The sequence below is a fragment of the Streptomyces sp. NPDC041122 genome, assembly GCF_055592445.1.
This window is the reverse complement of sequence record NZ_JBVIYQ010000001.1, coordinates 1,096,368-1,153,797: the sequence shown is the minus strand read 5'-3', so window position 1 is coordinate 1,153,797 and position 57,430 is coordinate 1,096,368. Positions and strand designations below refer to the sequence as shown.

At 72.6% G+C, this 57,430-nt stretch carries 45 protein-coding genes and 1 riboswitch (1 of these 46 running past the window's edge); of the genes, 28 read left to right on the top strand and 17 right to left on the bottom strand.

The window, feature by feature from the left end; all coding sequences use genetic code 11:
- The 3 genes from ACZ6B8_RS05010 to ACZ6B8_RS05000 form a co-directional block, all read left to right on the top strand.
- Positions 1–525, top strand: the 3' end of a protein-coding gene (locus tag ACZ6B8_RS05010; protein WP_471606314.1) for a serine/threonine-protein kinase. The gene continues 1,269 nt to the left of window position 1, outside the view; only the last 525 of its 1,794 coding nucleotides appear in the window; the start codon falls outside the window, past its left edge; it ends in the stop codon at positions 523–525.
- A 144-nt stretch (positions 526–669) separates the two neighbouring features.
- Positions 670–2,286 (top strand): succinic semialdehyde dehydrogenase, encoded by a 1,617-nt coding sequence (locus ACZ6B8_RS05005; RefSeq protein ID WP_471084661.1) that lies wholly within the window; start codon positions 670–672, stop codon positions 2,284–2,286.
- 88 nt (positions 2,287–2,374) lie between these two features.
- Positions 2,375–4,207 carry a GMC family oxidoreductase N-terminal domain-containing protein gene (locus ACZ6B8_RS05000; RefSeq protein ID WP_471606313.1) on the top strand — a complete coding sequence of 611 codons (1,833 nt, stop codon included), beginning with the start codon at positions 2,375–2,377 and terminating at the stop codon, positions 4,205–4,207.
- Positions 4,208–4,307: 100 nt separating this feature from the next.
- Here the strand turns inward: ACZ6B8_RS05000 and ACZ6B8_RS04995 are convergent, their stop codons facing one another.
- A complete protein-coding gene (locus tag ACZ6B8_RS04995) occupies positions 4,308–5,339 on the bottom strand; it encodes an LPXTG cell wall anchor domain-containing protein (protein WP_471606312.1) in 1,032 nt (343 codons plus the stop codon).
- A 251-nt stretch (positions 5,340–5,590) separates the two neighbouring features.
- On the opposite strand from ACZ6B8_RS04995, the gene ACZ6B8_RS04990 reads away from it, so the two are divergent.
- The 3 genes from ACZ6B8_RS04990 to ACZ6B8_RS04980 all read left to right on the top strand — a co-directional run bounded on the left by ACZ6B8_RS04990 (position 5,591) and on the right by ACZ6B8_RS04980 (position 7,860).
- Complete coding sequence (locus tag ACZ6B8_RS04990; protein WP_471084670.1) at positions 5,591–5,956, top strand: hypothetical protein; 366 nt, start codon at positions 5,591–5,593, stop codon at positions 5,954–5,956.
- 167 nt (positions 5,957–6,123) lie between these two features.
- Positions 6,124–6,927, top strand: a complete 804-nt coding sequence (locus ACZ6B8_RS04985) for a hypothetical protein (RefSeq protein ID WP_471606311.1) — start codon at positions 6,124–6,126, stop codon at positions 6,925–6,927.
- Positions 6,928–7,128: 201 nt separating this feature from the next.
- A complete protein-coding gene (locus ACZ6B8_RS04980; protein ID WP_471084676.1) occupies positions 7,129–7,860 on the top strand; it encodes a hypothetical protein in 732 nt (243 codons plus the stop codon).
- 708 nt (positions 7,861–8,568) lie between these two features.
- Here ACZ6B8_RS04980 and ACZ6B8_RS04975 read toward each other — a convergent pair.
- Positions 8,569–8,898, bottom strand: coding sequence for a chorismate mutase (locus ACZ6B8_RS04975; RefSeq protein ID WP_471606310.1), 330 nt, complete (start codon positions 8,896–8,898; stop codon positions 8,569–8,571).
- Positions 8,899–9,361: 463 nt separating this feature from the next.
- On the opposite strand from ACZ6B8_RS04975, the gene guaA reads away from it, so the two are divergent.
- Positions 9,362–10,942: a glutamine-hydrolyzing GMP synthase gene (gene guaA / locus ACZ6B8_RS04970; protein WP_471084682.1), complete on the top strand. Its 1,581-nt coding sequence runs from the start codon at positions 9,362–9,364 to the stop codon at positions 10,940–10,942.
- A gap of 86 nt (positions 10,943–11,028) precedes the next feature.
- Here the strand turns inward: guaA and ACZ6B8_RS04965 are convergent, their stop codons facing one another.
- The gene (locus ACZ6B8_RS04965) at positions 11,029–11,508 is read right to left on the bottom strand and encodes a pyridoxamine 5'-phosphate oxidase family protein (protein WP_471606309.1); all 480 of its coding nucleotides are present in this window, start codon (positions 11,506–11,508) and stop codon (positions 11,029–11,031) included.
- A gap of 118 nt (positions 11,509–11,626) precedes the next feature.
- Between ACZ6B8_RS04965 and ACZ6B8_RS04960 the strand changes: the two genes are divergently transcribed.
- The 3 genes from ACZ6B8_RS04960 (at position 11,627) to ACZ6B8_RS04950 (ending at position 14,618) form a co-directional block, all read left to right on the top strand.
- Entirely contained in the window at positions 11,627–12,412 is a 786-nt protein-coding gene (locus ACZ6B8_RS04960; protein ID WP_471606308.1) for a class II aldolase/adducin family protein, read from the top strand.
- Positions 12,413–12,671: 259 nt separating this feature from the next.
- Complete coding sequence (locus ACZ6B8_RS04955) at positions 12,672–13,937, top strand: hypothetical protein (protein WP_471606471.1); 1,266 nt, start codon at positions 12,672–12,674, stop codon at positions 13,935–13,937.
- Between the two features lie 156 nt (positions 13,938–14,093).
- A complete protein-coding gene (locus ACZ6B8_RS04950; protein WP_471606307.1) occupies positions 14,094–14,618 on the top strand; it encodes a DoxX family protein in 525 nt (174 codons plus the stop codon).
- Here the strand turns inward: ACZ6B8_RS04950 and ACZ6B8_RS04945 are convergent.
- Positions 14,615–14,857: a hypothetical protein gene (locus ACZ6B8_RS04945; RefSeq protein ID WP_471084694.1), complete on the bottom strand. Its 243-nt coding sequence runs from the start codon at positions 14,855–14,857 to the stop codon at positions 14,615–14,617. The two genes, ACZ6B8_RS04950 and ACZ6B8_RS04945, sit on opposite strands and share 4 nt — an antisense overlap.
- Positions 14,844–16,220 (bottom strand): PspC domain-containing protein, encoded by a 1,377-nt coding sequence (locus ACZ6B8_RS04940; protein ID WP_471606306.1) that lies wholly within the window; start codon positions 16,218–16,220, stop codon positions 14,844–14,846. The genes ACZ6B8_RS04945 and ACZ6B8_RS04940 overlap by 14 nt, the downstream gene beginning before the upstream one ends.
- 184 nt (positions 16,221–16,404) lie before the next feature.
- On the opposite strand from ACZ6B8_RS04940, the gene ACZ6B8_RS04935 reads away from it, so the two are divergent.
- Positions 16,405–17,694, top strand: coding sequence for a PspC domain-containing protein (locus tag ACZ6B8_RS04935; RefSeq protein WP_355803726.1), 1,290 nt, complete (start codon positions 16,405–16,407; stop codon positions 17,692–17,694).
- Complete coding sequence (locus tag ACZ6B8_RS04930; RefSeq protein WP_471606305.1) at positions 17,691–18,422, top strand: LuxR C-terminal-related transcriptional regulator; 732 nt, start codon at positions 17,691–17,693, stop codon at positions 18,420–18,422. Before ACZ6B8_RS04935 ends, ACZ6B8_RS04930 begins: the two co-directional genes overlap by 4 nt.
- Positions 18,423–18,440: 18 nt before the next feature.
- Here ACZ6B8_RS04930 and ACZ6B8_RS04925 read toward each other — a convergent pair whose 3' ends face one another.
- On the bottom strand, positions 18,441–19,073 hold the full coding sequence (locus tag ACZ6B8_RS04925; protein WP_471606304.1) for a hypothetical protein: 633 nt from the start codon (positions 19,071–19,073) through the stop codon (positions 18,441–18,443).
- 95 nt (positions 19,074–19,168) lie between these two features.
- The gene (locus ACZ6B8_RS04920) at positions 19,169–20,224 is read right to left on the bottom strand and encodes a C40 family peptidase (protein ID WP_471606303.1); all 1,056 of its coding nucleotides are present in this window, start codon (positions 20,222–20,224) and stop codon (positions 19,169–19,171) included.
- A gap of 346 nt (positions 20,225–20,570) precedes the next feature.
- Between ACZ6B8_RS04920 and ACZ6B8_RS04915 the strand changes: the two genes are divergently transcribed.
- Positions 20,571–20,924, top strand: a complete 354-nt coding sequence (locus tag ACZ6B8_RS04915) for a hypothetical protein (protein ID WP_471084710.1) — start codon at positions 20,571–20,573, stop codon at positions 20,922–20,924.
- 123 nt (positions 20,925–21,047) lie between these two features.
- Here ACZ6B8_RS04915 and ACZ6B8_RS04910 read toward each other — a convergent pair whose 3' ends face one another.
- Positions 21,048–22,265: a C40 family peptidase gene (locus ACZ6B8_RS04910; protein ID WP_471606302.1), complete on the bottom strand. Its 1,218-nt coding sequence runs from the start codon at positions 22,263–22,265 to the stop codon at positions 21,048–21,050.
- Between the two features lie 8 nt (positions 22,266–22,273).
- A riboswitch (cyclic di-AMP (ydaO/yuaA leader) is annotated at positions 22,274–22,429 on the bottom strand.
- A gap of 267 nt (positions 22,430–22,696) precedes the next feature.
- On the opposite strand from ACZ6B8_RS04910, the gene ACZ6B8_RS04905 reads away from it, so the two are divergent.
- The gene (locus ACZ6B8_RS04905; protein ID WP_471606301.1) at positions 22,697–25,264 is read left to right on the top strand and encodes an ATP-dependent DNA helicase; all 2,568 of its coding nucleotides are present in this window, start codon (positions 22,697–22,699) and stop codon (positions 25,262–25,264) included.
- A gap of 78 nt (positions 25,265–25,342) precedes the next feature.
- On the opposite strand, the gene ACZ6B8_RS04900 is transcribed toward ACZ6B8_RS04905, so the two are convergent.
- Both ACZ6B8_RS04900 and ACZ6B8_RS04895 read right to left on the bottom strand, forming a co-directional pair.
- Positions 25,343–26,860 (bottom strand): M23 family metallopeptidase, encoded by a 1,518-nt coding sequence (locus ACZ6B8_RS04900; RefSeq protein ID WP_471606300.1) that lies wholly within the window; start codon positions 26,858–26,860, stop codon positions 25,343–25,345.
- 480 nt (positions 26,861–27,340) lie between these two features.
- Positions 27,341–28,330 carry an esterase/lipase family protein gene (locus tag ACZ6B8_RS04895; RefSeq protein ID WP_471606299.1) on the bottom strand — a complete coding sequence of 330 codons (990 nt, stop codon included), beginning with the start codon at positions 28,328–28,330 and terminating at the stop codon, positions 27,341–27,343.
- 514 nt (positions 28,331–28,844) lie between these two features.
- On the opposite strand from ACZ6B8_RS04895, the gene ACZ6B8_RS04890 reads away from it, so the two are divergent.
- Positions 28,845–29,261, top strand: a complete 417-nt coding sequence (locus ACZ6B8_RS04890; RefSeq protein ID WP_471085062.1) for a cobalamin B12-binding domain-containing protein — start codon at positions 28,845–28,847, stop codon at positions 29,259–29,261.
- Between the two features lie 329 nt (positions 29,262–29,590).
- On the opposite strand, the gene ACZ6B8_RS04885 is transcribed toward ACZ6B8_RS04890, so the two are convergent.
- From ACZ6B8_RS04885 to ACZ6B8_RS04875, 3 genes are all read right to left on the bottom strand, one after another.
- The gene (locus tag ACZ6B8_RS04885) at positions 29,591–30,361 is read right to left on the bottom strand and encodes a polysaccharide deacetylase family protein (protein WP_471606298.1); all 771 of its coding nucleotides are present in this window, start codon (positions 30,359–30,361) and stop codon (positions 29,591–29,593) included.
- A gap of 90 nt (positions 30,362–30,451) precedes the next feature.
- Positions 30,452–32,284 (bottom strand): DUF5691 domain-containing protein, encoded by a 1,833-nt coding sequence (locus ACZ6B8_RS04880; protein WP_471606297.1) that lies wholly within the window; start codon positions 32,282–32,284, stop codon positions 30,452–30,454.
- A gap of 479 nt (positions 32,285–32,763) precedes the next feature.
- The gene (locus tag ACZ6B8_RS04875) at positions 32,764–34,119 is read right to left on the bottom strand and encodes an SWIM zinc finger family protein (RefSeq protein ID WP_471606296.1); all 1,356 of its coding nucleotides are present in this window, start codon (positions 34,117–34,119) and stop codon (positions 32,764–32,766) included.
- Positions 34,120–34,272: 153 nt separating this feature from the next.
- Between ACZ6B8_RS04875 and ACZ6B8_RS04870 the strand changes: the two genes are divergently transcribed.
- The 5 genes from ACZ6B8_RS04870 (at position 34,273) to sucD (ending at position 42,276) form a co-directional block, all read left to right on the top strand.
- The gene (locus ACZ6B8_RS04870) at positions 34,273–35,496 is read left to right on the top strand and encodes an ATP-binding protein (RefSeq protein ID WP_471606295.1); all 1,224 of its coding nucleotides are present in this window, start codon (positions 34,273–34,275) and stop codon (positions 35,494–35,496) included.
- Positions 35,493–38,372: a DUF5682 family protein gene (locus tag ACZ6B8_RS04865; protein WP_471606294.1), complete on the top strand. Its 2,880-nt coding sequence runs from the start codon at positions 35,493–35,495 to the stop codon at positions 38,370–38,372. The genes ACZ6B8_RS04870 and ACZ6B8_RS04865 overlap by 4 nt, the downstream gene beginning before the upstream one ends.
- Before the next feature lie 41 nt (positions 38,373–38,413).
- Positions 38,414–39,832, top strand: a complete 1,419-nt coding sequence (locus ACZ6B8_RS04860) for a VWA domain-containing protein (RefSeq protein ID WP_471606293.1) — start codon at positions 38,414–38,416, stop codon at positions 39,830–39,832.
- A 359-nt stretch (positions 39,833–40,191) separates the two neighbouring features.
- Entirely contained in the window at positions 40,192–41,370 is a 1,179-nt protein-coding gene (gene sucC, locus ACZ6B8_RS04855; RefSeq protein ID WP_471084740.1) for an ADP-forming succinate--CoA ligase subunit beta, read from the top strand.
- 21 nt (positions 41,371–41,391) lie between these two features.
- Positions 41,392–42,276, top strand: coding sequence for a succinate--CoA ligase subunit alpha (gene sucD, locus ACZ6B8_RS04850; RefSeq protein WP_362363635.1), 885 nt, complete (start codon positions 41,392–41,394; stop codon positions 42,274–42,276).
- A 136-nt stretch (positions 42,277–42,412) separates the two neighbouring features.
- Here sucD and ACZ6B8_RS04845 read toward each other — a convergent pair whose 3' ends face one another.
- A complete protein-coding gene (locus tag ACZ6B8_RS04845) occupies positions 42,413–43,783 on the bottom strand; it encodes a helix-turn-helix domain-containing protein (protein WP_471606292.1) in 1,371 nt (456 codons plus the stop codon).
- A gap of 151 nt (positions 43,784–43,934) precedes the next feature.
- Here ACZ6B8_RS04845 and ACZ6B8_RS04840 point away from each other — a divergent pair, with 151 nt between their 5' ends.
- Positions 43,935–46,535, top strand: a complete 2,601-nt coding sequence (locus tag ACZ6B8_RS04840; protein ID WP_471606291.1) for a cell division protein PerM — start codon at positions 43,935–43,937, stop codon at positions 46,533–46,535.
- A 190-nt stretch (positions 46,536–46,725) separates the two neighbouring features.
- Here the strand turns inward: ACZ6B8_RS04840 and ACZ6B8_RS04835 are convergent, their stop codons facing one another.
- Complete coding sequence (locus ACZ6B8_RS04835; RefSeq protein ID WP_471606290.1) at positions 46,726–47,598, bottom strand: hypothetical protein; 873 nt, start codon at positions 47,596–47,598, stop codon at positions 46,726–46,728.
- Between the two features lie 262 nt (positions 47,599–47,860).
- On the opposite strand from ACZ6B8_RS04835, the gene purN reads away from it, so the two are divergent.
- Together purN and purH are read left to right on the top strand one after the other, a co-directional pair.
- On the top strand, positions 47,861–48,499 hold the full coding sequence (gene purN, locus ACZ6B8_RS04830) for a phosphoribosylglycinamide formyltransferase (protein ID WP_471606289.1): 639 nt from the start codon (positions 47,861–47,863) through the stop codon (positions 48,497–48,499).
- A complete protein-coding gene (gene purH, locus ACZ6B8_RS04825; protein WP_471084756.1) occupies positions 48,496–50,073 on the top strand; it encodes a bifunctional phosphoribosylaminoimidazolecarboxamide formyltransferase/IMP cyclohydrolase in 1,578 nt (525 codons plus the stop codon). Before purN ends, purH begins: the two co-directional genes overlap by 4 nt.
- 81 nt (positions 50,074–50,154) lie before the next feature.
- Here purH and ACZ6B8_RS04820 read toward each other — a convergent pair whose 3' ends face one another.
- Complete coding sequence (locus ACZ6B8_RS04820; RefSeq protein WP_471606288.1) at positions 50,155–50,781, bottom strand: hypothetical protein; 627 nt, start codon at positions 50,779–50,781, stop codon at positions 50,155–50,157.
- Between the two features lie 254 nt (positions 50,782–51,035).
- On the opposite strand from ACZ6B8_RS04820, the gene ACZ6B8_RS04815 reads away from it, so the two are divergent.
- The 4 genes from ACZ6B8_RS04815 to ACZ6B8_RS04800 all read left to right on the top strand — a co-directional run bounded on the left by ACZ6B8_RS04815 (position 51,036) and on the right by ACZ6B8_RS04800 (position 54,714).
- On the top strand, positions 51,036–51,890 hold the full coding sequence (locus tag ACZ6B8_RS04815; RefSeq protein ID WP_355803687.1) for a bifunctional methylenetetrahydrofolate dehydrogenase/methenyltetrahydrofolate cyclohydrolase: 855 nt from the start codon (positions 51,036–51,038) through the stop codon (positions 51,888–51,890).
- 19 nt (positions 51,891–51,909) lie between these two features.
- Positions 51,910–52,551 carry a DUF3017 domain-containing protein gene (locus ACZ6B8_RS04810; RefSeq protein WP_471606287.1) on the top strand — a complete coding sequence of 214 codons (642 nt, stop codon included), beginning with the start codon at positions 51,910–51,912 and terminating at the stop codon, positions 52,549–52,551.
- 277 nt (positions 52,552–52,828) lie between these two features.
- Complete coding sequence (locus ACZ6B8_RS04805) at positions 52,829–53,992, top strand: sensor histidine kinase (protein ID WP_471084765.1); 1,164 nt, start codon at positions 52,829–52,831, stop codon at positions 53,990–53,992.
- The gene (locus ACZ6B8_RS04800) at positions 53,989–54,714 is read left to right on the top strand and encodes a response regulator (RefSeq protein WP_471606286.1); all 726 of its coding nucleotides are present in this window, start codon (positions 53,989–53,991) and stop codon (positions 54,712–54,714) included. The genes ACZ6B8_RS04805 and ACZ6B8_RS04800 overlap by 4 nt, the downstream gene beginning before the upstream one ends.
- Positions 54,715–54,744: 30 nt before the next feature.
- Here the strand turns inward: ACZ6B8_RS04800 and ACZ6B8_RS04795 are convergent, their stop codons facing one another.
- Entirely contained in the window at positions 54,745–55,086 is a 342-nt protein-coding gene (locus tag ACZ6B8_RS04795) for a hypothetical protein (protein WP_471084771.1), read from the bottom strand.
- Positions 55,087–55,696: 610 nt separating this feature from the next.
- Between ACZ6B8_RS04795 and ACZ6B8_RS04790 the strand changes: the two genes are divergently transcribed.
- Positions 55,697–56,878: a helix-turn-helix domain-containing protein gene (locus ACZ6B8_RS04790; RefSeq protein WP_471606285.1), complete on the top strand. Its 1,182-nt coding sequence runs from the start codon at positions 55,697–55,699 to the stop codon at positions 56,876–56,878.
- Positions 56,879–57,430: the final 552 nt, after the last annotated feature.

Here is a 57,430-nt window from a genome sequence, read left to right as displayed (position 1 = left end):
CCGGACGCGGAGGGCTGGGAGAAGCACCACGTCAGCGAGTTGGCGGCGACGGTGGCGGCGCCCGAGGGCTACACGAAGACCGAGGACGACAACACGACCGCGAAGGTGCACTGGGTGCAGTACACCGACGCGAGCGGCAGCGTGTCGGTCAGCCTCACCCTCGACAGGAAGTCGGAGGACGACGGCGGCATCGCGGGCACGGCGGCCGCCGAGATGTACGACGACGACGCGACCTACCGGGAGTCCGGCGACTACAACCTGGGCATGGCCTCCGACCCCGCGCCGAGGACGAGGCCGCAGGAGACCACGTTCCGGGGGGAGAAGGCCGCGGAGAACACGGTCGTGTACACCTCGACGGACAGTCAGGACCCGCGCCCCCGCGAGCTCAAGGCCTTCTACTACCGGACGAAGAGCGGCGACATGTACAAGCTGATCGTGCGCTATCCCGGCAAGGGCGACTTCACCGCCCGCGGCCGCGAGGTCGCCGGGAAGGCGATCGACGACCTCGAACCGGACAAGCTCTGACGGGGGGAGCCGGGGCCCTTGCGGACGTAACAACGCCCTGATCAGCGGCTTTGCCGCCAGCAATCACTGGCGTCGTGCGAGGGAGCCGTGAAGCCCGTTACCGATGGGTACCCAAAACCCGGACGTGGGCCTACTCTCACCAGCATGACGGACACGCAGGCCACCGCAGCGCCCCTCGGAACGAACCCGACCGCCCCGGCCCCCGACGGCGCCCGCACCGCCGCCGACGTGGTCACGCCCGAGCTGATCGCCCAGCTCACCCGTGACGTCATCGGCTCCGGGCGCACGGCCAACCACACGCCGCTCACCGGCGCGAAACTGGCCGACCTGCCGGAGTCCACCCCCGAGGACGTGGCCACCGCCTTCGAACGGGCCCGCACCGCCCAGACCGCCTGGGCCAGGACCCCGGTCAAGCAGCGCGCCGCCGTCCTGCTGCGCTTCCACGACCTCGTGCTGCAGCGGCAGGCCGAGGTCCTCGACCTGATCCAGCTGGAGACCGGCAAGGCCCGCCTGCACGCCCACGAGGAGATCCAGGCCGTCGCGGTCGCCGCCCGGCACTACGGCCGCAAGGCCCCCGCGTATCTGAGCCCCAAGCGGCACACCGGCGTCGTCCCCGTCCTCACCAAGGTCACCGAGAACCGCCAGCCGCGCGGCGTCGTCGGGCAGATAGCGCCCTGGAACTACCCCTTCGAGCTGTCCATCGGCGACGCGCTGCCCGCCCTCGTCGCCGGCAACGCGCTGGTGATGAAGCCCGACACGGAGACCTGCCTCACCGCCCTGTGGGCCCGTGACCTGATCATCGAGGCGGGCCTGCCGTCCGAGGTCTTCCAGGTCGTCATCGGTGAGGGCCCGGTCGTCGGCCCCGAGCTCGTCAAGCACGCCGACTACGTCTCCTTCACCGGCTCCACCCGCACCGGCCGCGAGGTCGCCCAGGGCGCCGCGGCCCGCCTCATCGGCGTCTCCCTCGAACTCGGCGGCAAGAACGCCATGCTGGTGCTGCACGACGCCGACATCGACAAGGCCGCCGCGGGCGCCGTGCGCGCCTGCTTCTCCTCCGCGGGCCAGCTGTGCATCTCCATCGAGCGGCTGTACGTCCACGAGTCCATCGCCGACCGCTTCGTCGAGCGCTTCGCCGAGCGGACGAAGGCGATGCGGCTCGGCACCTCCCTCGCGTACGGCGCCGACATGGGCTCCCTCGTCGGCGAACGGCAGCTGGAGACCGTCACCCGGCACGTCGAGGAGGCCGTCGCCAAGGGCGCCACGCTCGTCGCGGGCGGCGTCGCGCGCCCCGACATCGGCCCCTACTTCTACGAGCCGACCATCCTGGACGGCGTCGAGACCCCGATGGCCATCTGCACCGAGGAGACCTTCGGCCCGGTCGTCTCCCTCTACCGCTTCACCGACGAGAACGAGGCGGTCGAGCTCGCCAACGCCACGCCGTACGGCCTGAACTCCTCGGTCTGGACGAAGGACACCGGCCGTGGCCGCGAGGTCGCCGCCCGGCTGCGCACCGGCACCGTCAACGTCAACGAGGGCTTCGCGCCCGCCTACGGCAGCGTGCAGTCCCCGATGGGCGGCATGAAGGACTCCGGGCTCGGCCGCCGGCACGGCTCCGAGGGCATCCTCAAGTTCACCGAGGCGCAGACCGTCGCCACCCAGCGGGTCATGCCGCTCGCGCCGTCCTTCGGCCTCGACGACGAGAAGTACGCGGCGTTCATGAGCACCAGCCTGAAGGTCATGAAGGCGTTCCGCTTGCGCTGACCCGAGCCCCGGGGAGCGCCCTGGAGGGGCGCGGGGAACCGCGCGAGCAACCACAGACGGTCCGCAGACGTGTGAACGAGGAGAGTCGATGTCACAGGAGAGCTCTGTCCAGAACCGGGACGCCGACGCGGCTGACGCGTCCGACGCGGCGTACGACTACGACGTCATTGTCGTCGGCTCCGGCTTCGGCGGAGCCGTCTCCGCGCTGCGCCTGGCGGAGAAGGGCTACCGCGTCGGCGTGCTGGAGGCCGGGCGCCGCTTCACCCGCGCGACACTGCCCAAGAACTCCTGGGACCTGAAGAACTACCTCTGGGCGCCCGCGCTCGGCCTCTACGGCATCCAGCGCATCCACCTGCTCGGCAACGTGATGGTGCTCGCGGGCGCCGGGGTCGGCGGCGGCTCGCTGAACTACGCCAACACCCTCTACGTGCCGCCCACGCCGTTCTTCCAGGACCCGCAGTGGAAGGACATCACCGACTGGCAGGACGAACTGCGCCCCTACTACGAGCAGGCCCAGCGGATGCTCGGGGTGCGGCTCAACCCGACGGAGACCCCGTCGGACGTCCATCTGAAGGCCGCCGCACAGGAGTTGGGGGTCGGCGACACCTTCCACATGGCGCCCGTCGGCGTCTTCTTCGGTGACGAGAAGGACGCGGACGGCCGCGCGACCGCCCGGCCCGGCGCCGAGGTGCCCGACCCCTACTTCGGCGGCGCGGGCCCCTCCCGCAGGGCCTGCACCGAGTGCGGCGAGTGCATGACCGGCTGCCGGCACGGCGCGAAGAACACCCTCAACGAGAACTACCTGCACCTCGCGGAGAAGGCCGGCGCGGTCGTCCACCCGATGACCTCCGTCGTCGCCGTCACCGAGGACTCCCAGGGCGGCTACGCCGTCGCGACGCTGCCCACCGACAACAAGCGCAAGGGCGCGGGCCGTACGTTCCGGGCCCGCAAGGTCGTCGTCGCCGCCGGCACCTACGGCACCCAGACACTGCTGCACCGCATGAAGGACACCGGCCTGCTGCCGCACATCTCCCGGCGGCTCGGCACGCTCACCCGCACCAACTCCGAGGCCCTGGTGGGCGCCCAGACCACCGACCGCCGCTACCGCAAGCGGCACGGCGAGCGGAAGGCCGACTTCACCAAGGGCGTCGCGATCACCTCGTCGATCCACCCCGACGCCAACACCCACATCGAGCCCGTCCGCTACGGCAAGAAGTCCAACGCGATGGGCAGCCTGACGCTGCTGCAGGTCCCGTACAGCGTGAAGGGCGGCAAGGACCGCGTCGCCGGCTGGCTCGGCAACATGGCGCGCCACCCGCTGCTCGCGGTGCGCTCGCTCTCCAACCGGCGCTGGTCGGAGCGGACCATCATCGGCCTGGTCATGCAGTCGCTGGACAACTCCCTGACCACGTACCGCAAGGAGAGCGGGATCGGGAAGGGGCTGCTCACCGCCCGGCAGGGCCACGGCGCGCCCAACCCGAACCAGATACCCGAGGCCACCCGCGCGGCGACGATCCTCTCCCAGGAGATCAACGGCTTCCCGGGCTCGAACATCGGCGAGCTCATGGGCACCCCGCTGACCGCGCACTTCCTCGGCGGCTGCCCGATCGGCGACTCGGCGGAGACGGGCGTCATCGACCCCTACCACCGGCTCTACGGCCACCCCGGCATCTCGGTCGTCGACGGTGCCGCGGTCTCCGCCAACCTGGGCGTGAACCCGTCCCTGACGATCACCGCGCAGGCCGAGCGGGCGATGTCGTTCTGGCCCAACAAGGGCGGCGAGGACCCGCGTCCGGCGCAGGGAGGGGAGTACGTGCGGCTCGCGGCCGTCGAGCCGAAGACACCCGCCGTCCCCGCTGACGCCTTCGGCGCCCTGCGGCTGCCGTTCCTGGGGATGCCCGCGGTGCCGCCCAAGAAGTAATCACACGGATCCCCGGACACCCGGACACCCGGATACACGTAAGGACCTGCGCCCCCCTCCGAGCGCAGGTCCTTCCGCGTGATCAGGTGCCGTCAGCGGGTCAGACGGCGGAGCCGGCCTTCCTGCGCCGCACGGCGTACACCGCGCCCGCACCCGCGACGACGGCGACACCGCCGGTGAGACCGACGACCGGCAGCATCGAGCTGGAGCCGGTCTCGGCGAGGCTGCCGTCGGCGACCGGGGCGTCCTGGGCGCCGCCCTGCGGCTTCTCCGCCACGGCCGCCGCCGACCGGGACGGGCTCGGCGACGGCGTGGCCGTGGGCGGGGCCGTCGGCTTCTCGTGGCCGCTGCCGGCCTTGACGACCTTCAGCGGGTGGTAGTCGAACGACTCGTGCGTGCAGTCCAGTTCGGAGTCCACGTACTTTCCGGTGCCGACCGCGTAACCATCGACGGCAGGAGCCTTGGCGGCGACGCGGAACCGCAGCTTGACGGTGGCCTTCGCCTCGGCGTCGAGCTCGACGGTGCCGTAGGCGAGGCCGTCGTTGAGCTTGCTGTCGACCGTGGTCCACTCCTTGGACTCCGGGTCCATGAACTGCACGTCCGTGAAGTACCGGAGGCCGTTCTTCTCGGCCTTGTCGTCGCCGAGGTTGTTCACGAACGTGGTCCAGTCGACCTCGCCGAGCGGCTCGTCGGTGGCGTTCTCGGCGGTCAGCTTGAACTGGTGCCAGCCGCTGCCCGCGACGACCTTCCCGGGCAGACCGACGAGGGCGAGCTCCAGGTCGGAGTCGACGTCCTCGTCGTCGTCGGGCGAGCACGCGGCCGGAAGCGGTTCGTCCTCCTCCGGGTCCTCGGGGACGTCGACATCCTTCTTGGCCTTGCCGGGGCCGGCGGGGGTCGACGGTGCCGGGGGCGGGGTCGTGTCGTCGGCCGCGGGCGTCTCGGGGGTCTCGGGGGTCTTGGCCGGGGGCGTCGCGGACGAGGTCGGCGTGCCGGTCGGCGTGGTCGGGCCCGAGGGCGTCGCGGCCGGCGTGGGTGCCTCCCCGGTCGCGAAGGCGGCCGGGGCCGACAGCAGCGCGAGCGGGGCCAGGGCAGCCGTAGCGGCCGCGGCAGCCATGGCACGACGAAGCTTCATGAAGACCTCAGGAAGTCCGGCGCACTGCCCTTTCGGCAGTACGGAGCTGGAGGCCCCCGCGCAAGGACGCGGGTGTGGCCGAAGTTACGCATGCATGACCCGTGATCCCTGGGAATGGTTGTCCTCATTTCACAGAACCCTTATGTGGTGTGACTCACACCGCTTGTGCCGCCGTGACGAGGTGCCGTAGAACTGCCCCCGCTCCAGGGGGCGCAGGCGCCGGAGCAGTCGACCCAGGGGAGGGGTTCAGGGTGGCCATACCCGACGAGGTGTGGGAGAGGTTCGAGAACGACAGCGAGCGGGAGATCCGCTCGTCCGCGCCGAAGGAGCCGTCCGCGCGGGCCCGCATGGTGGCCGAGCGGCTGCGGCGCCTCGACGAGGAGGCCGCGCGCCAACAGGTCGACCGGGCGGGGCGGTTGCGCCGCAGACGCGCGCGGCGCGAGGCCGAGTCGGCGCGGTGGAGCCCGGACGAGTGGCGCGCGGCGCCCACGGGACCGTCGCGCGGCCCGCGGTCCGAACGCGCCCGCCGGGTGTGGAGCGTGGTGATCGTCATCGGCGGCATGGCGCTCGCGATCGTGCTGCTCAGCCCGTTCCGCTTCTGGATATGGGGCTGGTGACGGCCGATCACATGCACGCCCGGTACCGGCGGGTCCGGGGCCGGAACCAGATGTGATCTTCCCCCGTCGTACGTCGTGGCGGCGCGGGTCGGCGAGCGGTTCCGCATCGCATGACTCCGCATCGCGCGGGACGTACCTGGACGGAAGAGCAATCGGGGGATCAGAACGTGAAGTCGGCAGTGTCGCGTGTCGTGGTGGCGGTCTCGGTCGTGGCGGCCCTCGGGGCGAGCGCCGCGTGCAGCGGCGACGGAGGCGGCGACGGAGGAGGCGACGACGCGGGTCGGCGGTCGAAGCCGCACGCCGGCGAGGTCGCGAGGCTGGAGAAGGCGGCCCTGACGTCGGGCGACGTCAAGGGCTTCAAGGTCGAGAAGCCGCACTCGTCGGGCGGGGCGCGCGGGGCGGAGGGCTCCGCGGCCGGAGACGAGCCGCCGGCCGGGAAGCCGGCGCCCGTCTGGTGCGCCCCGCTCGCCGCCCACGTCGCCCCGGCGCGGACGGCGGTGGAGTCCCCGGTGAAGGCGCGTGTCTCCCGCACCCTGACCGCCACGTCGGACGAGGACGTGACCACCACCGAGGTCGGCCTGTCCGGCTACACCGAGGCGGACGCGAAGCGCGCCATGGCGGACCTGCGCGCGGCGGCGGCGTCGAAGAAGTGCGGCAGCTTCCACATCGGCGACCGGCGCTACCTCGGCGTCGGGCGCCTGCCCGCGCCGGACCGGGGCGACGAGGCGGTCGCGTACGAAATCGCCCACCGCACCGGCGGCTATGTGTCACGGCGCAGCGTCACCGTCGTGCGCAGCGGCTCGACGCTGGCGGTCTTCGACGCGTCGAACCTGTACGACCCCGAGGGCGTCCAGAGCGACCGGGAGGCCGGGAAGAACGGGCTGGGGGGCGCGGGGACGCCCACGGCGGACGAGGCCCCGAAGGTGTCCCCGCGGATCGTCGCCGCGCAACTCGCGAAGCTCGGGCGCTGAGCGGCGGCTCGTCCTCGCGGCCGACGACCTACCTCACATCCGCCGCGTACAACCTTTTCGGCGGTTCCCGATCGTTACGGAAAACGCTGGTGGGAGCCCTGCTGTTGCCGCTTTCATGACGCCTCGGCGCGTTCGTGGCGCCCTCGGCCCGGGCCGTCGCCCGCGCCGTGAGACCTGAAGGTGGGAAAAGTGAAGTCAACTGTGTCTCGGGCCCTTGTGGCCGCGTCCGTCACGGTCGCGCTGGGCCTGACCGCAGCGTGCGGCAGCGACCACGAGGACGGCGGTGATCAGGGCGGCGACGGCAAGAAGGCGTCGCACTCCGCCGGTTCGAAGGCGGAGTCGAAGCCGAAACCCGAGCCGGAGTCGAAGTCGACCGCGCTCTCCGCCGCCGACCTGGAGAAGGCGGTGCTGGCCAAGGGCGACCTCGAGGAGTACGAGGTCGAGAAGATGTCCGCGGAGGACATGCCCGCCCAGACCGTCCCCGCGGACCCGGCCGCCTGCCAGCCGCTCGCCAACATGTTCATGTTCACCACCGACCCGGCGGCGAAGTCCCGCGTCGGCCGGACCCTGACCGGCGCCGACGAACTGGACGCCACGGTCATCTCCGTCGCCCTGCTCGCCCACGAGCGCACCGACGCCGAGAAGACCATGGACGAGCTGCGCACGGCCACGAAGAAGTGCACGGCGTACGAACACGCGGGTTCCAACTACCGCGACGTCGCCGCGCTGCCCACCCCGAAGACGGGCGACGACGCCGTCGCGTACAAGGTCGTGGGCGTGATCGAGGGCCAGAAGACGCCGATGAGCTTCACGGTGGTGCGCAGTGGTTCGACGCTCGCGGCCTTCTACTCGATCAACCTGCTGCAGCCGAAGAAGTTCGGCGTACCGGCGAAGCTGGTCGAGAAGCAGGTGGAGAAGCTGACGAGCCGCTAGGCGACCGGTGCGCGGCGGCCGGGGCAGAGCGAAGGGCCCCGCGGGACGGATCCGCGGGGCCCTTCGCTGTCGGCACCGACGTCAGGGCGGCGTCGGTACCTGGGGACGGCGCCGGGGGGAGTGCGCCGCTGTGGTCGTGGGCGCCGGTGGCCGACCCGGCGCGCGAGGGGCGCTACGTGGTGTCGACCAAGGGCGGTGAAGCCGTGGACGGGGGTGGGTTCCCGCCTTCCTACGCATCGTGCTGGATGTGTTGTTGCCTACGCAACCGTTTGGACAACATCTGGTTTCGGCCACATCTGGGATGCCTCTTGATGCCTCTTGATGCCTCTGGGACGAGGGAGTGGGGGAGGAGTGCGGGAGTGGGAGGGGGGAACGGGGGGAGCGGGAGCGGAACCTGGGACGGAGGCCGGTCGGCTCCGGGCGTCCCCGAAGCCGACCGTTCTCTTGGGTGACCGGGCTGCTGTCCCCTGCCGTCCGGTCACATCACTGGAGCGAGGTCCCACGGCGCCCGGACACGATCCGAACGCCTCATCGCTCCAGCGGAGCCACGCGTGGTTCTTGCGGGCCCGCACCTGGCTGACACGGACACCGGGACCAACGAAGCCCGCCCGGACCCGGTCACGCGCCGTACGGGTGAGAACGGATCCGAACTCAGTTCCGCAGGTGCCCACGGTTCCGGTGGCCGGACACGGTTCCGGCGCCCGGGGATCAGACCCGGCCGCGGCACAGCTCCAGGAGCGTCATCGCGAGAGCGGTACCGGGCTTGCCGAGGGCGTCCCTGTAGTGGGCGAGGACCTCCATCTCGCGGGAGAGGTTCACGCGACGGCCGCCGGAGGTGATGCGGGCCTCCTGGATGACGGCCGAGACGGCCATCCGTTCCTGGACGAGGCCGATGATCCGGTCGTCGAGCGCGTCGATCCGCTCGCGTGCGTTCTCGATGACGCCGGCGGCCTCGGCGGTACGGGCACCGGTCTTGTCGGCGGCGGCGGCCGGAACGGTGGCGGCGTCCGGAACGGTGGCGGTGGCGGTGGTGGTCATGCGGGGCTCCTTGTGGTCCGTGGGGATTCCGGAGGATCCGGGGATCCGTGGTGTCCGAGGTGCCCCGGAGCGGCAAGGCCCGCGTACGACAGAGCGCCCCGGGCCTTGTCGGCCCGGGGCGCCCGGTAAGTCGCTTGTCAGTGGATCAAGCAGCTCGACCATGGCAGCCGGCAGGCCGGTCGCCATAGGTAAAGAGGAAGCTGAGGTGCTTGGTCACGAGGCCAGTATGCCCCCACGCGCGCCCACCCGGTCAATCCGCCTCCCGCACGGCCCGGATGCTGAGACGGCCCGTCCGGCTGGACCATGACCGGGGCGGTGCGCCGCCGGATGTGACGAATGGTGCCGTCGGATACGACGAGGGGGGTCCCGCCCGGGCCGTTAGAATCGACAAATACAGACCCCCTGCTCACGCACGAGCCTCTGCTCACGCACCGCTCACGCTCAACGCCGGAAGGCCGCCGCCGTGCCATCAGCGCCCCCCGCTGCCGCCGCTCCCGACACCGTTCTGGTCGTCGACTTCGGAGCGCAGTACGCCCAGCTCATCGCCCGTCGCGTCCGTGAGGCCCGCGTCTACAGCGAGATCGTGCCGAGCACGATGCCGGTCTCCGAGATGCTCGCCAAGAAGCCCGCGGCGATCATCCTCTCCGGCGGCCCCTCGTCGGTGTACGCGGAGAAGGCCCCGAGCGTCGACCGCCAGCTCTTCGAGGCCGGCGTCCCCGTCTTCGGCATGTGCTACGGCTTCCAGCTGATGGCGACGACCCTCGGCGGCACCGTCGACAACACGGGCGCGCGGGAGTACGGGCGGACCCCGCTGGCCGTCTCCAAGGCCGGCTCCACGCTCTTCGAGGGCACCCCGACCGAGCAGTCCGTGTGGATGTCGCACGGTGACGCGTGCAGCGCGGCGCCCGAGGGCTTCACCGTCACCGCGTCCACGCACGTCGTGCCGGTCGCGGCCTTCGAGAACGACGAGAAGAAGCTGTACGGCGTGCAGTACCACCCCGAGGTGATGCACTCCACGCACGGCCAGCAGGTCCTGGAGCACTTCCTCTACCGCGGCGCCGGCCTCACGCCGAACTGGACGACCGACAACGTCATCGACGAGCAGGTCGCCGCCATCCGCGAGCAGGTCGGCACCAAGCGCGCGATCTGCGGCCTGTCCGGCGGCGTGGACTCCGCCGTCGCCGCCGCCCTCGTCCAGAAGGCCATCGGCTCGCAGCTGACCTGCGTCTACGTCGACCACGGCCTGATGCGCAAGGGCGAGACCGAGCAGGTCGAGAAGGACTTTGTCGCCGCGACCGGCGCGAACCTGAAGGTCGTCGACGCGCAGGAGCGGTTCCTCGACGCCCTCGCCGGGGTCTCCGACCCCGAGGAGAAGCGCAAGATCATCGGGCGCGAGTTCATCCGCGTCTTCGAGCAGGCGCAGCTGGAGATCCTCCAGGAGGACGGCCCCGAGGTCGCCTTCCTCGTGCAGGGCACCCTCTACCCGGACGTCGTCGAGTCCGGCGGCGGCTCCGGCACCGCCAACATCAAGTCCCACCACAACGTGGGCGGCCTGCCCGACGACATCGAGTTCGAGCTCGTCGAGCCGCTGCGCAAGCTGTTCAAGGACGAGGTCCGCATGGTCGGCGCCGAGCTCGGCCTGCCGGACGAGATCGTCCAGCGGCAGCCCTTCCCCGGCCCCGGCCTCGGCATCCGCATCGTCGGCGAGGTCACCAAGGACCGCCTGGACCTGCTGCGCGAGGCCGACGCCATCGCCCGCGAGGAGCTGACGGCGGCCGGTCTCGACCGGGAGATCTGGCAGTGCCCGGTCGTGCTGCTCGCCGACGTCCGCAGCGTCGGCGTCCAGGGTGACGGCCGCACCTACGGCCACCCCATCGTCCTGCGCCCCGTCTCGTCCGAGGACGCCATGACGGCCGACTGGACCCGCATGCCGTACGACGTCCTCGCGAAGATCTCGACGCGCATCACCAACGAGGTCGCCGACGTGAACCGCGTCGTCCTCGACGTGACGTCGAAGCCGCCGGGCACCATCGAGTGGGAGTGAGCCCGGCGCGCTCCCCGCGCGATCGAGGCCACGCTTGAGGCGGCGCCGTCCACAGGTCTGTGGGCGGCGCCGTTCGCGTACCCGGGTCAGCTCCGCCTGGTGATGCGGACCGGGGCGCCCGGCTTCCACAACTGCACCGCGAGGTACTTCCCGTCCTCGATGGACGTACGCACCACCTCCGTCAGCTCGGCGCGGAAGAGGTGGAAGGCGTCCGGGTCCGGCGGCTCGACCGCTTCCGCATAGCGCGCGACGGTCTCCCGGTCCCGCACCTCGATCGCGCGGCCCGCGATCCGGACGTCGCCGCCCGCCATCTCCGTGCCCGGGCCCGGGTTGGCCTGGAGCGCGAAGCGCGGGTCGCGGCGCAGGTCGAGCGCCTTGAGCGAGCCCGGCATCATGCCGAGCCACAACTCCCCGTTCAGGAAACGGACTTCGATCCCGGTGGTGCGGGGCGAACCGTCCTTGCGCAGCGTCGCGAGGACGTGGTGGGTGAACGCGGCGAATCGCCGCTCGACGGTCTCCGCGAGCTCCGGCTCCGCCGCGGTGAAGGCTTCCCAGGTGTACGACATGCGCCGAGTCTCGCGCCGATACCCGACACCCCCTGTCGCCTTTGCGCGAGCCGCCCCTCTGTTCTCCTGTACGTACCACCGGTACCTTCCGCCTCGTACAGCCAGGGATGGAGGAAACATGCACGCGCCCACACCGATACCCGTCGAGCGGTTGCAGTTCGCCATGCCGCCCGTCCACGCATCCGTGGCGGACGAGCGGCGCCACCGCAAGGAGCGGCTGGCCGGCGCGCTGCGGATCTTCGGCAGGCTCGGCTACGAGGACGGGGTCTCGGGCCACATCACCGCACGCGACCCCGAATACGCCGACTGCTTCTGGGTGAACCCCTTCGGGATGCCGTTCAAGCACGTCACCGTCGGCGACCTCGTCCTCGCCAACGCCGAGGGGCAGGTCGTCGAGGGCCGGCACCACGTCAACCAGGCCGCGTTCACCGTCCACGCCCAGGCCCATCTGGCGCGGCCCGACGTGGTCGCCGTCGCCCACTGCCACTCGCTGCACGGCCGCGCGCTCTCCACCCTCGGCGAACTCCTGGACCCCATCACCCAGGAGGCCTGCGCCTTCTACGAGAGCCACGCCCTGTACGACGGCTACACGGGCGTCGTCGTGGACGCGGAGGAGGGCCGCAGGATCGCCACCGCTCTCGGCGGCCACAAGGCGGTCGTCCTGCGCAACCACGGCCTGCTCACGGTCGGGGACTCCGTCGACGCCGCCGCCTGGTGGTTCATCTCCATGGAACGCTCCTGCCAGGTCCAGCTGAGCGCACGCGCCGCCGGCCGGACCGTACTGATCGGCCACAAGCAGGCGGTGCAGACCCGCGAGCAGCTCGGCAGCGATCTGGTCGCGTGGATCAACTACCAGTCGCTGTGGCAGGACATCAGCCGCAGCGAACCCGATCTGCTGGCCTGACCGGGTTGGCCGGGTTGGCCGGGTTGGCCGGGTTGACCGGGCAGGGCGGACAGGGTGGGCCGACCGGCTTGACCGGCGCTTCTCAGCACCCGCCGACCGGTTGGCGGCCCCGGCCGTCAATGCGGGACCGCACCTTTTACCCCCGCTGACCTGACCCCGGGGATGCGGTCGCTCTTCAGTACGGCACAATTCCCTTCCTCTGCAAGGAAGTTCGCGGGAAGCCCCAGGGGCTTCGAGGGTGGGGAAGGCGGCGTACGCGGTGGCGGTGCAGGAGGCGGGGCAGGGCGCGCACGGGGGCGGCTGCACATGCGGCGGTTGTCCGCACGGGGCGCGCGAGGGGCACCGGCGCGCCGTGGCCGCGTTCCTCGTCAAACGCGAGGAACTCGCGGCCGGGCAGGGACTCCCCGCCGCCGTCGCCCACTCGGCGGGCGCCTCACGGCAGTGGGTGTCGGACGAGCTGACGCAGTCCGCGCACGACGTCGCCGAGCGCGGCCGGGCGGAGGGCGAGGCTTGGCTGCGCCGGCTGTGGACCCGCACGCTCGGTGTGGTCTGGGGCGGCTGCGGGCTGCTGCTCCTGGTCCAGGCGCTCACCGCGATCGGCGCGGGCTGGACGTCCGCGCGCACGGCCGGGCTGCTGGCGGCCCTGGTCGTGGGCGGACTGCTGAGCGCCGCGGCGTACGCCCACCGGGCACGCGGCGGGGTCCTCGCGCCGGTGATCGGCGAGGACAACCGGCTCTCCACCTCGCGCGCCGTGGCCGCCGGCTGGGTGCTCCTCGTCGTCTTCGCGGTGCTCGTCCTCGCGGGCGAACTGGCCGCCGCATCCGACCACCGGGAGCGCGACGCGCTGATCGACGGCCTCGAACTCGCCCGGGCCGCCGCCACGGTGACCGTCCTCGCCGTGGTGTGCGCGGTGGCCGTGCTGGTGCGCAGGGTCGTCGGCCTGCGGGTGCTCGGCCAACGCCTGCAGAAGGTGCGCGCGGACCGCCCGCGGGCCGCCGACCCGCTCACCGACGACGCGGGCCGCGGCAGCTTCGCCGACGCACAGTACGTCCTGGTCGGTGGCGTCGCCGCCGTCTTCGCCGCGGTGCGCCTCGCGCGGCGGCCCGAGCAGCTGCCGGAGCTGCCGTGGGGCCTCGCCGTGCTCGTCCTGGTGTCGGCCGCGACATATCTGGCGGGGAAGTACGCCGAGGGCGGCCGCCCGGTGATCCTCTCCGTCGTCCGCGCCCGGGAGGCCGGTGACCTCGACGCCCCCATCCGCACGGGCGACGACCTCGAGATCCGCGGCGCGGGCTTCGTGCCGCCCGGCGCGGGCGAGGCGGACCGGCTGTCCCGCACGGTCGTCCGCATCGGCGCCGTGCACGTCCACGTGCCCCTCGTGCCGGTCCCCGGCGGTTTCGCCAACCCGAGCGACACCGTCCTGACCGTCCCCGTCCCGGTCGACGTCGAACCCGGCCGCGTCGAGGTCCAGGTCGTCACGGCCGCAGGCGTCGAGACGAACCGCGTCACGATCGACGTCATGGACTGACCTCCCCCACTGAAGCCCGGGATCACCGAGCCGCTCGGCCCGCGCACGAGCGCGGGCTTTTCGATCGTTGGCGAGGAATCCACCGCCCGTAGGTGAGCAGCGGCCCTGTCGCGTACGTATGGTCGAAAGACGGGACCACGCGAGAGGCGGAGTGCCATGACGCACGGCATCCGGGCCGACAGCCCCACCCACCACACCAGCCACGTCAGGCGCGACGACTGGCGGCAGTCCGCCTCCCGCTACGCCCTGCTGCCCCTACGGATCTTCCTCGGCGTCACCTTCATCTACGCCGGCCTGGACAAGCTCACCGACAGCACCTTCATGCAGGCCGACGGCGCGGGCTCGATCGGCGCCCAGATGGAGGGCGTCCGCGACATCTCCGCCATCCCCGCGCTGGTCGACCTGTCCCTCAAGAGCCCCGTCGGGTTCGGCTACGCCATCGCCCTCGGTGAACTGACCGTCGGCATCGGCACGCTGATCGGTCTCTTCGCCCGCCTCGCCGCGCTCGGCGGCGCCCTCATCTCGCTCAGCCTCTGGCTGACCGTGAGCTGGAACGAGGAGCCCTACTACTACGGCAACGACCTCGCGTACCTGATGGCCTGGCTGCCTCTGGTGCTCGCCGGGGCCGCGGTCTGGTCCGTCGACGCCCTGCTCGCCTCCCGCCGCCGCAACCGACCCTAGGGCCGGTCCGACGCCGCCGGGGCGTCCCGGGGGCGCCCGCCCGGACGGGTGCCCCTCGGGCGTATGCCGTGGATCGCCGCCGCCACGCCCGCGAGGAACAGGCCCGCCATCATGAGCGGCAGCGCGACGAACCACGGTGCGTCCCAGGCACCGCCCGCGTCGCCCGCGTACACGGTGGCGATCGTCAGCAGGACGAGGCCCGCCACCAGCTTGCCGGGGTGGAATTCATGACGTAGCACGGGTCACCTTCGCTTGTCCGACGCCCACTTCGAGGTGCAGATCGATCGTGCCGCCGTCCTTGGCGCCCGCGGAGGGCTCCAGCGTCACGTTCTTCTCGCGGCCCGGCGCGAGGTCCAGGTCCTTGCCCTCGTCCTGCGGCAACACGATGTCGCCGAGGCCCACTTCCGCGTACAGCCGCACTGTGGCGTCCTTCGGCACGATCACCCGGAGGTCGCCCACGCCCACCTCGGCGCCGGTCGTCAGGGACTTGCCCTTGCCGAGCTCGACCTTGCGCAGATCGAGCGTGCCCGTGCCGAGCCCCACCTCGTACCGGGGCCGGACGTCCGCCGCCGTGACCGGTATCCAGTCCGTGCGGGCGTAGTGCGTCGTGATGTTCTCCGGCAGGGCCGCCGCGCCCGCCAGCAGGCCGGCGACGAGCACCGCGAGCACCATCGATCCCGCCCCCGTGCGCCCCAGGAAGGCGCTGACGGCGATGCCGAGACCGAGCACTGCCAAGGCGCACGCCAGGCCGGTCTCCAGCGTGGTGCCGAGCGGGTGATCCTGCCAGGTCAGACCGGTGCCCAGGCCGCCCGCGAGCAGGGCGAGGAGGAACACCCAGCCGCCGATCCAGCGTGGCCCGCGAGGCTTCGGCGGGGGAGCGGGGGCTCTCGTGGCCGCCCTGCGGAGCGGGCCTCGGTGGCCCGCCACCTGATACTCGATGTCGAGGCCCTCCATGCCTGGGGGACCCCAGAAATAGCCCGTCATGCCCTCGTGCGTGCCGTCCTTGACGATCGGGTCGCGCCACCACGACGGGCCACCGGCGACCGGCGGGGCCTGCGCCTCGGGCGGGGCGTCCGCCGCGGCCTGCGCCGCCACCGGGTCGGTGTCGAGGGTGTCGCGCTGCCGCGACCAATACCCCGCGCCCGCGAGGAGCAGAGCGAGGACGGCGGCGAAGGTGAGCGCCCCGCCGTTCCTCAACAGGGTGAGGAAGACGCCGCAGCCGACGAGCGCGAAGAGCACGGCGGTGAGCGCCTGGCCGTCGACCCGGCCGGAGAGGAGCCTGCGGGCCTCGTTCTCCTCCTCGTCCGCGTACGGCACGAAGAGCCACGCGAAGCCGTAGAAGACCAGGCCGAGGCCGCTCGTGATCGCGAGCACGGCGAGGCCGATGCGGAAGATCACCGGATCCATGTCGCACAGCCTGCCGAGCCCGGCGCACACACCGCCGATCTTCTTCTGCCGGCGGTCGCGGCGGAACTTCCGCTCCGGCGCCGGCGAAGCCGCCGCGTGACTGCCCGCAGGACCGCCCGGCATGCCCTGCGCGGTGCGCACGGCATCGCGGAGGGCGGCCTCGGTCTCCGTCTCGGCGGGCTGCTGATCTGTCATGCGTCCATGGTGACGGCCGCGGGCCCGCCGTGGCAGTCGGGACGACCCTGGACGAACCCTGATATCACCCCTGAGAGGCCCGGGGTCCCACCCCTGACAGGGCCGGCCCGGGGTCCGGGATCAGGGAAGTCTCGGGGATCGACCCTGATGCTCGTACCCGTCCTCACGTGTGAACATCGATGACATGCCGGAAGCCGCTGCACCGCCCCTCGACGACGTCCGACCGCTGCGCAAGCTCTACCGCAGCGGCGACGGTCGTTGGCTGGGCGGGGTCGCGCGCGGTCTGGCGGGGCACCTCGGGCTGCCCGTCGTCTGGGTCCGGCTGATCTTCGTCGGACTCTTCACGGCGGACGGCCTCGGCGCCCTGCTGTACGCCGCGTTCTGGTTCTTCGTCCCGCTCGGCGTGGGCGGTGTGGACGCCGAGCGGCCACCGGCCGCCGTCACCGCCGAGACGGCGCCGGACGGCCGCCGCAGACTCGTGGCCCGCAAGCCCGACAAGGGGCAGCTCGTCGCGCTCCTCGCGATGGTCGTCGTCGCCATGGTCTTCGTGGGCAACGTGGACCTGGACGGCTCGACCAAGGCGTACGTCGTCCCGACCCTGCTCGTCGCCGCCGGTGTCGCCCTCGTCTGGAGACAGGCCGACAACGCCCGCCGGGCCCGCTGGATGGCCGTCGGACGCCGCCGGCGCACCCTCACGATCGCCAGATCCGCAGCCGGAGTGCTGCTCGTCGGCGCCGGCGTCTCCGGGATCTTCGTGCTCCAGGGCTCCGCCGCCCACCTGGGCGCCGTCCTGCAGGCCTCCCTGGCCGTGCTCGTCGGCGTCGCGCTGCTCGCCGGCCCCTATCTCGTCCGCATGATGCAGGACCTCTCCGAGGAGCGCCTGATGCGCATCCGCGCCCAGGAGAGAGCCGAGGTTGCCGCCCATGTGCACGACTCCGTGCTGCACACCCTGACCCTGATCCAGCGCAACGCGGAGAGCGCGAGCGAGGTGCGTCGCCTCGCCCGCGCCCAGGAGCGGGACCTGCGGGCCTGGCTCTACAAACCGGAGGGCACCGGCAAGGACGAGGACGAGGAGCCCGACACCCTCGCCGAGGCGGTGCGCCGCAGCGCCGCCGAGGTCGAGGACAAGCACGGCGTCCCCATCGAGGTCGTCGTGGTCGGCGACTGCCCGCTCGACGAGCGGCTGACCGCGCAGATGCAGGCCGCGAGGGAAGCGATGGTGAACGCCGCCAAGTACGGTGGCGAGGGCGGCGCGGTGCAGGTCTTCGCCGAAGTCGAGGGGGAGACGGTGTTCGTGTCCGTCCGGGACCGCGGCCCCGGCTTCGATCTGGACTCCGTGCCCGACGACCGCATGGGCGTACGAGAATCGATCATCGGCCGGATGCAGCGCAACGGCGGCACGGCGCGGCTGCGCGCGGTGCCCGGCGGCGGTACGGAAGTCGAGCTGGAGATGGAGAGGACGGCGACGACATGAGCGACGCGACCGGGGTCAACGGGCCCACGGAGCCGACCGGATCGGACGAGGGCGGCGGTGCGGACGGGCGTCGTGTGCGAGTCGTCCTGGTCGACGACCACCGGATGTTCCGCACCGGGGTGCAGGCCGAGATCGGCCGGACCGACATCACCGGCGTCGAGGTGATCGGCGAGGCCGCCGACGTCGACCAGGCGGTCACGGTCATCACGGCCACCCGGCCGGAGGTCGTCCTGTTGGACGTGCACCTGCCGGGCGGCGGCGGGGTGGAAGTCCTGCGCCGCTGCGCGCCGTTGATGGCCGACGCGGAGAACCCGGTGCGCTTCCTCGCGCTGTCGGTCTCCGACGCCGCCGAGGACGTCATCGGTGTCATCCGGGGCGGGGCCCGCGGCTATGTCACCAAGACGATCACCGGCACGGACCTGGTCGACTCCATCTTCCGCGTGCAGGACGGTGACGCGGTGTTCTCGCCGCGCCTGGCCGGGTTCGTCCTGGACGCCTTCGCCTCCACCGACGCCCCTCCGGTCGACGAGGACCTGGACCGCCTCACCCAGCGCGAGCGGGAGGTGCTGCGGCTCATCGCGCGCGGGTATGCGTACAAGGAGATCGCCAAACAACTCTTCATCTCCGTGAAGACGGTCGAGTCGCATGTGTCGGCGGTCCTGCGGAAGTTGCAGCTGTCCAACCGTCACGAGCTGACGCGGTGGGCGACGGCACGGCGGCTGGTCTGACGGCGGCGGCCGCCGCCGTCAGGGCGCGGTCGGAGCCGACGGCGAGGTCAGGCTCCGTACCGCCCACCGGTAGTGGCCGACGGCCTTCGCGGCGCCGAGGAGCCCGGTCAGCCACACGATGAGGCCGATGCCCATGCCCTGGACGACGTCGGCGTAGGTGTCGCGGCCCGGTTCGGCGTACGCGGCGGCGGCGAAGGACGCCCACAGGCCGAGCGTGCAGACGGCGAGGGACGACAGGAGCCAGAAGAGGCTGAGCGCGGGGGAGCGCAGCCGGGCGTCGGACGCCGGGTGGTGCTCCAGGGCGAGCCAGGCGGCGGACAGCTGACGGATGCGCCGGTCGTGCCGGACGGCGAACACGACCCCGATCACGGAGGGCGCGAGCACCGCGAGGCCGAGGACCCCGAGAACCGGGCCCAGGAGGAAGCCGGAGGCGTCCTCGTCCGCGAGCATCTGGAGCGGCTGGACCAGCAGCGCCCAGCCGACGGCGGCGCCGAGGCCGCAGAGCCACAGCAGCAGGAGCCGGTCCACGCCCAAGTAGCTTCTGTGCAGCGCTTCCAGGGCCATGCCCCGGTCGGTGAGCAGCGTCTGCCGGTCCGGCCAGGTACGCAGATACACGGGGGGTGGAGGCGGCGGCAGGGTACGGCTAGGCATGGACGTGACAGTAGCGGGTGGCGGCGCGCGTGATCAGGGCCCGTTGCTCCGCCGGCGGACGGCTACCCCGCCTCCGTCGTCTCGCGCGAGCCCTCTTACGCCACCCGGGTTGCGCCTGCGAACGGCATCTGGTCGATCGGCGCGAGCCGCACCGGAGCGCTCGGGTTCGGGGCGTGGATCATCTGGCCGTGGCCCACATAGAGGCCGACGTGGCTGATGCCCGAGTAGAAGAACACCAGGTCACCGGGGCGGAGTTCGGAGCGCGCGACCCGTTGGCCGGCGTTGATCTGGGCATAGGTGGTGCGGGGCAGGGAGACGCCCGCCGCGCGGTACGCGGCCTGGGTGAGGCCTGAGCAGTCGAAGGCGTTCGGTCCGGTGGCGCCCCACACGTACGGGCTGCCGAGCGCCTTGTACGCGTAGGAAACGGCGGACGCGGCGCGGGTGTTGGGGGCCTTGGCGGTACGCGGGGAGGCGTCGCGGACGTGGGTGCGGGTGGCGCGTTCGACCGTCGGGGCGGCGAGTTCCGCGCGCTGCTGGGCCGTGAGCCAGGACAGCAGCCGTCTGGCCTCGCCGAGCTTTTCGGTGACCGTCTTCTTGTGCTTGCGCAGCTCCGCCTGGCGGGCCCGGAGGGCGGCGAGCCGGTCGTCGGCCGTGTCGCGCAGCTGTTCCACTCCGCGGAGCTGCTTGCGCACGTCCCGCAGGGCCACGGCCTGCCGACTGCCGGCGCGGTCGGCGCGTGCCGCGCGGTCCAGGAACTGCTCGGGGTCGGAGGAGAGCGCGAGCTGCACGGCGGGGTCGATGCCGCCCGCGCGGTACTGCGCGGTGGCGTACGAACCCAGGGCGTCGCGGGCGGAGTTGAGTTTCTCCGTCCTGCGGGCCGCCTCGTCGCGCAGCGCCGTGAGCGACTTCTCGGCCTTCTCGGCCTTCTCCTTCGCGCCGTTGTACTTCTCGGTGGCCGTCTCCGCCTCGCGGTAGAGCGCGTCGACCTTGGACTTCACCTCGGTGGGGCCGGGCGGTGGATCCGCGTGCCCGACGCCGTCGAACGCGGTCGCCGAGGCGGCTCCCGCGAGGGCGAGGGTGAGAGCGGTGCGAGCGGTGCGGAACGTGCTGCCGCTGAGCGAGCGCGGGCTGGGCTTGCGGTGCGCTGCCACGAAGAGGGCTCCTTACGTGTCCGGCGACGGCCCGCCACAGGGGGGAGCGGGCCGCCGCCGGGTTTCTCGGCGGTGGTGTCCGACGAGCCGTCCGGTCCGGACGGCGACGGGGAGCCGGTCACCTGGTGGAGGACGCTAAACCTGACCGTCACGGGCTGGTGACGGATTGTGCGGAACCGACGGAAGTGGGCGCCTGGATGACCGACTGTGACCGGGTCGCCCGGCCGGGGGCGCCTGCTTCGCACGCGGCTGTGACCGATGGCTGGATCGCGCCGCAGCCGCGAGGGAGCGGTGGTACGGGGGTGGCCGCCGGGAGCCGTGGGCGGCCGGGTTAGGCTCCGGCCCCATGGACCTACTCATCCATCTCTTCGTCGGCCTGCACATCATCGGCATCGCCTCGCTCCTGGGCGGTTTCCTCACCCAGATGAAGCAGATGGGCCAGGGTGCCGCCCGCTTCAGCCCCGCGATGCTGCACGGCGCGCTCGTCATGCTCGTCACCGGTGTGGTCCTCGTCGGCCTCAACCAGGCGGACGACAACGCGGTCAACAACCTCAAGATCGGCATCAAGCTGGCCGTGCTGATCGTGATCCTCGCGCTGGTCTACGTGAAGCGGGACGAGGAGAAGATCGAGAAGCCGCTGTTCGGCGCGGTCGGCCTGTTGACGGTGGCGAACATCTTCATCGCCGTGCTCTGGACCTGACACGCCGTGCTCCGGACCTGACGCGGTGCGCCGGACCTGAGCGCCGGCCTCCCGGCCGGCACGTACGCGAACGTGTGGCCCGCATCCCCCCGGGATGCGGGCCACACGCGCGTGGGGGTGCGGTTACGCGGGACGCACCACACTGTGGATCGGCATGTAGTAGATCGACTCGACGCGGACGTTCGCGCCCGGCTTCGGGGCGTGGATCATCTTGCCGTTGCCGATGTAGATCCCGACGTGGCTGATGTCGTCGTAGAAGAACACCAGGTCACCGGGTGCGGCGTCGGCGGTCTTGACGGTCGTGCCGACCTTCGCCTGGTCCCATGTGGTGCGGGGCAGGGAGATCCCCGCGGCCTTCCAGGCGTCCTGGGTGAGGCCGGAGCAGTCGTAGGAGTCGGGGCCGGTGGCACCCCACACGTACGGCTTGCCGATCTGTGCCTCCGCGAAGTCGATGACCTTCGCGGCCTTCGTGGCGTAGCCGCCGTCCGTACTCCCGGATCCCGTACCGGACCCTGTACCGGCCCCCGAGCCCGCGCCGGTGCCTGACCCCGATCCGGAACCGGAGCCGGAGTCGCCGTTCTCCCGCTCCTTCTCCCGCTGCGCGGCCTCCTCCGCCTTGCGCTTGCGCTCCGCCTCGGCGGCCTGCTCGCGGGCCAGCTTCTCGGCCTTGCGCTTGGCCTCCTGCTTCTTCTTCCGCTCGATCTCCGCCAGCCGCGCCTTCTCCTGGGCGGTGAGCTTCGAGAGGAGCTCGCGCGCGTCGCCCAGCTTCCGCTGGACGGTCTGCTTGCTCGTCTTGAGGTCGTCCCGCGCGTCGCTGAGCGTCTTGAGGCTCGTCGCGGCCTGGGTGCGCTGCTTGGTCGCCGAGGCCTGTTCCGCCTCGTACGCGTCGACCGCCTTCTTCTGGCGCGTGGTCAGCCGGTCCGCCAGGTGGTTCTGGTCAAAGTAGCCCTGTGGGTCATCGGCGAGCATCATCGTCGCCGTCTCGGAGACGGCACCGGTGCGGTACTGCGCGGCGGCGAACGCGCCGAGCTCCTTGCGGGCGTCGTTCAGCTTGTCGGCGCGCGCGGCCACGTCGTCGAGCAGACGGTCGGCCTTCTTGCGCTGCTTGTCGGTGCGCTCCTTGGCGGCGTTGTACTTCTGGGTGGCCACCCCGGCCTGCTGGTAGAGCTCGTCGACCTTCTTCTGGACCTCTTCGAGGCTGGGCTTCGCCGGTGTGGAGGGCGCTGCCTGCGCGCTCTGCGACAGGAGGGCGACGGAGGTGAGGGCGGCCGTCGTGATGCCGAGGGCGGGGGTCGTGCGGAGTGCGGATGACCGGGTCCGCGGCTTGCGGTGCGACGCCAAGGGAGGCGACTCCTTCCGTAGACCGCCTACCGGGTTAGCTGTCGGGTTCGGGCGGGTGGTCCGGAAGGTTGCCCTACGGTCCCGTACTGCGTACGGGACCGATTCACCCCAAGTTCTCGGTGGGTCCCCGGCTCCGAACATGTCGGACTCGGCGGGGGCCACCCGTTCCCGGCGGGGTTCGCCGGTGGGGGACGAGCGGCCCGCGCAGCACGCTAGCCAATTCGTGTGGCCCGTGTGAAGGTTGATGTTCGTTATGCCCGATACATTTTCGTTACTTTTCGAGGGGCCCGGCGCGAGCGCCGGAATGATGCGCACCGGCAAATGCGGACTGTGATCGTCCGCGGGCGGGGGGTAGCCGGGCGGGCGGCCGGACGTGAGGTGACCGGAACCCGCAGCGGGTTGTCAGTGGGGCCGCCTAGACTCGGGAGGCGATGAGCAGCCTCTTTGATGACAGCTTCCTGGCGGACCTGCAGCCTTCCCGGGCCGCGGACGAAGCGCCCCCGCCGCCGCCCGAGGACAGCACTCCGGAGCCCATTCCGGACGACCTGTTCAACGGGAAGTTCGACGCGCCCATGACTCGGGAGACGCACTACCGCGACGGTGCCCCCCGCCCGGTCATCGACCCGGCGTCGCTCCTGGACGGGCTGAACGAGAACCAGCGCGCGGCCGTCGTGCACGCCGGCTCCCCGCTGCTCATCGTCGCCGGCGCCGGCTCCGGCAAGACCCGCGTGCTGACCCACCGCATCGCGTACCTGCTCGCCGAGCGCGGTGCGCACCCCGGCCAGATCCTCGCGATCACCTTCACGAACAAGGCCGCGGGCGAGATGAAGGAGCGCGTCGAGCAGCTCGTGGGCCCGCGGGCGAACGCCATGTGGGTGTCGACCTTCCACAGCGCCTGCGTCCGCATCCTGCGCCGCGAGTACAAGAAGCTGGGCTTCACCTCCTCCTTCTCGATCTACGACGCCGCGGACTCCAAGCGCCTGATGGCCCTGGTCTGCCGTGACCTGGATCTCGATCCGAAGAAGTTCCCGCCGAAGTCCTTCAGCGCCAAGATCTCCAACCTGAAGAACGAGCTGATCGACGAGGAGGACTTCGCGGGCCAGGCGGCCGACGGCTTCGAGAAGACCCTCGCCCAGGCCTACGCGATGTACCAGTCGCGCCTCCGCGAGGCGAACGCGCTGGACTTCGACGACCTGATCATGACGACGGTCCACCTGCTCCGCGCCTTCCCGGACGTCGCCGAGCACTACCGCCGCCGCTTCCGGCACGTCATGGTCGACGAGTACCAGGACACCAACCACGCGCAGTACGCGCTGGTGCGCGAGCTGGTCGGCCCCTCCGGAGGCGAGGGCGACGACCCCGCCGAGCTGTGTGTGGTGGGCGACGCCGACCAGTCGATCTACGCCTTCCGCGGCGCCACGATCCGCAACATCCTCCAGTTCGAGGAGGACTACACCGACGCGACGACGATCCTCCTGGAGCAGAACTACCGCTCCACGCAGACGATCCTCACCGCCGCGAACGCCGTCATCGAGCGGAACGAAAGCCGCCGCCCGAAGAACCTCTGGACCAACCAGGGCGCGGGCGCGCGCATCACCGGGTACGTCGCGGACACCGAGCACGACGAGGCGCAGTTCGTCGCCGACGAGATCGACCGCCTCACGGACGCGGGCGACGCGAAGGCCGGCGACGTGGCGATCTTCTACCGGACGAACGCCCAGTCCCGTGTCTTCGAAGAGATCTTCATCCGCGTCGGCCTGCCCTACAAGGTCGTCGGCGGCGTCCGCTTCTACGAGCGCAAGGAGGTCCGCGATGTGCTGGCCTACCTGCGTGTTCTCGCCAACCCCGAGGACGCGGTCCCGCTGCGCCGCATCCTCAACGTGCCCAAGCGAGGCATCGGCGACCGCGCGGAGGCGATGATCGACGCGCTCTCGCAGCGCGAGAAGATCTCCTTCCCGCAGGCGCTGCGCCGCGTCGACGAGGCGTACGGCATGGCGGCCCGTTCGGTCAACGCCGTCAAGCGGTTCAACACGCTCATGGAGGAGCTGCGGACGATCGTCGAGTCCGGCGCGGGCCCGGCCGTCGTCCTGGAAGCCGTCCTTGAACGCACCGGCTACCTCGCCGAGTTGCAGGCCTCGACCGACCCGCAGGACGAGACGCGCATCGAGAACCTCCAGGAACTCGCCGCGGTGGCCCTGGAGTTCGAGCAGGACAACAACCAGGCGGGGGAGCAGGACGACGGCCAGGCGGAGGGCGAAGGCCCGACGGCAGGTGAAGGCCCGGCGGAAGGCGGCCAGGCCGAGGGGGACGAGGGGGCCGCCGCTCCGGCCGGGACCCTCTCCGACTTCCTGGAGCGCGTCGCCCTGGTCGCCGACTCCGACCAGATCCCCGACGAGGAGGACGACGGCTCCGGAGTCATCACCCTGATGACGCTGCACACCGCAAAGGGCCTGGAGTTCCCCGTGGTCTTCCTGACCGGCATGGAGGACGGCGTGTTCCCGCACATGCGCTCCCTCGGGCAGGTCAAGGAGCTGGAGGAGGAGCGCCGTCTCGCGTACGTGGGCATCACGCGCGCGCGGGAACGGCTCTATCTGACGCGGTCCTCGATGCGCAGCGCCTGGGGCCAGCCGTCGTACAACCCGCCCTCGCGCTTCCTCGAGGAGATCCCGGACACCCATCTGGACTGGAAGCGGACGGGCTCCGTCGGCGCCCCGGCGTCGTCCGGTTCCGGCGGATCGGGACCGGCCGGGGGCATCGCCTCGTCGCTGTCGTCCGCGCGCTCGCGCGCCGGCGGCGCCCAGGGCTTCGCCACGCGCCGCGCCACGGAGAAGCCGGTGGTCGCCCTGGCCGTCGGCGACCGGGTCACACACGACCAGTTCGGCCTCGGCACGGTGGTCGGAGTGAAGGGCACGGGGGCGAACGCGGAGGCGACGGTCGACTTCGGCGAGCCCAAGCCGAAGCGGCTGCTGCTGCGGTACGCACCGGTCGAGAAGCTGTAGCGCGCGCCCGCGCGGGTGAGGGTGCGCGGGCGAGGGTGCTTCGTGGCCGTGGCGGGATCGCCGCGGCGGCCACCGGAGTTACGTCGGGTCGAGGTCGTGGCTGCGCAGCCACGGCAGCGGGTCGATCGCCGAGCCGCCGCCGGGGCGCACCTCGAAGTGCAGGTGCGGGCCGGTGGAGTTGCCGGAGTTACCGGAGAAGGCGATGACCTGGCCGGCCTTGACCGGGCCGGAGGAGATCTTGTGCGAGGAGAGGTGGCAGTACCACGTCTCCGTGCCGTCCTTCGCGGTCACGATCGCCATGTTGCCGTAGGCGCTGTTCCACTTCGTGGAGACGGTGCCGTCGGTCGCGGCGCTCACCTCGGTGCCGTACGACACCGGGAAGTCGATGCCCGAGTGCGCGGACATCCAGTTGACGCCGGCCTGGCCGTAGTACGCGCTCAGCCCGCGCTGTTTCACCGGCAGGGAGAACTTGGGGCGCAGCCGTTCCTTGCGCGCCGCCTCGGCCGCGGCCTTCTTCTGCTCGGCCACCTTCTGGGCCTTGAGGTCGATGCGCTCCTGCGTGCGGCTCGCGCGGTCCGCGAAGTCGCCCGCGTCGGCGGAGAGGTTCGCCAGCTGGGTGTCGAGCTTGTTGTTGGCGGCGGACGGTTTCACGGACGTGGGGTCCGGGGCCGACGCCGTCGTCTCCTTGCTGTCCTCGTTCCCGCCGAAGCTGCCCACGGAGGCGGCGGCCACGCCGGCCACCCCCATCACACAGACCGAGGGCACGGCGACGGTGAGCAGGGCGGAGCGCTTGGCGGGGCTGCGGCGTCGGGTCCGCGACCCGCCCGAACCGGAGGCGCCGCCGCCCTTGCCGCGGGAGGCGCGGCGGGACGAGGGGGCGCCGGCCGGGGAGTCGGTGACGGCGGCGGGTGAGGTGCTGTCGCCGTCGAGGTCCGCGGTGTCCGAGGGGTCCATGTCGTCATAGGGGGCGTCGGAACCGCCGGTTCCGTACGCGCTGTCGGTGTCGTACGCGGACTCCGGGGAGATCTCGTACGGGTCCGTGACCTCGTACCGCCGGGTCTCCGGCTCCGGGGACTCGTGCGTCTCGCCCTCCGCGACGTTCCAGGTCGTCGCGTCGTACGCACCCGTTTCGAAGGCCTGCGTGTCCCACTGGCCGGGCTGCGGCGCCGAGTTCCAGGAACCCGTGTCCCACTGGGCCGTGGCGTCGGGGCCCGGCTGCGACGGGATGTCGGCGAGCTGCTGGTGCCCGCCCGTCGACCACATCGAGGCGGTGTCGTAGCTGCCGGTGTCGTACGTGGCGGCGTAGTACTGCGCGGCGTACGCGTCGTGGGTGAGCGTCTGTTGGGGGCTCGTCGTGGTCGCCCACTGACCGGTGTCGTGGCCGCCGCCCGGCATGTCGCCGAAGAGCGGGTCGGCGGCGAAGGTGCCGGTGTCGTAGCCGCCGGTGTCGAGGCCGGCGCCGGCGGTGGAGTACGCGTCGTAGCCGTAGCCACCGTGCTCGGCGCCCTGTTGGCCGTACGTCGCGTAGTGCGCGTGGTCGGCGCCGGGAGCCGAGGGCTGGGGAGCGGAGCTCCCCGACGGGTGACGGTCGTTCACCAACTTCTCTTTCGCCTCGGCAGCAGGGGGCAGAGCAGTGCGGCGACTGTACCCGGCGGTATACGGGCGCGACAATCTTCGGCAGGTTTCGTGGTCGCAGGAAACGGGCATTCGGCCGTCTTTCGGTGGACTGTGGGCACAGCCTTGGCCCTGCGTTCGAGGCCCGTTCGACACGGATGGGGCGGGGTGCACGGTCTGGTGGGGCGCGTGACCCGGGGTGCGGTGGGGTGACTTTGTGCCGGTGGGGGGCGGGGTGTGTGGGGGTGAGGGCGTGATGCGGTGGTGGTGCGGGGGTGGTGAAGGTGTGACCTCGGGGCGGTGGGGCGTTGCGTCGGAGCCGTGGGGGTGGGGTCCGCGTCAACGCGGCGTTGTTTCAGGTCAGTAGGGCGTGTTTCCGGTTCTGGTTCGGGTCTGGGGGCGTGGGTCCGGTGCCGGGTTTCGGTTCGGGACCGTGTTGTTCGGGGCGGGGTTCTCCTGGGGTCAGGCGACGGTGAGTCCGCCCGCGCTCCGTGCGTCGGCTCCCGGGTTCGCGAGGTCGAGTGCCTGACGTACGCCGGTCGCGACCGCCGGGTGGACCGGCAGGGCGAGATGGCCGATTCCGGTCACGCGGACGTTCTGTGCGGTGAGGTCCGGGTGGTCGACGCACGCCGTCTCCATCGGGACCATGATCTGGTCCAGATCGCTCCAGAAGCTCACGAACTGGGTGCGGCAGCCCGGCGCCGGCTCCTTCAACTCCTCGATCACGTCCGAGCCCGGCCGCATCTGACGGACGATCGGGTGGGCGTCGGCGAGCGGCGCGACGCGGGTGCCGGAGTGCGGGGTGCCGAGCGTCACCAGGGTGCGGACGTGTTCGTCGCCGCCGAGCCGCTGCACGTAGTAGCGGGCGATGAGGCCCCCGAGGCTGTGGCCGACGATGTCGGTCCGGGCGTGTCCCGTGCGCTCGCAGAGCTCCCGCACATGGCGGCCGAGGAGTTCCGCCGCGATGCGGATGTCGCAGGTGAGCGGGGAGTAGTTGAGGGACTCCACGCGGCGGCCGCCGTGCTGCGACAGCGCGCGACGGAGCAGTACGAACACGGAGCGGTTGTCGATGAAGCCGTGCAGGAGGAGGACCGGGGGCCTGCCGTCCGATGGGAGGCGGGGGGCGTCCGCGGGCGGCTGGACCGGGGTGGCGCGGCGTTCCTGCGCGATGCCGGAGGGATAGAGGACGAGGTGCCCCGCGAGGATCGTCAGCTCCAGGGCGGTCGCCTTCAGGAGGGCGGTGGAGGCGGTGGAGAGGGTGAAGGGCGGGCGTGCGAGGCGTGGGAGGCGTGCGAGGTGCGCGAGGCGTGGCAGTGCGAGAGGCAGGAGGGAAAGGAGTGGCAGTGAGAGGGGCGGCAGTGCAAGGGGTGGGAGCGCGGTGCGGCTCAGGCTGAGGAGTTTCGGCAGCAGCGTGCCGAGGGGGCGAAAGGGGCGGGCCCCGGTGACCGGCATCGTCGACCTCCCGATCGGCGCACGGGAGGACGGCTCTGTCCCCCGTGTGCCCTAGGGGGAGTCGTGTGTCGAGAGGCGACCGGGCCTCGGGGTGACCGGGCCTCGGGCCGGCTGGGCGACGGGGATCCGGCCACCGTGGAAGGGTGACTCCGTGCCCCCGTTGCTTCGCTGACCTGCGGTGCGGTCACGCCGTGCGGCTGATGGCGCGGTGGTCCGGCGATCTCGATGTGGCTCCCCGATGTGGCTCCCCTCGCGCTGGTCCGTGAGCGGGGTGTGCACCCCTGGGTGACGGACGGGCGCGCGGCGAACGTGTCCCATCGTGTGATTTCCCCCTCCCTCGCCACCGCGAAACTGCCGCTTGCGCGATGCTGGAGATAACGTTCGTTCACTTCCCCGGCCGGTGCGGTGCGGGGTGTCCGTGCCCGGCGCAGACTGTTGACTGTTGTCGGTCGTCGTCCGTAGCGACCGTGGTGACCGCAGTGACCGGGATGGATATCGGTACATGGAGGCAGTGATGGGTGTGGCAGCCGGGCCGATCCGCGTGGTCGTCGCCAAGCCGGGGCTCGACGGGCACGATCGCGGGGCCAAGGTGATCGCGCGGGCTCTGCGTGACGCCGGTATGGAGGTCATCTACACCGGGCTGCACCAGACGCCCGAGCAGGTGGTGGACACCGCGATCCAGGAGGACGCCGACGCGATCGGCCTGTCCATCCTGTCCGGTGCGCACAACACGTTGTTCGCGCGGGTTCTGGAGCTTCTGAAGGAACGGGACGCGGAGGACATCAAGGTCTTCGGCGGCGGCATCATCCCGGAGGCGGACATCGCGCCGCTGAAGGAGAAGGGTGTCGCGGAGATCTTCACGCCGGGGGCCACGACGGCGTCGATCGTGGAGTGGGTACGGGGGAATGTGCGGCAGGCCGCCGGGGCGTGAGGGGGCGTGGGCGGCTGCGCTAGGGGGCGGCCTTTGGGTGCGGGGGCGTGGGCGTCTGCGCCTCGGGTTCGTCTGCGCCTTGGGGCCGTCTGTGGGTGCGGGGCCGCGGGGGTATGTGCGTACTCGCTATCCCTGCGTCGCGCCTCGCGGACAATGTTGCTACAGCGGGCTCGGTGCTCCGTGCGCACATACCCCCACGTCCCCTCTCGCGCGTGGGCGGGTGCTGGCCGGGGGAGGGCATCGGGGCGGGCGTGGTTGTCCGGTGGGGGAGCCGCGTGCGTGGGAGCCGTCGAGGGCTGAGCGGCGGTTGACGCAGGGGCGTTGAGGGGTCAGCGGACCGGGAAGCCGAAGGTGTGGCCCTGCTCCTTGAGGCGGGGGAGGATGCGGCGGAGGGCCTCCACGGTCTGCGTGCGGTCGCCGCCCGCGTCGTGGAAGAGGAGCGTCGGGCCGTTGGGCAGTTCGCGCTCGACGGTCGCGACGATCGCGTCCGTACCCGGCCGCTCGAAGTCCTTGGTGTCCACGTTCCAGCCCAGCGGACGCATGCCCCGGGAGGCGGCGAGCTTGCGGCTGTACGGGGTGAAGGCACCGCCGGGCGCCCGGTAGTACATCGGCCGCACGCCACCGGAGGCCTTGGTGATCATGCGTTCGGCGTCGAGTATCTGCCGGGACTGGTAGGCCTGCGTGTCCTTGTCCATGGCGGTGTTGTGGGACACCGTGTGGTCGCACAGCCGGTGACCGTCGGCCACCACCTTCTTGACGAGGTCCGGGTGGGCCTGCGCCTGCGTCCCCACCATGCAGAACGTGGCCTTCACCTTGTACTGCCGGAGCAGGTCCAGGACTTGGGGCGTCCACTTGGGGTCGGGTCCGTCGTCGATGGTGATGTTGACGCCGCCCTTCCCCTTGTCCGAGGCGTGCGCGATGGACGTCGAGACCTGCTTCGCGCTGCCCGGCCGCGCCGAGGCGCTCGCCTCCGGGGGCGCGTCGTCCGAGGTGCCGGCCTGCGCGGTCCACACGGAGGCACCCGTGGCGAGCATCGTCACGCCGAGCGCCGCCCCGATCAGCTTGCCGTACCAGCCGCGCCCGCTGCTGTGCCGTGCCATGTCCGCCTCTTTCCGCCAGTCCCTCGCCGGTCCCTGGTCGCCGTACGACCACCTGGCAGGACGAGACATGGTTGCCGCGGGATCCGTCTGTTACAGATCACGGACAATTCCGGGGGAGTTCGCGGACAACTCCCCGTGAACCGTGGCCGGAAGGGCTTCGGATGGCCCGATCGCGACGGCCGTTGGCGGGTGGGGCGCGGGGAGTTCGGTGCGTATCGCCTCGCGGAGGCGGAGTGTCGTCACCAGGCGCTGGAACGCCTCGGACCAGTAACTGCCCGCGCCGGGCGACGCGTCCTCCGTTTCGTCGGGGGTCGCGGTGAGCGCCTCAAGGCGTACCGCCTCCGCCGGGTCCAGACAGCGTTCCGCGAGGCCCATCACTCCGCTGAAGCTCCAGGGGTAACTTCCCGCGTCCCGCGCGATGTTCAGTGCGTCCACGACCGCGCGACCCAGCGGCTCGGCCCAGGGCGCCGCGCAGACGCCCAGCAACTGGAACGCCTCGGACAGACCGTGCGCCGCGATGAACCCGGCCACCCAGTCCGCCCGTTCCGCGGCGGGCAGCGAGGCGAGGAGTTTGGCGCGCTCCGCGAGGGAGACGGCGCCCGGGCCTGCCGCGTCGGGCGACGCGGGGGTGCCGAGCAGCGCCCTGGACCAGCGGGCGTCCCGCTGTCGTACGGCCGCACGGCACCACGCGGCGTGCAGCTCGCTCCGCCAGTCGTCGGCCACGGGGAGAGCCACGATCTGGGCCGGGGTGCGGTCGCCCAGACGGGACTGCCAGGTGGTGAGCGGGGCCGCCTCCACCAACTGCCCCAGCCACCAAGAGCGTTCGCCGCGCCCGTTGGGTGGTTTCGGGACGACGCCGTCCCGTTCCATGCCCGCGTCGCACTCGTGCGGGGCCTCGACGGTGAGCGTCGGGGTGTCCGATGTGTGGTCGAGGGCCACGCAGGAGGCGGCGCGGGCCGCCATCCGGCGGGCCAGCGCCGAGCCGGGGAGCGCGGACAGGAGCTCGGCGGCCGTGGCCCGGACGTTGCGGCTCCGGTCGGTGAGGGCCTGCTCCAGGAACGGCTCGTCCTCGGCGGACAGGCCGGTGCGCAGGGAGTCGAGGAACATCAGCCGGTCCTCCGCCCGCTCGGTCGACCAAGTGCCGTTCAGCAGTGCGCGGGCGGCGCGGGCGTCGTGTGCACGCAGCGCCGTGAGCAGCGCGACGCGTTCGGCGAAGAGCCCCTCCTCCCAGAGTTGCTCGACCTGGTGCGGGTCGTCGGGGGAGGGGAGCGCCGTGCCACCGCCCGGGGCCGAGCGGAGCGCGAACTTCCAGTCCGGGTTGAGGCGGGCCAGCCAGAGGGCTCTGGGGCCCGCGAAGGCGAGGGCCTGCGGGCGCAGGTCGGTGCGTCCGCGTGCCGCGTTCAGGAGCGCGGGGAGCAGTTCGGGCGGCGGGCCGTACCCCCGGGAGTTGGCCAGGGCCAGCCACTGGGGGAGGAGCTCCATCAGGTCCGGCGTCGCGCCTCTGCGGCCGCCGCCGGGGGTGCCCGGCTGGTCGGTGAGGAGAGTCGCCAGCCGGTGCCTGGCCTCGGGCGGCAGCGGGGGCCTGGGGTCGTCCGCGGCGGGCTCGGGCCGGGGGGCGGCCGGAGCCGGACGCAGTCCCGCCCGGCGGCGCACGGTCTGCACGGCTGCCGCGTCCAGGAGGGCGGCGGGGGGCTCCTTGGCGGGGGTGTGGTGCTCGCCGGGTGTGCCGTGGGTGCCGGGTTCGGCAGGTGTGTGGTGCTGGCTGAGGGTGCCGGGTTGATCGTGTGCGGTGGGTTCGGGAGGTGTGCAGGGTGGGTTGATGCCGGGAGGGAGGGGGCGCCGGTCGGTGCCCAGGAGGGCGGCTGTGACGAGGTCGTCCCAGGTGGGGTGGGGTGCGGGCTGCGCGGAGCGTGCGGTGGACATGTCCCTCTCCTGGCGTGCGGGTGCGGGTGCAGGCACGGGTGCCGGTGTGGCGGCCTGGCGGGCGTCAGCCGACGGAGCAGCTGGGTTCGCATGCGTCGGCTCCGCGGATTGGTGTCCACTCGCCGGCGCGACGACACCGTTCCGGTGCGTCGGCGGCGCAGTGCCGACGCCCGCCGTCGACGGCTCGGCATCGTCCCCGTTCGCCGTACCGGCACCGCTCCCGTTCGTTGCCGTACCGGCACCGTTCCCGTACGTGGGTGCCGGCGCACCGCCCCCGTCCCGCAACGCACCGGGACCCTTGCCGTTTGTCGTCGGCTCGGTACCGCCTCTGTTCATCGACGGCTGGGCACCGCCCCTGTCCCTCGACGGCTCGGCATCGCTCCCGTTCCTCAACGCATCAGAACCACCCCCGTTCGCCCGCCTACCAGAACCGCCCCCGTCCCTCGGCGCTCCGACGCCGCCCGTCCCGCCCTCTCCCCTCAGCACAGCGTCACCGTCTCTCCCGAGTCGCTCGGCCACGCCGCGAGCGGGGTGAAGCCCTGGTGGCCGTACTCGCCGAACACCGTCAGGGGGGCGCCGCCCGACAGGGCCACCAGGCGCCACAACCCCGGCCGCGACGCCGCGAACGGCGTCAGGGGCAGCGCCGAGTCGCCTTCTGCGTCGGCCAGTTGCCAGGACCCTCCGTCCTGGGTCGGTATCACTTCGGCGAGTGTCACCGGCCACGACTCCAGCCAGGGATCGCCGCGCAGCGCCTCGCCGTAGCGGCCGGCCGCCTCGTCCGTCCGTATGCCCGGCGGCCGCCTGCGCGTGGCCGGTGTCGGCGCCGCGAACTGGTCGCCCAGGTCCACACGGAGCTGGCCCGCGCCCGGGTACCGCCTCACCTCGGCGTCGAGCACGAGGCCGACCGGCAGGGCGAGGTCGGGCGCGCGCCCCGCGGCCCCGTACGAGAGCAGGAGCGCGAAGCGGTCCGTATCCGTGCCGTGCAGCCAGATGCGGCGGGTGGTGAGTCTGCCGTCCGCCGTGTCGTACTGCGCGAGGACCAGCCAGCGGTCCCGTATCGGCGGGCCCTCCGCCTGGGCCGGCAGGCCGATGCGGGAGCGCACCGTGGCGGCCGGCTCGTCCGGCAGCCGGTCGCGGTGCAGCCAGCCCTGCACCAGGAGGTGCAGCAGCGCGCACTCCGCGAGCAGCCGGGCCGGCCAGCCGGGACCGGACGAGGGGATGGCCCCCAACTCCCGTACCCGCGCGGCCAGCCCAGAGGCCTGGGCGTCGACCATGCGGGCCGACGTCTCCTCCCACAGTCCGTACCCCGCCTGTTCGGCCGTCGCGGTGCCGCTGCGGAGCAGGTCGAAGAGGCGCTGCTCCAGCTCCGTCGCCCCCGCGGTGATCCGCTCGGCCCGCTTCTCCGCCCGTCTGCGCGCCGCGTCGGAGTCCGCGGAGGTGGCCGGTGTCGCGGCCGGAGCCCGCCGGGTCTCCGCCTTGCTGCGGCGCGCGGCCAGCCATGTCTCCGCCCACTCCGGCGGTGCGCCGCCCTCCGGCACGGTGCCGTCCGCCCCCGCCCACACCAGCAGCAGCCCCAGCGCGTGTTTGCACGGGAACTTACGGCTCGGACAACTGCACTTGTACGCGGGACCCGCCGGATCCGCGATGTCGACGACCGTCTGATACGGCTTGCTGCCACTGCCCTTGCACAGCCCCCACACCGTCCCCTCGCCAGAACTGCCCGCCTCCGACCATGGGCCGGCGACGCCGAGTTTGCTGCCCGCCTTGCGTGACGGGGCATCAGGAGCCAGTGCCAGCACCTGATCCGCCGTCCAGCGCACCCCCTGCTGAGTCATGTCTCGAAGGTAGGCGCCGCCACTGACAATCGACCGTGCGGCGACCGTCGTTGCAGGTCAGCGGTGTGCGAGAGGCGATTGTCAGTGGCGTGGTGCACGGTGGAGACACATCCGGGCCAGATGCGTCCGGACGAGCTGGAGGGGGATCGCTCCATGACCGTTTCCGTCGACTCGACGACGTCCGCGACCGCGAATCAGCCCACGCCCGCGCCCGGTTCCACCGGAGGTTCCGCGGGCGGCTCCACCGCCGGTTCCGCGCCGGGTGCCGTGGCCACCGCGCCTGCCCCCACCCCCGTCGAGCAGGCCCTGCGGCCGCACGCCGAGCACGCCTTCGCCGCCGAACTGGCCGCGCTCGCCGTGCAGGACGACCGGCCGCGGCCGCGGCGGTGGAACCTCTCGCCGTGGGCCGTCGCGATGTACCTGCTCGGCGGCACGCTGCCGGACGGCACGGTGATCACACCGAAGTACGTGGGCCCCCGCCGCATCGTCGAGGTCGCCGTCACCACCCTCGCCACCGACCGCGCCCTGCTGCTGCTCGGTGTGCCCGGCACCGCCAAGACGTGGGTGTCCGAGCACCTCGCCGCCGCGGTCAGCGGTGACTCGACGCTGCTCGTGCAGGGCACCGCGGGCACCCCGGAAGAAGCCATTCGGTACGGATGGAACTACGCCCAGCTGCTCGCCCACGGCCCCAGCCGCGACGCGCTCGTGCCCAGCCCCGTCATGCGGGCGATGGCCGAGGGCATGACGGCCCGCGTCGAGGAACTGACCCGCATCCCGGCCGACGTGCAGGACTCACTGATCACGATCCTGTCGGAGAAGACGCTGCCCATCCCGGAGTTGGGGCAGGAGGTGCAGGCCGTCCGCGGCTTCAACCTCATCGCCACCGCGAACGACCGCGACCGGGGCGTCAACGACCTGTCGAGCGCCCTGCGCCGCCGCTTCAACACCGTCGTCCTGCCGCTGCCCGCGAGCGCCGACGCCGAGGTCGACATCGTCTCGCGCCGCGTCGACCAGATCGGCCGCTCCCTCGACCTGCCCACCGGCCCCGAGGGCATCGACGAGATACGCCGTGTCGTCACCGTCTTCCGAGAGCTGCGCGACGGCGTCACGACGGACGGCCGGACGAAGGTGAAGTCGCCCAGCGGCACGCTCTCCACGGCCGAGGCGATCTCCGTCGTCACCAACGGGCTCGCGCTGGCGGCTCACTTCGGAGACGGCGTACTGCGCCCGGGCGACGTCGCCGCCGGCATCCTCGGAGCCGTCGTGCGCGATCCGGCGGCGGACCGCGTCATCTGGCAGGAGTACCTGGAGGCGGTCGTGCGGGAGCGCGCCGGCTGGAAGGACTTCTACCGCGCGTGCCGTGAGGTGAGCGCATGACGCACACGCGGGAACCATTGCTGCTCGGGGTGCGGCACCACGGCCCGGGCTCCGCGCGCGCCGTCCGCGCCGCGCTCGACGAGGCGCGGCCCGGCATCCTGCTCGTCGAGGGCCCCCCGGAGGCCGACGGCCTGGTGGGGCTCGCCGCCGACGAGGGGATGCGACCTCCCGTCGCCCTGCTCGCGCATGTGGTGGACGAGCCGGGCCGCTCCGCGTTCTGGCCGCTCGCGGAGTTCTCCCCGGAGTGGGTCGCGATCCGGTGGGCCCTGGGGGAGGGCGTTCCGGTGCGCTTCATCGACCTCCCGGCGGCACACTCGCTGGCGCTGCGTGCCGAGGAGGAGCACGAAGAGGAGGAAGGCAGGGAAGGCAGGGGAGGCGGGGGAAACGGGGAAGGCGAGGGGCGCGGTGAGGCGCGCGCTGAGGGGGATGTGGGGGACGTGCGGATCGACCCCGTCGCCGTCCTCGCCGAGACCGCGGGGTACGACGACCCCGAGCGGTGGTGGGAGGACGTCGTCGAGCACCGGGGGACGGGTGGCGGGCACCGGGGGGCGGGCGCAGACCAGCGGGGGGCGAGCGGTGAGCAGCGAGGGACGGACGGCGGGCGCCGGGGCCCCGGCGGCGACGCGTTCGCGCCGTTCGAGGCGCTGGGCGAGGCGATGGGGGCGCTGCGCGAGGCCTACGGGGACGGCGGACACGACCGTGACCTGGTGCGCGAGGCGTACATGCGGCTCCAAATGCGCGCGGCGGCCAGGGAGTTCGGGGAAGGGCGGGTCGCCGTCGTGTGCGGGGCCTGGCACGTTCCGGCGCTGCGGCGCAAGACCACGGTGGCCGCGGACCGGGCGCTGCTCAAGGGGCTGCCCAAGGTCAAGGCGGAGATGACCTGGGTGCCGTGGACCCACCGCCGGCTCTCCCGCGCGAGCGGATACGGGGCGGGGATCGCCTCGCCCGGGTGGTACGGCCACCTCTTCGCCGCGCTCGACCGGCCCGTCGAGCGCTGGATGACGAAGGTCGCGGGGCTGCTCCGCGACGAGGACCGGCTCGTCTCGTCCGCGCACGTCATCGAGGCGGTGCGGCTGGCCGACACGCTGGCCGCGATGCGGGGGCGGCCGCTGGCCGGGCTCACCGAGACGACGGACGCCGTGCGGGCGGTGATGTGCGAGGGCTCCGACGTGCCGCTCGCCCTGGTGCACGACAAGCTCGTCGTCGGTGACGTGCTGGGTGAGGTACCGGAGGCGGCGCCCGCGGTGCCGCTGCAGCGTGACCTGACCCGGCTGCAGCGCAGACTGCGCCTCAAACCGGAGGCGCTGGAGCGGGAGTTGGAGCTCGACCTCCGCAAGGAGACGGACGCGGCGCGCAGCAGGCTGCTGCACCGGCTGCGGTTGCTCGGCATCGGCTGGGGCGAGCCCGCGGTGTCCCGGGGGAGCACGGGGACGTTCCGCGAGACCTGGCGGCTGCGGTGGGAGCCGGAGCTGTCCGTGCGGGTCGCGGAGGCGGGGGTGTGGGGCACCACGGTCCTGGGCGCGGCCACCGGGAAGGCGGCGTCCGACGCGGTCGAGGCGCGGGCCCTGGCCGACGTCACCGCGCTCGCCGAGCGATGCCTGCTCGCGGAGCTGCCGGACGCGCTCCCCGTGGTGATGCGGGTGCTGGCCGACCGGGCGGCCCTGGACACGGACGTCGGCCACCTCGCGCAGGCGCTGCCCGCGCTGGTGCGGTCGCTCCGGTACGGGGACGTGCGGGGGACCGGCACGGAGGCGCTGGGCGAGGTGGCCCTCGGCCTTGCCGAGCGGATCTTCGTGGGCCTTCCACCGGCCTGCGCGGGGCTGGACGCCGACGCGGCGCTGGAGATGCGGGGGCATGTCGACGCGGTGCACCAGGCGGTGGGCTTGCTGGGGGAGCTGACGCGCGCGGCGCCGTTTCTCGCGGGGTCGGCCTCCACTGGAGCGGCCCCCGTCCCCGCCGAGCCGGTGCGCACCGGCCCGTCCCTCGCCGACCCGGCTCCTGCTGCGGCGGGCACCACGGCGCGGGTACCCGAGGCCCAGGGCGCGGTGGCGGGGCGTGACGTGACCGCTCGGAGCGTGCGGGCGCGGTGGGGCTCCGTGCTGCGGGTGCTCGCTCAGCGGGAGGGCGTGGCCGGGGTCGTGCGGGGGCGGTGCGTGCGGTTGTTGCTGGACGGCGGGGAGCTGGGGGACGAGGAGGTGGCCCGGCTCATGGGGCTCGCGCTCTCCCGAGGGAGCGGGCCGGCCGAAGGCGCCGCCTGGATCGAGGGGTTCGTCGGAGGCGGTACCGGCGGCGGGATGTTGCTGGTGCACGACACGCGTCTGCTGGGGCTGGTCGACGACTGGCTGTGCGGGGTGTCGGACGATGCCTTCACCGACGTACTGCCGTTGCTGCGGCGCACGTTCTCGGCGTACGAGCCGGGAGTACGGCGGACGTTGGGTGAGCTGATACGGCGCGGGCCCACCCGCACCGGAGCGGGGGCGGACGGCGCCGGCGCGGGGGCGCCCGGCTCCGTGGAGGAACTCGACGCGGCGCGCGCGGACGCGGTGGTGCCCCTCGTGCGGCTGCTGCTCGGCCTGCCGCCCGAGGCGGGGACGAGCGAGCCGCACGAGGCGGCACCGCGCGAGGCGGCACCGCGCGAGGCGGCACCGCGCGAGGCGGCACCGCACGAGGCGGCACCGCACGAGGCGGCACCGCACGAGGCTGGGCCGCGCGGGCCCGCGCCCCACGAGACGGCGCCGCACGGAGCCGCGCCCCACGAGGCCGCGCCGCACGGAGCCGCGCCCCACGAGGCCGCGCCGCACGGAGCCGTGTCTGACGGGACGAGCTCCTCGGCCGGAACGACCAATGGCAGCGAGCTCATGGGGGTGACGGTATGACGGCGAGGACCGAGGCGAGGGGGACGATCAAGGTGACCAACATGCCCGAGTCGACGGACGTGCCGGTGGCGACCGGCGCACCCGAGAGGCCCGACACGCCCGCCGCGCCCAACACCCCCGCGGCGCCTAACACCCCCGCGGCGCCCAACACCCCCGCGGCGCCCAACACCCCCACCGCACCCAACACGCCCGCCGCACCCAACACCCCCACCGCACCCAACACCTCCACTGCACCCAACACCCCCGCCCCACCCACCACCACCCCCGAAGCCACCCCCGTGGACGCCGTGGGCGGCATTGATTCCGGTGCCCGGCTGCGGCGGTGGCGGCTCGTGCTGGGAGGTGACGGGGGCGACGGGACCGGGTGCGCCTTGGAGGGGCGGGACGCGGCGATGGACGGGGCGCTGAGCGCGCTGTACGGCGGGGCGCGTGAGAAGGACCGGCGGGGGCGGGACCGTTCCGCGGGGCTCGGCGCGTCCGCGCCGTCCGTGGCGCGCTGGCTCGGGGACATCAGGACCTACTTCCCGTCATCCGTCGTACAGGTCATGCAGCGGGACGCCATCGACCGCCTCGGCCTCTCCGCGCTGCTCCTGGAGCCGGAGATGCTGGAGGCCGTCGAGGCGGACGTCCACCTCGTGGGCACGCTGCTCTCGCTCAACAAGGCCATGCCGGAGACGACCAAGGAGACCGCGCGGGCCGTCGTGCGCAAGGTCGTCGAGGACCTGGAGCAGCGGCTCGCCACCCGCACCCGCGCCACGCTCACCGGCGCCCTCGACCGCAGCGCCCGCGTCAGCAGGCCGCGCCACCACGACATCGACTGGAACCGCACCATCGCGGTCAACCTCAAGAACTACCTGCCGGAGTACCGGACGATCGTCCCCGACCGGCTCATCGGGTACGGGCGGGCGTCCCGGTCGGTGAAGAAGGAGGTCATCCTCTGCATCGACCAGTCGGGATCGATGGCCGCCTCCGTCGTGTACGCCTCGGTGTTCGGGGCCGTGCTCGGGTCCATGCGGTCGCTCGACACCCGGCTCGTCGTCTTCGACACCAACGTCGTCGACCTGACCGACCAGCTGGACGACCCCGTCGACGTCCTCTTCGGCACCCAACTGGGCGGCGGCACGGACATCAACAGGGCCCTCGCGTACTGCCAGTCGCGGATCACCCGGCCCGCCGACACGGTCGTCGTGCTCATCAGCGACCTCTACGAAGGCGGCATACGCGACGAGATGCTGAAGCGGGTCGCCGCGATGAAGGCGTCCGGGGTGCAGTTCGTGACGCTGCTCGCGCTCTCCGACGAGGGGACACCGGCCTACGACCGCGAGCACGCCGCGGCGCTCGCCGCGCTGGATGCGCCGGCCTTCGCCTGCACCCCCGACCTCTTCCCGGAGGTGATGGCCGCGGCGATCGAGCGGCGCCCTCTTCCCATACCGGACTCCGCGGCAGGCCTCCGTGCCTGAGGACGGCGCCGGCACGTGACGTACCTCTCGTCGGCTTCCCCGCCCCACGCGGTTGCGGGAGCAACTGGAGCAACCGGAGCAAACGGTCGGGCTCGGCGTCCCAGGGGCCGCGCCCGGCGCGGGGGCCGGTGTCGACGGTTGACATCTGTGACCGTCATCACCGCCCAAATGTGATCTGCGATTTAGGGACCTACGTCCCGCGGCGATAACCTGCGAGACGGACATGCCGCGTACCGGACTCCGTCCTACGCCTCCCTTGTGACAGCGCAGTCACGTTGCCCTCCGCGGCACGCCCATGCAGACAGCTGACACCAAAGCAGCGAGATCGCAGCGAGATCACGGATAAGGGACGGACGCGCGTGGACCTGTTCGAGTACCAGGCGAGGGACCTCTTCGCCAAGCACGGTGTACCGGTGCTGGCCGGTGAAGTCATCGACACGCCTGAGGCGGCGCGCGAGGCCACCGAGCGACTGGGCGGCAAGTCGGTCGTCAAGGCGCAGGTGAAGGTCGGTGGCCGCGGCAAGGCCGGCGGCGTGAAGCTGGCGGCGAACCCCGACGAGGCCGTCGCCCGCGCGACGGACATCCTCGGCATGGACATCAAGGGCCACACGGTCCACAAGGTGATGATCGCCGAGCTGTCGCCGGAGATCGAGGCGGAGTACTACGTCTCGTACCTGCTCGACCGCACCAACCGCACCTTCCTGGCCATGGCGTCGGTGCAGGGCGGCATGGACATCGAGGAGGTCGCGGAGAAGACCCCCGAGGCCCTCGCGAAGGTCCCGGTCAACGCCGTCGAGGGCGTGACCATCGAGAAGGCCCGCGAGATCGTGGCCCAGGCGAAGTTCCCGGCCGAGGTGGCCGAGGGCGTCGCCGAGGCGATGGTGACCCTGTGGGAGACCTTCGTCGCCGAGGACGCGCTCCTCGTCGAGGTCAACCCGCTGGTGAAGACCAAGGACGGCCGCATCCTGGCGCTGGACGGCAAGGTGTCCCTGGACGCCAACGCCGACTTCCGCCAGCCGGAGCACGAGGCCCTCGAGGACAAGGACGCAGCCAACCCGCTCGAGGCTGCTGCCAAGGCCAAGAACCTCAACTACGTCAAGCTGGACGGCGAGGTCGGCATCATCGGCAACGGCGCCGGCCTGGTCATGTCGACCCTGGACGTCGTCGCGTACGCCGGTGAGAACCACGGCGGCGTGAAGCCCGCCAACTTCCTCGACATCGGTGGCGGCGCCTCCGCCGAGGTCATGGCGAACGGCCTGGAGATCATCCTCGGCGACCCGGACGTCAAGTCCGTGTTCGTCAACGTCTTCGGTGGCATCACCGCGTGCGACGAGGTCGCCAACGGCATCGTGCAGGCCCTGGAGCTGCTCGCCTCCAAGGGCGAGAAGGTCGAGAAGCCGCTGGTCGTGCGCCTCGACGGCAACAACGCGGAGCTGGGTCGCAAGATCCTGAGCGACGCCAACCACCCGCTCGTGCAGCGTGTGGACACCATGGACGGCGCGGCCGACAAGGCCGCCGAGCTCGCGGCCGCGAAGTAAGGGACGAGGGACAGAACAGCCATGGCTATCTTCCTCAACAAGGACAGCAAGGTCATCGTCCAGGGCATGACCGGTGCCACGGGCATGAAGCACACCAAGCTCATGCTGGGTGACGGCACGAACATCGTCGGCGGCGTGAACCCGCGCAAGGCCGGCACCGAGGTCGACTTCGACGGCACGTCCGTGCCGGTCTTCGGCACGGTCAAGGAGGCCATGGAGAAGACGGGCGCCAACGTCTCCGTCCTCTTCGTGCCGCCGGCCTTCTCCAAGGCCGCCGTCGTCGAGGCGATCGACGCCGAGATCCCCCTCGCCGTCGTCATCACCGAGGGCATCGCCGTCCACGACTCCGCCGCCTTCTGGGCGTACGCGAAGTCAAAGGGCAACAAGACCCGCATCATCGGTCCGAACTGCCCCGGTCTCATCACCCCGGGCCAGTCGAACGCCGGCATCATCCCGGGCGACATCACGAAGCCGGGCCGCATCGGCCTGGTCTCGAAGTCCGGCACGCTGACGTACCAGATGATGTACGAGCTCCGTGACATCGGCTTCTCCTCCGCCGTCGGCATCGGTGGCGACCCGGTCATCGGCACGACGCACATCGACGCCCTCGAGGCGTTCGAGGCCGACCCCGAGACCGACCTGATCGTCATGATCGGCGAGATCGGCGGCGACGCCGAGGAGCGCGCGGCGGACTACATCAAGGCCAACGTGACGAAGCCGGTCGTCGGTTACGTCGCCGGCTTCACCGCCCCCGAGGGCAAGACCATGGGCCACGCCGGCGCCATCGTCTCCGGCTCCTCCGGCACCGCGCAGGCCAAGAAGGAGGCCCTCGAGGCCGCCGGCGTCAAGGTCGGCAAGACGCCGACCGAGACGGCGAAGCTGGCGCGCGCGATCCTCGCGGGCTGAGTACGAGGCGGCGGCCGCCTCAGCGGTTGCCGAGCGCCTGACGAAAAGCGGGCCCGCACCTCTGTCGAGGTGCGGGCCCGCTTTTGTCGCATCACGGATCTCGCTGCTGCTGCCTCCTGAGTCCTGCCTCGTCTCGCTACTCCGTCCGCGGAGTCAGCCGGTAGGGGCCGTTCGTCAGCTCCGTGTGGAGCTTGTTGCGCAGCGCCTGGTCCGCCGGCGAGAACGGGCCGGGGCCCATCCGGGGCGGCACCCCGCTGATGGCACGGCCCGGCGCCTGCGGGGCCTCGTACCGGGTGGGGGCGTGCTGCAGGGTCAGCCCCGTCGCGCCGACGATCAGGGTCGTGAAGGCGATGGCGGTACGCGTCCAGAAGCGGGTGCGGTGCTCGCCGCCGGTGCGGATGCGTTCGGCCTTCGGGAGCCGCAGCCGTTCGCCCCTGCCGATCTCGCCGAGGCGACGGTGCAGCGTCTCGGGGTCGGCCAGGTCGGGCAGCCGCTCGCCGATGGTCTCGCGTGCGTTCATCAGGCGGTGCGCGGTGGCGGGTGTGCTCGCCTCGGTCTCGGCCGCCGTCTCCGGCAGGTCCAGGCCGACGCCGTCGTACAGCATCAGGGCGCGGCGCTGCACGGGGGGCAGGTCCATGAGTACCTTGAGGAAGGAGCGGTCGGCCTCGGTCGCGGGCGGGGCGTCCGAGCGGCGGCCGGGGCGCAGGCGGTGCCAGGGGGACATCGCGTACTCGTACGCCGCCGCGCGCACCCAGCCCGCCGGGTCCCGGTCGACGGCCACCTCGGGCCAGCACTGCCACGCCAGCTGGAAGGCGCGCTCCACCGACTCCTGGGCGAGGTCCCGCCGCCCGGTGAGCGCGTACGCCTGGCGTACGAGGCCGGGGGCGCAGTCGGCGCAGAGGGCGTCGAAGGCCTGGGCGGGCGTGAGGTCCGCGGGGTCGGCGGGCTGGGGAACGGTGGCGGGCGCCGACGTCGGGGCGGCAGCCTTGGCCGCGCGTGTGGCGGCGGGCTGCGGTCGAGACCGCGGCTTGTCGCCGTTCCCGCTGCCGTCGGTTTCGCCGTCAGTGTTGCTGTCAGCGGTGGGGGAGGGCTTCCGGTCGCGTTCGAGCAGGGTGGTCCCGGCGCTGCGGCCGGCGGAGCCGTTGCCCGCGGCGACCTTCTCCGGCGCGGTGTCCTGGGGCCGGGACTCGGAGTTCCGAGACGGCTTGGAGGACTTCGCCGGCTTCGAGGACGCCGAAGGCCGCTTCGAGGTCGTCGAGGCCGTCGAGGTCATCGTGGAAGTCGCGGGGGCCGTGGTCGTCGTGGGTTCGGCGAGCGCGTTCAGGACCTTCGCGTAGGCCTGGAGCTTGCGGCCCCGCGGCTGGGTGCGGCCGGACTCCCAGGAGCGCACCGTTTCGCGGGTGACACCGATCCTCGCCGCGAGGTCGGCCTGGCTCAGCGACTTCGCCTCGCGCAGCCTGCGGCGTTCCTTGGGGGACGGCAGAGGCGTGGCAGGGCTCTGGGGCATGTCGGACTCTCCGCACCGTGGGCCGACGTGCGGCGGGTGGCCGGGCACGACCCTCCCGCCGTACGTATAAGTACATAAACGTATCTTGAGCGACACATCGGACATTCGCCTGTTACGGGACGAAAGCGCGTGTCGTTGGGAGCATGGCCGCGTGACGCAGACGACCGACCCCCACGCCCCGTTGCCGCCCGTGGAGCCGTTGCGCGAACGGGTCCGTGACCGCTCTCCCGGCCTGGCCGGCTGCCTGGTCGGCGGGGTGGTCGCCGCGGGCCTCGGGCTCGGCGCGTTCGCGGTCCTGGTGATGGTGCTGTGGATCAGTTCGCCGTATCCCGACAGCGGACCGCAGGGCGCGCTGCACGTCGCCGCGGGGCTGTGGCTGCTGGCGCACGGCGCGGAACTCGTCCGCACGGACACGCTCTCGGGAGCAGCCGCGCCGATCGGGGTGACCCCGCTGCTGCTCGCCGTCGTCCCCGGCCTGCTGGTGCACCGGGCGGCCCGGGAGGCGGCGGCCCCCGACGGGCGCGGGGAGGCGGCGCGGACGGCGTGGGCCGGTGTGGTGGCCGGTTACCTGCTGGTCGCCGTGGCCGCGGCGCTGTACGCGACGGGCGGTGAGCTGCGGCCCGACTGGATCGGCGTCATCGTGCACGTGCCGGTGCTCACGGCGATGGCGGCCGGGTTCGGGGTCTGGACGGCGCACGGCCGCCCGCACGGGCCGCTGCCGGCGTCCCTGCGGGATGTCTCCCTGCGGGATGTCTCCCTGCGGGACGTCTCCTTGCGGGGCGGGCCGCTACGGGGCGGTTCGCCGCGCGGCGCTTCACCGCGAGGCGGGCAGGTCGGTCCTCCCCGCGGGCCGGACGGGACGCTGGCGGGCGGCTTCGTCGTACGGCGCGGGGCGATCGCCGTCGTACGGGCCGGGGCGGCGGGCGCGGTGGCGCTCGTCGGCGGCGGGGCGCTGCTCGTCGCGGTGTCGCTGGCCCTGCACGTGGGGCCCTTGCAGTCGTCGTTCACGCAGATCACGGACGTGTGGTCGGGGCGCCTCGCGGCGCTGCTGCTGGCGCTCGCGCTGGTGCCGAACGCCGCGGTGTGGGGTGCGTCGTACGGCCTGGGGCCCGGCTTCGCGCTCGGCACGGGGACGGTCGTCGACCCGCTGGCCGCGGGGACGGTGCCGTTGCTGCCGCCCTTCCCGCTGCTGGCCGCGCTGCCGTCGCCGGGCGAGGGAACGCCGCTGAACTGGGTGACCGTGGCGGTGCCGGTGGGGGCGGGACTCGCCGTGGCGTGGTGCACGGCCCAGGCGGCGGCGCCCGTCGGCGGCGAGCGCGGCGGGGCGTGGTCGCGGGGCCGGACGGCGGCGGGGGCGGCCGTGGCGGCGGCGGTGTGCGGGGTGATGACGGCGGGGCTCGCGGCGCTGGCGGGCGGCCCGATGGGGGTGGCGGTCCTCTCCGAGTTCGGCCCGGTGTGGTGGCTGACGGGGGCGGCGGCGCTGGCCTGGACGGCGGTGATCGGTGTCCCCGCGGCCCTGCTCCTGCGCGCGTGGCGCCTCCGGGCGCCCTCCGGCCGACAACGCCGGCCCCGCCTCGGCCGCCTGGCACTCCCCGCGCTCCGCCTGCCGCGCCCGCGCCTCCCCCAGACGGGAAAGGGCCGCGCACGCCTCCCGTGGCCGGGACGCCCGGGCGGAGTGGGCGAGCCGGATGCGGCGGAGGGGGCCGAGGACGCGGGGCTTGGGTCTGAGTCCGGGGCGGGCGAGTCCGTGGCGGGGGTTCCGGGGGCGACGGGCGGTCGGGTACGGAGGCCATGGCCCGGCCGGCGACGGGTGACGGAGAGCGACCCCGAGGGCGGCGCAACTGGTGGTGCGGTGCCAGGAGATGGAGCGGAGGCGGCTCCGGTGGACGGGGCGACGAGGAGGCCGTGGCCGGGGCGCCGGGCGGCGGAGAGCGGTGCCGGGGAGGGGGCGCCGGGTGGTGACGGGGAGGTCGCGGGGCTGACGGAGGGTGGTCCCGGGGGTGGCGTGACCGGTGGCGCCCCGCCGGAGGCAGAGGTGGCTTCCGCGGTGACGGATGGCCGTCCCGAGCCTCGGGACGGCGTACCGAGCGGTGAGACGGCCCCGGCGCCCGACGCGGACGCCGGACCCACCGGGGCCGTCCCCGGCGATGGCGACGACCGCGCCACGAACGGCGGGGCCGCCACCGACCCGGCTCAGGCACGGATGCGCCACTGGTGGTCCGGCCCGGCGGACGGGGATGCCCCGACCGAGGACGACGCCCGGCCGGAGCGGTCCGGAGCGGATGCCGACGTCCGCCCGCAGGACGACCTGGCAGCGGCGGATGGGCGGACGCGGTGGCCGTGGCCCGGGCGCGGGGCCGAGGACGACCCGGCGACCGACGGGACCGGCTCCGATCTCGGCGGGCACGCGGACCACGGCGATCCGCGCTCACCGTCCGAGCGGCGGGACGGAGACGACATGGCCGGAGACGTCCGCCCGGACCGTCCAGAGCCGGAGGGCGGGGGCGAATCCGGTACGAGCGGGAGCGGCAAGCGTGCCCGGCTCTCATGGTTCGGACGGCTGGCCGACGCGGAGCCCGCGGACGCCGGAAGCGACGCGTCCCCGGCGACGGAGCCGTCCGACTCCGCGTACCCCCGGTCGCGGTCCGGGGAGCTCCCGTCCTCCTGGCACGAGGACGCCGTCCGGGAAGCCCGCTGGAGGGCCTTGAAGGAGGCGAGGGAGGAGAGGGAGCGCAGGGAACGAGGGGAGTAAGCGGACCGGCACCCGGGGCCCGTACGAGCTCCGGCAGCCCCCCGATGCCCAGTTGCCCAGTTGCCCGCGTCCCGTCACCCGTCGCCCCGCCGAGAGCCGCGGTCTCTCAGCCGGTCAGCCCTGCCAACCCCATAAGCCCTGCCAACCCCACAAGCCCCGCCAACCCCGCAAGCCCTCCGAGCGAGCCCCGTCAGTCCTGTTCGCCCAGGAGCGGGCGCAGCGGCTTCGGCAGGTGGTCCTCGCAGGACTGCTGCGACGCGTTCGTGAGCGCGTCGTCCACGCACGTGTAGTAGTCGCGGTACACCAGCTGTGCCGTGAAGGTCGCCGCGACCATGAGCAGCGCGAGGCCACCCGTCACCAGGCCGCTGATCGCGGCCGTCGTCTGCGGCCGGGTGCTCGGCGGGTCCGCCGGGGCCCGGTCGGCCGGCGCGGGCGGGGTGGACGCGGCCGTCGGCGTCGACGTCGATGCCGGCGCGGCAGCCGCCCCCGGCGCCGTCGGATCCGGTGTACGCGGCTTCGCGCGCAGCGCCTGCACCGCCCACATCACCGCGAGCGCGCCCAGCAGCAGCGCCAGGTACCGCCAGCCGAACAGGGCGAAGAAGAAGCCCCACATGCCGGAGAGCAGGGCGTAGCGCGCGCGGCGCTGGGCCGGGTCCGCGGGGTCCCAGCGCATGCCGGAGCCGCCGGGCGCCGAGGGGTCCTCCTTGCCGGGGCCGGTCTGCTGGCGGGGACGGTCGCCGAAGCCGCCCTGGGAGCGGCCGGGCTGACGGTCGCTCCACTGGCTTCCCCAGGGAGAACCGTGGCTGCCCCCCGATCCGTCGCCGCCCGATCCGTCGCCACCGGAGCCGTGGCCGTCACCGGAACCCCCGCCGTCCGGTCCGGCGTCGCCCGACGGGCGGCGCGGCTGCCACGGCCGGTCCGGCGTCCCCTCCGGCGGCGGCGCGAAGGGGTTGTCGTCGTCCTTGCCCGTCCCCTGGGAACCCGATTCGCCCGCGGCCCGGGACTCCGGTCCCTGGGCGTCCGGGTCCTGCGGTGGAGACGAAGGGCGGCTACGGTCCGGCATCAGGTGTGCGTCTTCCCCTTGGTAGGGCCCTTGGCAGGGCCGTGGCAGAGCCGTCGCGCGGCTCGACAACGCGGCGTTCTTCGGTATTCAGGCGCTTCCCCACAGACGCTACCTTCCGGTCGCGCCCCCGTCCCGTGAGGGGCGGTTCCGTGTGCCGGTATCGTTGCTCGCGGTCGGCCGCTTCGTAGGGTTCCCCGTATCGCGGGGCTCGAAGCCTTCGTACGACCGTACAAAGACGCACCTTCCGAGAAAGGGCCCCGCTGTGGCCGAGAGCGCTGTGGTCGCGCCTCCCAAGCGACTCGTCGTGCTGGTCTCCGGGTCGGGCACGAACCTCCAGGCCCTGCTCGACACGATCCTGGCCGAGGGCACCCGGGCCTACGGGGCCGAGATCGTCGCCGTCGGCGCCGACCGCGACAACATCGCGGGTCTGGAGCGCGCCGAGCGCGCCGGACTCCCCACCTTCGTCTGCCGCGTGAAGGACCACGCGACGCGTGACGAGTGGGACGCGGCCCTGGCGGAGGCGACCGCCGCGCACCGGCCGGACCTGGTGGTCTCCGCCGGGTTCATGAAGATCGTGGGGAAGGAGTTCCTTGCGCGCTTCGGCGGGCGGTTCGTGAACACGCACCCCGCGCTGCTGCCCAGTTTTCCGGGGGCCCACGGTGCGCGCGACGCGCTCGCGTACGGCGTGAAGGTCACCGGCTGCACCGTCCACTTCGTCGACGACGGCGTCGACACCGGACCGATCATCGCCCAGGGCGTGGTCGAGGTCCGGGACGAGGACGACGAGAGCGCTCTGCACGAGCGCATCAAGGAAGTCGAGCGCACGCTGCTCGTCGATGTCGTGGGGCGTCTGGCCCGGCACGGCTACCGCATTGAGGGACGAAAGGTTCTTATCCCGTGACCGCCGAAGCTACGAACGCCCCCGAGGCGCAGCGCCCCGTCAAGCGCGCACTCGTCAGCGTCTACGACAAGACCGGCCTGGAAGAGCTCGCGCGCGGGCTCCACGAGGCGGGCGTCGAGCTCGTCTCCACCGGCTCGACGGCCGCGCGGATCGCCGCCGCCGGGGTGCCCGTCACCAAAGTCGAGGAGCTCACCGGCTTCCCCGAGTGCCTGGACGGCCGCGTCAAGACCCTCCACCCGAAGGTGCACGCCGGCATCCTCGCCGACCTGCGCCTCGCCGACCACCGCCGGCAGCTCGACGAGCTGGGCGTCGAGCCGTTCCAGCTCGTCGTCGTGAACCTGTACCCCTTCAAGGAGACCGTCGCCTCCGGGGCGACCCCCGACGAGTGCGTCGAGCAGATCGACATCGGCGGCCCCTCGATGGTCCGCGCCGCCGCCAAGAACCACCCCTCGGTCGCCGTCGTCACCGATCCGAAGCGGTACGCGGACGTCCTCGCGGCCGTCAGGACGGGCGGCTTCGACCTGACCGCGCGCAAGCGGCTGGCGGGAGAAGCGTTCCGGCACACCGCCGCGTACGACGTGGCGGTGGCCGGCTGGTTCGCCGACGGCTACGCGGCGGCCGACGAGTCCGGCTTCCCCGAGTTCCTCGGCGCCACGTACGAGCGCAAGAACGTGCTCCGCTACGGCGAGAACCCGCACCAGGGCGCGGCCCTCTACGTCGACGGCACGGGTGGCCTCGCCGAGGCCGAGCAGCTGCACGGCAAGGAGATGTCGTACAACAACTTCACGGACACGGACGCCGCGCGCCGTGCCGCGTACGACCACGACGAGCCCTGCGTCGCGATCATCAAGCACGCCAACCCGTGCGGCATCGCGATCGGCGCGAACGTCGCCGAGGCGCACCGCAAGGCGCACGCCTGCGACCCGCTCTCCGCGTTCGGCGGCGTCATCGCGGTGAACCGCCCGGTCTCCAAGGAGATGGCGGAGCAGGTCGCCGACATCTTCACCGAGGTCATCGTCGCGCCCGAGTACGAGGACGGCGCGCTGGAGGCCCTCACCAAGAAGAAGAACATCCGTGTGCTGCGCGCCCACCGGGCGCCGTCGAACGCGGTCGAGGTCAAGCAGATCGACGGCGGCGCGCTGCTCCAGGTCACCGACCGGCTGCAGGCCGACGGCGACAACCCCGCGAACTGGACGCTGGCCACCGGTGACGCGCTGAACGAGGGCGAGCTCGCCGAACTGGCCTTCGCCTGGAAGGCGTCGCGCGCGGTCAAGTCGAACGCGATCCTGCTCGCCAAGGACGGCGCGTCGGTCGGCGTCGGCATGGGCCAGGTCAACCGCGTCGACTCCGCGAAGCTCGCCGTCGAGCGCGCGGGCGAGGAGCGGGCGCGCGGCTCCTACGCCGCGTCCGACGCGTTCTTCCCCTTCCCCGACGGCCTGGAGATCCTGACCGCCGCGGGCGTCAAGGCCGTGGTGCAGCCGGGCGGTTCGGTCCGTGACGAGCTGGTGGTCGAGGCGGCGAAGAAGGCGGGCGTGACGATGTACTTCACGGGGACGCGGCACTTCTTCCACTGAGCGGGCCCGACCTGACGGGAGAACGACGGTGGCCGCGCCCCTCGCAGGGGGCGCGGCCACCGTCGTACGTGCCGAAACCGCTCAGTAGCGGGGGCGGTTGAACCAGGCGGTGCCGCTGGGGACGACCGGCGCCAGGGTGATGATGACGGCGAAGACGACCCAGATCAGCGGGCCGATGATCGCGGTGGCGAGGCCCGTGTCCATGCCGACGAAGAGGTAGATCAGGCCGACGACGCCGCCGAGCGCCCCGTACACCACCGTGGTGATGCGCACGCCCTGGCCGCCGCGGCTGAACTTCACGCCGAGCGTGATCGACAGGGCGGCGAACGCCGCGACGACGAGGGCGAGGATGACGAACACGCCGGTCGCCGCGTCGCCGAAGTCGCCCGTGTCGTTGAACCCGAACTCGTCGGCGCTGTCGGAGACGTCGTTGGCGACCGCCGCGCCGTAGAGGAAGCCGATCGTGGCCAGGATCTGGACCGCCGATATCAGGAACAGGAAGACGCGCGCGGTGACCAGGAGCCCCGGCATCGACTGCTGCATCATGTTGCCGCCCGGATAACCGGGGTAGGCGGGCTGCTGCGGGTAGCCGTAGGGCGCCTGCGGCGGGACGCCGGGCGGGCCCTGCTGGGGGTAGCCGTATCCGGGAGCGGCCGGGGGCTGCTGGGGCGGCTGCCCGTATGGGTTGTTCGGGTCGCCGAAACTCATGGCGGTCTTCCTCCGTCGGGTGGTGCGGGGACGACGCGGCACATCACGGAGGAATGTTCTACAGATGCGGTCCGTCCCCCCGACACTGCCCGCGGCACTGTGCCGCACATCGTTCTTTAGCATGGGCTTATTTGTCCAGCCGCATTCGGTATGTGTTGTGCAAGTGCAACCTCGCTGATCAGCGACGGGAGCCGTGGGGCGCCAGGGGGCGCCCTGATTGGTACCGGGCGGGCCTCATCCGGGAAGATGGAGTCATGACCGCCCAGATTCTCGATGGCAAGGCCACCGCAGCCGCGATCAAGTCCGAACTGACCGCCCGCGTGGCGGCCCTGAAGGAGAAGGGCGTCACGCCCGGACTCGGTACCGTCCTGGTCGGCGACGACCCGGGCAGCCAGAAGTACGTCGCGGGCAAGCACCGCGACTGCGCGCAGGTCGGCATCGCCTCCATCCAGCGCGAACTGCCCGCCACCGCCTCGCAGGAGGAGATCGAGGCGGTCGTCCGCGAGCTGAACGAGGACCCCGCCTGCACCGGCTACATCGTCCAGCTGCCGCTGCCCAAGGGCATCGACGAGAACCGCGTCCTGGAGCTCATGGACCCGGACAAGGACGCCGACGGACTGCACCCGATGAACCTCGGCCGTCTCGTCCTGAACGAGCCCGCGCCGCTGCCCTGCACCCCGTACGGCATCATCCGGCTGCTCCGCGAGCACGACGTGGAGATCAAGGGCGCCGAGGTCGTCGTGGTCGGCCGCGGCGTGACCATCGGGCGCCCCATGCCGCTGCTCCTCACCCGCAAGTCGGAGAACGCCACGGTCACCCAGTGCCACACCGGCACCCGTGACCTCGCCGCGCACCTGAAGCGGGCCGACATCATCGTGGCCGCGGCCGGTGTGCCGCATCTGATCAAGCCGGAGGACGTGAAGCCGGGCGTCGCGGTGCTGGACGTCGGTGTCTCGCGCGACGAGAACGGCAAGATCGTCGGCGACGTCCACCCGGGCGTCGCGGAGGTCGCGGGCTGGATCTCGCCGAACCCGGGCGGCGTCGGCCCGATGACCCGCGCCCAGCTCCTGGTGAACGTCGTCGAGGCCGCGGAACGCTCCGCGCGCTGAACGGGAAAGGGGCGAGGCCATGAGCGCAGGACCTGACACGGGCGGCACGCCGGGGGCCTCCCGGCCCTCGGGAGCCTCCCGGTCCCCGGAGCCGCAGGACGTTCCGCGGGACGCGGACGCCTCCGTGACGGAGGACGCCTCTCTTACGGGGGGCGCCTCCCCGGCACGGGACGCCTCCCCGGCGCAGGACGCTTCCGGTGCCGACGCGTCCGCCGCCGACGACGTCCCCCGGGTCAAGGGCGCGGTCAGCGCGCCGGGGCCCGACGGGCGGCCGCGGAAGGTGTCGCGCCGCTTCCCGCTGTTCACCCGGGACACCGCGCGGCCCGAGGGCGGCGGCCGGGCCGCGGCCGGCGACGCCCCCGCACCGGCCCGCCAGTGGCCGCTGCTCAGCGTCTCCGCCCTGATCGGACTCGGGCTGCTGCTCACCGCGTTCGACGTCTTCCGCGTCGGCACCATCCTGGTCGGCGTCGCCCTCATCGGGGGCGCCGTGCTGCGCTGGGCGCTGCCGGACGTGGGCATGCTGGCGGTGCGCTCGCGGTTCACGGACATGGTCACGTACGGGGTGCTCGGCGTCGCCATCGTGCTCCTCGCGCTGATGGCGCAGCCCAAGCCGATCCTGGAGATCCCGATCCTGGACGACACCCTGCACTACACGATCTGACCGCACGCCCCGCGGCGATCCGAACGAACGCCCCGCGCCGGTGGCCCGTCCTCCCCCGAGGAGACGGGCCACCGCCGCGTGGACCGGCCGCCCCCGCTCTCGCCCCCCGGCGGCCGCGGCACCGGTTCCACAAACTACGGGCGGCGGCCGTCGCAGTCGTCAGGCGCTGGGTTGAACCGCGGGTGCGCCCTGGGGCGTAGGGTTCCGGTTCCTGCAACTACCGCTGTACCGCCGCTGGTTGACGTGACACCACCCATATGCGGGTTACGCTGCGGCGATGCGGATCCGCCCCCTCGCCGTCGACGTGGCCATCGCAGCCGCCCTGACCACGGTGGCCGTGCTGCTCGGGCAGGAGTCCACCGCCGAGGGCTGGCCCCGGCTCGACGCCCTCGGATACGCGCTGGTCGCACTGGTCTGCCTGCCGGTCGCCGTCCGGAGCAAGGCGCCGCTCGCCGTCCTGCTCCTGGTGCATACGGCGTGGTTCGCGTACGTCACCGTCGGCTACTGGCCCGTGGTCGGCACCTTCGGACCGATGCTCTGCGTCTACACCGTCGCCTCCCTGCGGCCCCCGCGCGTCTCCCTCCCCTGTACCGCCCTGATGTCCGCGCTGTGGATCTACGCCGGCGCGATCAGCGCACACGCCTCGATGCCGTCCGTCGTCGGACAGGCCGTCGGCTTCTCGCTGGTGCTGTGGCGGTTCGGGTACGTGGCGCGCCGGTCGGCGGAGCTGGCCCGGCAGTTGAAGCGGGAGCAGGACGAGCGGGCCCGGCGCGAGGTGGCCGAGGAACGCGGCCGGATCGCCCGCGAACTGCACGACGTGGTCGCCCACCACATGTCGGTGATCTCCGTGCAGGCGGGCCTCGCGACGTTCGTCTTCGGCTCCGACCCGGCGACCGCGCGGGCGGCGCTCGGCACGATAGCGGGGACCAGCGGCGAGGCGCTCGAAGAGCTGCGCCGCATGCTGCGGGTGCTGCGCGCCTCGGACGGCGAGGCCGGCGACGAAGCCCCTGCGGCGCCGATGCCGGGCCTCGCCCGCCTCGACGAGATGGTGGAGCGGGTGCGCGCCGGGGGCGTCCCCGTGGAACTGCGGGTCACGGGAGCGCCGCGGGCGCTGGCGCCGGGCGTGGAACTCTGCGCGTACCGCGTGGTGCAGGAGGCGCTGACCAATGTGCTGAAGCACGCCCGCGGCGCCTCGGCGACCGTCGAACTCGCCTACCGCAGACGGCACATCGAGGTCGCCGTCACCGACGACGGAGAGGGGGTGATTTCGGACAGAGTGCGGCCGGGCGGCGGGCACGGCTTGATTGGGATGCGGGAGCGGGCCAAGCTCTACGGCGGGGCGATCAGCATCGGCCCGCTGAGCGAGGGGGGATTCGCCGTGCGTCTCACCCTGCCGACCTCGGCGCGGGCCGCGGCGCGGGGGGACGACACCACGCAATGACCGGACGGCCGGACGACCGGACGGCGGCAACCATCAGGGTGCTCGTCGTCGACGACCAATTCCTCATCCGCGCGGGGCTGGTGGGACTGCTGCGCGCCGCGCCGGGCATCGAGGTCGTGGGCGAGGCGGGCGACGGCGAGGAGGCCGTGGCGCTCGCCGCACGGGCCCGGCCCGACGTCGTCCTGATGGACATCAGGATGCCGGGCATGAACGGCATCACCGCCACCGCGAAGATCCTCGAACAGGCCGCCGAGCCCGCCCCACGGGTCCTGGTGCTGACCACGTTCGACCTCGACGAGTACGTGTACGGGGCGTTGCGCGCCGGAGCGTCCGGCTTCCTGCTCAAGGACTCCGGGCCCGAACGGCTGCTCGCCGCGGTGGCGGCGGTCGGCTGCGGTGACGCGCTCTTCGCGCCCAGCGTGACGCGCCGCCTGGTCGAGGCGTTCGCCTCCCGGGCGGGGGAGGGCGCCGGGCCCGGGGGCGGGGGCTGTGCACCCCCGCCCGATCTCGCGGCGTTGACCGGGCGCGAGGTGGAGGTGCTGAAGCTGATCGCGCGCGGGCTGACGAACGCGGACATCGCCGAGCGGCTCTACATCAGCGAGGCCACCGTCAAGACCCACCTCAACCGCACGATGAGCAAACTCGACCTGGACAGCCGGGCGCAGGCGGTGGTGGTGGCGTACGAGAGCGGCCTCGTCACGCCCGGGACGGCCGGACTCTGAGGTGGGCCACCGGCCTTCGGGACGGGGAGGTCAGCAGGTGACCACCTTGCCGTAGGAGCCGCGGCCCCAGTTCCACTCCCACTGCTCGTTGTTCTGGTACGTCAGGCACGGCGAGTCGCTGCCCCAGTCGATGACGACCTTCAGGTGCATGGCGTGCCCGCAGTGGTTGGTCACCTTCACGTACTTGCGGTGCTTGACGACGTCCCGCACGACGCAGGACGGTGCCGTGCCGCGGAACTCCGCGGCGGCGGTCGTGGCCCGTGCCGGGGCGGGCGTCGCGGCCGCGGGGGGCGCCGCGAGGACGGTGCCGAGGAGGGCGGACGCGGCGATGACTCCGCCGGCGAGGCGCTTGCCGTATGTGGCGTGCTGCATGGCTGGTTTCCTTCGGGGTGCGTGGGCGGGAGCGTCTGCTGCTCCGTGATCCTGCCGAGGTCCTCCGCCGGGAGGCGGCAGGACAGGGCCGAAGTCGCCCTTTCGGGGACGTCCCACGCGGGAGAAGGAGCGGTGCCCGCCCTCACCCCCGTGAGAGGGCGGGCACCGCGGTTCGGGAGCGGTTCCTCTCGGAACCTCCCGATATAAGCGGAGCGTTCCGCTCGTGATCCAGAGTCATGGACCCGCCAACTTCGTTCAAGAGATGCCTGGTCCCTGTGGCACGGAGGTGACCATTCCGCAACGGTGTTCGGGGCCTGCAACGAGCAATTCCCGCGTTCGGGAGATTCTGGGCTTATCTGACCGGTACTTGGGGTTCCGCATCGTCCGGTGCGGTGGCGATGGGACACTGGCCCGACGACCGCGGGGAGCGCGGTGGTGCCTGCCGGTGAACCGCATGCTCCCGTGCGCCCCCACTCCGGGAACTGACATCCTGGCCCCGCGCATCCCTCTGGGTAGTCCAGAACGGGGCCGCGCGAGGTCGACACGGGGAATCGGCGCGGGGTCGGCGCGGGGGCAGGACAGGAACGTACGGGGGGGAACAGGGGGAGCAATGCCTCGTTGGAAGGCGCTACCGGATGAGCTCGACCCGCAGGTCAAGGAGTTCGCCGGCCAGCTGCGCGGGCTCGTCGACCGCAGTGGTCTGAGCATCGCGGCGGTCTCGGACCGCACGGGCTACAGCAAGACGTCGTGGGAGCGCTATCTGAACGGGCGGCTGCTCGCCCCCAAGGGCGCGATCGTCGCGCTGGCCGAGGTGACGGACACGCCGCCGGTGCACCTCATCACCCTCTGGGAGCTCGCGGAACGGGCGTGGAGCCGCTCCGAGATGCGGCACGACATGACCATGCAGGCCATCCGCATCTCGCAGGCGCGGGCCGCGCTGGGCGAGTTGGGGACGGACGGGGACGGTAGCGGCGGCGCGGGGGGCGCCGGGGCGCCCGGCGGGGACGGCTCGTCGGCGGGCGCGGCCGCGAAGTCCCCGAGGGCCGCCGGGGGCACGCACCGGGCGCGCAACGGTTCAGGTGCCTGGCCCGCCACCGGTGTGGCCGGGCCGGCCGGGGTGTCGCCGGTCGCCGCTCCCGGCGCGTTCGGTGCGCTCCCTTCGCCCGGGCCCTACGGTGACGGCTCCTCCGCGTCCTTCGGGGCGGGCGGTGGTCCGGGGCAGGCCCCGGGGGCGGGTCAGGGTCCGGGTCCGGGTGGGCCGGGGGGCGGGGGATCGCCCGACGGGCGGCGCCGCCGGAAGCTGACGATGTTCCTCGCGGGGGTGGTCGGTGCGCTGGTCGTCATCGCGGCCGCGGTCTTCATGACCGGGTTCGGCGACGGCGACAAGGACAAGAAGGACGACGCCAAGCCGTCGGCCACGCCGTCCACCGGTGACGCGAAGGTGCCGGCCGGGGTCGAGTGCGAGGGCGCGGAGTGCGCGGGCAAGGACCCCGAGAAGATGGGGTGCGGGGGCGACCTGGTGGAGACGGCCTCGCGGGCCACGATCGGCAAGGCCGTGATCGAGGTGCGGTACAGCAAGGCGTGCGGGGCGGCCTGGGCGCGGATCACTCAGGCCGCGGTGGGGGACAAGGTGACGATCACGGGGTCCGGGAGCGGGGCCGGGGCGAAGCAGGACGGGACGGTCAACGCGGACTTCGACGCGTATACGCCTATGGTGGCGGCCTCTTCGGGGGATGCGGCGAAGGCGTGCGCGGTGCTGGGGTCGGGGCAGTCGGGGTGCACGGGCTCCTAGGCTCGGCTCGCGGGGGCGTGACTTCTGCGCGGGTGCGTGGCGTCTGCGCCTTGCCTGGCCGGTTGCGCCTTGGGCTCGGTTCTTGGGGTGCGGGGCCGTGGGGGTATGTGCGTACTCGCCATCCCTGCGCCACTGCCTCGCGGACAATGTTGCTGGAGCGTGCTCGGTGCTCCGTTCGCACATACCCCCACGTCCCCTCCCGCGCGTGTGCGGGTGCGGCCCGGTGGGAGTTCGCGTGTCGGGTTCGGGCCGGCCGGGGGTTCGCGTGTCGGCTGCGGCGGGCTCCCGCTCTCGTGCGCGGGTGCGGGACGGTGGGGGCCGCTGGTGGGGGCGGTGGATTCCCGGCTTGTACGTGCCTGTGGGAGAAAGTTTCTGGGGGCGTGCATGACAGGGGATTCGTAGGGCAGGCGGACGGTACCCCCACGGGAGTGGTCACACCCCCCCCGGCGGCCGCCACGCTCCCCCCCCCCCCCCCCCCCCCACCAGCGGCGACGGGCAAGACCCTCCGGCAGTAGGGGTGGCCGTGTGTGGGAGGAAGGAGACGCAGGGGTG

Coding starts and splice junctions, on each gene's coding strand:
- ACZ6B8_RS04795 (WP_471084771.1), bottom strand. CDS start 55,086: ATGCAGCACGCCACATACGGCAAGCGCCTCGCCGGCGGAGTCATCGCC.
- ACZ6B8_RS04890 (WP_471085062.1), top strand. CDS start 28,845: ATGGGTGTGGCAGCCGGGCCGATCCGCGTGGTCGTCGCCAAGCCGGGG.
- ACZ6B8_RS04815 (WP_355803687.1), top strand. CDS start 51,036: ATGACCGCCCAGATTCTCGATGGCAAGGCCACCGCAGCCGCGATCAAG.
- ACZ6B8_RS04860 (WP_471606293.1), top strand. CDS start 38,414: ATGCCCGAGTCGACGGACGTGCCGGTGGCGACCGGCGCACCCGAGAGG.
- ACZ6B8_RS04805 (WP_471084765.1), top strand. CDS start 52,829: ATGCGGATCCGCCCCCTCGCCGTCGACGTGGCCATCGCAGCCGCCCTG.
- ACZ6B8_RS04905 (WP_471606301.1), top strand. CDS start 22,697: ATGAGCAGCCTCTTTGATGACAGCTTCCTGGCGGACCTGCAGCCTTCC.
- sucD (WP_362363635.1), top strand. CDS start 41,392: ATGGCTATCTTCCTCAACAAGGACAGCAAGGTCATCGTCCAGGGCATG.
- ACZ6B8_RS04915 (WP_471084710.1), top strand. CDS start 20,571: ATGGACCTACTCATCCATCTCTTCGTCGGCCTGCACATCATCGGCATC.
- ACZ6B8_RS04870 (WP_471606295.1), top strand. CDS start 34,273: ATGACCGTTTCCGTCGACTCGACGACGTCCGCGACCGCGAATCAGCCC.
- ACZ6B8_RS04800 (WP_471606286.1), top strand. CDS start 53,989: ATGACCGGACGGCCGGACGACCGGACGGCGGCAACCATCAGGGTGCTC.
- ACZ6B8_RS04935 (WP_355803726.1), top strand. CDS start 16,405: ATGCCGGAAGCCGCTGCACCGCCCCTCGACGACGTCCGACCGCTGCGC.
- ACZ6B8_RS04965 (WP_471606309.1), bottom strand. CDS start 11,508: ATGTCGTACACCTGGGAAGCCTTCACCGCGGCGGAGCCGGAGCTCGCG.
- ACZ6B8_RS04885 (WP_471606298.1), bottom strand. CDS start 30,361: ATGGCACGGCACAGCAGCGGGCGCGGCTGGTACGGCAAGCTGATCGGG.
- ACZ6B8_RS04875 (WP_471606296.1), bottom strand. CDS start 34,119: ATGACTCAGCAGGGGGTGCGCTGGACGGCGGATCAGGTGCTGGCACTG.
- ACZ6B8_RS04940 (WP_471606306.1), bottom strand. CDS start 16,220: ATGACAGATCAGCAGCCCGCCGAGACGGAGACCGAGGCCGCCCTCCGC.
- ACZ6B8_RS04845 (WP_471606292.1), bottom strand. CDS start 43,783: ATGCCCCAGAGCCCTGCCACGCCTCTGCCGTCCCCCAAGGAACGCCGC.
- ACZ6B8_RS04880 (WP_471606297.1), bottom strand. CDS start 32,284: ATGTCCACCGCACGCTCCGCGCAGCCCGCACCCCACCCCACCTGGGAC.
- ACZ6B8_RS04930 (WP_471606305.1), top strand. CDS start 17,691: ATGAGCGACGCGACCGGGGTCAACGGGCCCACGGAGCCGACCGGATCG.
- ACZ6B8_RS05005 (WP_471084661.1), top strand. CDS start 670: ATGACGGACACGCAGGCCACCGCAGCGCCCCTCGGAACGAACCCGACC.
- ACZ6B8_RS04975 (WP_471606310.1), bottom strand. CDS start 8,898: ATGACCACCACCGCCACCGCCACCGTTCCGGACGCCGCCACCGTTCCG.
- ACZ6B8_RS04950 (WP_471606307.1), top strand. CDS start 14,094: ATGACGCACGGCATCCGGGCCGACAGCCCCACCCACCACACCAGCCAC.
- ACZ6B8_RS04790 (WP_471606285.1), top strand. CDS start 55,697: ATGCCTCGTTGGAAGGCGCTACCGGATGAGCTCGACCCGCAGGTCAAG.
- ACZ6B8_RS04865 (WP_471606294.1), top strand. CDS start 35,493: ATGACGCACACGCGGGAACCATTGCTGCTCGGGGTGCGGCACCACGGC.
- ACZ6B8_RS04810 (WP_471606287.1), top strand. CDS start 51,910: ATGAGCGCAGGACCTGACACGGGCGGCACGCCGGGGGCCTCCCGGCCC.
- ACZ6B8_RS04960 (WP_471606308.1), top strand. CDS start 11,627: ATGCACGCGCCCACACCGATACCCGTCGAGCGGTTGCAGTTCGCCATG.
- ACZ6B8_RS04835 (WP_471606290.1), bottom strand. CDS start 47,598: ATGCCGGACCGTAGCCGCCCTTCGTCTCCACCGCAGGACCCGGACGCC.
- ACZ6B8_RS04895 (WP_471606299.1), bottom strand. CDS start 28,330: ATGCCGGTCACCGGGGCCCGCCCCTTTCGCCCCCTCGGCACGCTGCTG.
- ACZ6B8_RS04820 (WP_471606288.1), bottom strand. CDS start 50,781: ATGAGTTTCGGCGACCCGAACAACCCATACGGGCAGCCGCCCCAGCAG.
- ACZ6B8_RS04995 (WP_471606312.1), bottom strand. CDS start 5,339: ATGAAGCTTCGTCGTGCCATGGCTGCCGCGGCCGCTACGGCTGCCCTG.
- ACZ6B8_RS05000 (WP_471606313.1), top strand. CDS start 2,375: ATGTCACAGGAGAGCTCTGTCCAGAACCGGGACGCCGACGCGGCTGAC.
- ACZ6B8_RS04925 (WP_471606304.1), bottom strand. CDS start 19,073: ATGCCTAGCCGTACCCTGCCGCCGCCTCCACCCCCCGTGTATCTGCGT.